The sequence below is a fragment of the Streptomyces sp. LUP30 genome (genome assembly GCF_001746365.1).
Classification (GTDB): Bacteria; Actinomycetota; Actinomycetes; order Streptomycetales; family Streptomycetaceae; genus Streptomyces.
Genome location: NZ_MJAJ01000028.1, coordinates 56737 through 104700, shown reverse-complemented (window position 1 = coordinate 104700; position 47964 = coordinate 56737). Strand labels below are relative to the sequence as shown.

Here is a 47964-nt window from a genome sequence, read left to right as displayed (position 1 = left end):
GGCCCGACGCTCGGGGTTAGTTGATGGCCAGCCTTCCCTCTTTGACTACACCCTGGCAAGGCAACCTTGAACACCCGTGAGCCGGGGCACCGCTATCTGACTCCGTGGGACGGCCAACAGGCGTGGTCAGTGGTGTACGGCTGCTCGGGGTGGAGCGTTCTTGGTCTGTCAGCGGTTCCTGGAACACCGGTGAGCCGAGGGCCCGCACGGGGGGTGCGGGCCGTGGCATGCTGCTCGTCACCGGGCACGGCAGCTGTCAACTTCCGTGCGCTCAACGGTTTTTGCGGCCAGTAGCACGTCACCGTGCGGGATGTCGGCGTCTTCACGGCCCGGCGGCCCGCACGTATGCCAGGGAGGTACTTCGTCATGTCCAGCATCCGTGAGGGCGCAGCGGCACCCGTCCCCTACCGCGCGCGCCCCGGCCGGGCGCCGGTCGGGGCCGCGCAAGCTTTCGGTGTCAGTGTCTTCCCGCTGCTCGGCGCGGGGCTCGCCCTCGCCGGTATGCCGGTGCGCGACGTGCTCGTCCTCCTCGCCGGGTGCGGGGCGATCGGTGCCGCCGTGTACGCAGTCGGAGGGGGTGGCCGCCGCCTGCTGGAGGCCTTCGCGGCCGCCGTGAACGCCGCCGCCCGCCGGTGACGGGGGTAGGTGAGATGCGTCCGGTGAAGACCGTGCCCGCCAGCCCGCACCACGCTGGGCTGGCGCAGTACCTCGAGGGGCTCCGGCAGCGGGCCGGGTTCACGTTCGCCGAACTCGCCGAGCGCACCGCGGTACTCGGCAATCCGGATTGGGCTGTCTCGGCCGCGACGCTCAAGCGCGCGGCCGGCTGCCGCTCCCTGCCGAAGCAGAACACCGTCGTGGCCTACGTACGCGGCTGCGGCGCCACGCCGCAGGAGGAGCGCAAGGCGCTGCTTCTGTGGGCGCGGGCCCGGGCCAAGGGCCGTGGCATCCTGCACCAGCTCCGGGCGCCCGCGGTGCACAACATCCGCACCCGTCGGGAGTTCACCGCCGCGCTCGCGGCCGTCTACGAGGCCATCGGGGCCCCGCCGCTGCGCACAGTCCAGCAGCGCGCCGGAACGGTCCCGCAGCCCGCGGGAACTGCCTGTGAGAGTCAGGTGTTCCTGCTTCCCCTCGGGACCCTCTGGGGCATCGCCAACCGGAAGATCAAACTGCCCGCCTGGAAGCACTGCGAAGCGTTCCTGCGGGGCTGTGGAGTCGCCGGCGAACGCACGCTGGGGCATTGGAAGCAGGCGTGGAAGCACGCCCGTACGGATCGGGCCGCGACTGCCGGGGAGAGTCTGCAGCCGCGTGACCCGGGACGGCGGGCGCGCGAGGCCGGCCGCGACACGAGGAAGTACGGCGATTTCGTCCGTGTCCTGCAGGCAGCCTCCGGCCCGCCCGACGCAGATGGCGTCTGGCCGACCTTGACGGTCAGATCTCTTAAGCCTGTCTCCCAGCGCACCGATGTCCTCGCTGACTTCCACAAGCAGTTGTTCGGCTCCGCGCGGCGCAACGGTCTCGTCCCCGACACCGAGATCGACGGGATCTTCATATCCGGTGACGGCTCTGTACAGCTCGTGCAGGCAAAGTTCCAGGCCGTACCGCCTTCTCGGTCCGAGGCCCGGAGGCTTCGGCGCCCCAAGCGACGCGGGCGCGGCTGAATACCGCCTGTCGCCTTGCGGACAACGGCTGGTGTCCCGACGCGGGCGGACCCCGGCCCCTCATGGAGGCGTGAACGGCTGCGCGAGCAGACCGCAGCCGTGGACGGACGGGCGGGTCTGCGGGGCCGGCACCGGGCCGCATAGAAGATCTTGGATTTTCCGGTACCCGTCGTGGGCCGCTCGTTCGATGAACACGGTGGAAGGTCACGGGAGTCGAGGAACGGGGCGGTGCAGAAGGTGCAGGAGATGCTGGTGCCCGAGGAGGTGATGAAACTCCTGGTCACGATGGTCGTCATCGGGGCGCGCGAGTGGAGGCGGGTGCAGCTGGCCCGCGAGAAGCGGCGCGAGCGCGAGCAGGAGCTGCTGGCCGAGATGGTGGCCGAGGTCGCCCAGGGCGAGCAAGGGGTCCAGGTGCACCGCGGCGGGGCGGGGGTGTGGTCGCTGACGGGCACCGGGTCCGCCGGTGCGCCGCGCCGGGAAGTGTCCGCCGGGCGCGGTGCGCGGGTGGGCGGGCGGCCGGTCGCGGCAAGGCGGCGCCGGTGACCGTGCAGGACCACTCAGGAGCGGGGCTCGGCCGGGAGGCGGCCGGGCCCTGCGGGGAGATCACCGGCATCCCGGAGATCGACGAGGCGGCGCTCGCCGCCTTCTACGAGGCGCACGTGGACAAAGTGCTGGGGTTCCTGGCCGGCAAGGCCGGCCGGGACGACGGCTTGGAGATCCTCGGCCAGGTCTTCGAGGAGTTCTTCGCCTGGTGGCCGCGGAACCCCGAGCATCCCAAGCCGGTGGCGACGCTGTATCAGATCGCTCGCTGCCGCCTGACCGATCATCTCCGCCGCAGCGGGCGGGTCCTGACCGTAGAGGCCAACGACCTCGCCGACCTCGCGGACGTCGTCCAGCACGTCGATCTCGGTACAGACGTCGCCCATCGCGTCGACCTCGGAGCGGCGCTGGCCAGGCTGGACGAGCGCGAGCAGCAGGCTCTGATGCTGCGGTACGGGGCCGATCTGCCGGTGAAGGAATGCGCCGAGGTCCTGGGGGTCGGCATCGACAACATGAAGAAGATCTTGAAGACGGCGTTGCGCAAGCTGCGGCAGTCGCTGCGGATGGACGGTTATGAGACCGCCGGGACGGCGAAGGAGGGGCACCGGTGAACTTCGGACAGGACCACGACGGTGAGCGGCACGAGCCACTCTCCCTGAGCCCGGCCGAGAAGGCGGACGGCTTCGCCGCCGTGATGCGGCGGCTGAAGGGCCGTACCGCGCACGAGCAGGACCGGCTGCGGGCGCAGGCGGATGCCGCGGTGCTGGGCCACGAGGCGTATGCGCTGGGCCACGACTACCGCAGGCGCGGCAACTACGTCGCCGCCAAGCGGTGGCTGCGCGTGGCCGCCGACCACAGCGTGCCCGGCGCCGAGGAGGCCCTCGAGGAGATCGACACGGTCACCCCGGCCGCCCCGACCACGTCCGCCGATCCGGCCGGCATCGTTCCCGGCGCGGCCATCCCGCCCCCCTCCCTGACCCACGAGGACTTCGGGATGTGGGCCACGGTCCTGGAATCCCTGGACGTGGCCGCTTGTGCCCGGGCGCAGGCGCGGCAGATCACCGAGCAGGCCCGGCGCACGGCCGAGGATCTGCTCGCCGAAGCACGGCGGACGATCCGACGTGAACGGGCGGACTCCGTGCAGGGCCTTGAGAAGATGCGCCGTACGGTCGCGAGGCTGCTCTGCCAGGCAGAGCAGCTACAACTCGATGCCCGGGAGATCCAGGAGGAGGCTCGTAGGCAAGCCGAGGCCCTCTTGGAGGAGGCACGCGGTCAGGCGCAGCAGATCGTCGACGAAGCTCGAGCCCAGGCCGTTCGGGCCAGGGCCGTGACGCGGCAGTACAACGCCGGCACACACAGCGAGGCGCTCGCCACGACGGCCCTCCGCCGGGATGCGGCACACACAGCGGACCGGCATCTGTACGCCAACTTGCAGGTGGCCTGCCGGGTTGCGGAGGTCTACTGCGAGGGCCCGCGCGAGAGCTGGGTGCCCCTTTGGCGGCGTCGGCCGCTTCCGCACGCCCAGACACATGACCTGCCTACGGAGGTGACGGACGGCGTTGTGCGGGCGATCTACGTCGGGGAGACCACAGAGGCGTGGTTCCAGGACGCCCTGCGTGCTCCCTCCAGCGGCAGTTCTGGTTCCCTCACGCCTCCAGTCATCGGGCATGGCCGGATGGTTCCGGCCCCGGATGAGGGCGCGCGGTGGGTGTCGTGGGTGTATGTCACGTCGCTCAATCGGTTCTGTGACGTTCAGCAGGTCACGGCAGCGGACGACCCTTCATCTGCTGCTGAGCTGGTGGAACGGGCATTGACGCTCCGTTGCATGCAGGCCTTCGACTGGGCCCGTAGGGAAAGCATTGCGCAGGACGCCCGGAAGGCGGAGGAGGCGGGTCATGCGGCAGGCCGCTGAGTCCTTACGTCCGCTGCCCGCCTGGCGGAACAGATCGTCCGGAGGAGCAGCGGAATCCTCGGCCGCAGGACGTGAAGCTGGAGGATACCGGTGTCGGCCGGCTCCTTTGGGACGCCTCCAGAGGCGGGCAGGAGGCGGGCTTCCTGCAGGCCGTCGCACCCCTGCTTGTAGGGTGACACTTCGACCGGGCCGGGCGCCCAGGCCCCGCCCCGGCACCGTGTATGGGTCTATGTCGTTGGCGCCGTCCGGCGGCGCTTGGCGCGCTCGACCTGGCGCAGCAGCAGGTCGGCGAACTGGATGATCTCTGCCGCCTCGATCGGGTCGTCGAAGTCGACGGTGCGGTGGCTGGCAGGGTTCTTGTAGGCGCCCATGGCGCCGGCGAACAGGTTGGCGGTGGCCGCCTGTTCGCCGCCCTCGGCTTCCGCGTCGGCGAGCGTGCCGCCGGTCTTGCCGTTCTCGTGGGGCCGGAACGCTTCGCGCATCAGCTTCACTCCGACCAGGGAGTTGTCGAGTCCGGAGGCGTCGCGGACGGCGACCTCGACCGCCTTCATCGCGGCGAAGGACGCCGTCTCGTAGTCACCCCGGTCGAAGTTGGTGCGCACCGTGCCTTCCAGGTCGCGGTGGAGCGGGCCGGAGAGCCGTTCGCGGGCCTCGAACCTCGTGATGCCCTGAGGGTCCTTCGCCAGGTCCACACCGTCGCAGGAGATCCGGCGGAACGCCTCGGACTGGCTGGGCTCGCGAGTCAGCAGCGCCTGCGCCTCCAGCCAGCACCAGGCATCGGACAGGCGGTTCACGAGCGCGTCCGTATCCGGCTCTGCCTGGAACGCCTGCCCAGCCGAGCTCATGGTGCCCACGTACTGCAGGTATCCGGTGCTGCCGGCGAGATGCCGCAGAAGCAGGAGGGCGACGTCCCGCGTGGGCAACTGACGGATCTGCTCTGCCGGAACTGGCGGTATGTACTGGAAGTTCATAGGTCGACGCTACGGCTCAGCACTGACATTTCGCGGCCTTACGGGCGAAGGTGGAGCGGGCGGTACGAAGTCGGCAGCAGGTCGTCGGATGGCAGGGAGCCGCACGGGTGGCAGGCTCGTCGCCCGTGCCGGGCCCCGGGGGTGGCCAGGCCAGGGAAGGAAGGCGGAAACCGAGGACGACCTCGGCGCTGCGCTGACCTCGACCGTACTGGATGCCGCGCAGTAGCTCCTCGAGGACGGCAGGCGCCTCGTCGACGGCCTGGACATCGACGCCCCCGCCGAGCCTGCCCGCATGCTGTCTAGGCCGTTCCTGGGCGTCACCCGGGAGTACCTCTACACCGAGGCCAACCGCCACCTTCCGGCTGCGACCGGCCGGACGCAGCCTCTTCGGTCGCCTCTCCACGAGGTGACGTGACGCGGCCAGAGCTACGGATTCGCGTCACGTCACCTCACGGCGCATCCTCCCCCGAACCTCGTCGTCGCGCCGTGATGTTCGCGGCGATGACGGTGCAACCGCCGGTGATGGCCGCCCCGATGATGGCGTATTTGTCTCCCCCTTGCTCAGTGGCACCGAGTTGCGCCGGGAGAGACCATCGCACCCCTCTGGCTGGCATACAAAGCGCGTCTACGCAGCTCAGAGGACTTTGGGGACAAGATTGTGTGCGGCGAGTGCCCGATAATCTGCGTAGGATTTCGCAGCGTTTCCGTACAGGAATCCGCGCCGAAAACGTGCAGCTCTAGCTCGCTGCGATACAACTCTCGGGGAAGGCGTACCCCCTATCACCGCACCGGCGCCCGCCCCTATGAGGTTTCCGCCCTGACTCCTGGCAGGTTCCGAGAGCTCTCTCCTGTCAGAAAGTGCAATAGACGGGGCCTGCCCCATGCCGTACGCGGGGTGCGCTCTGGGCGGTAGGCGCCGAGTAGCCCGCAACGCTAGCCCGGCCGTGCCTACGGTTCGCGCGCATGGTTCCGACAACCAGGGCGCCTGTGAGGCCGTCCAGGTGCTGAACGGCTGCAGCCGTATAGGCCGGGTGCGAGGGCCGGGTGACTCACCCGCGGGTGGCGGCATCAATGTCGCCTGCGTTGACCAGCGCCCTACTCAGCTTCTGTACCTCGGAGGGGCGCTCGTCCTGTGGGAGGGCCGTTGCGGCGTCCAGCAGGGCGCGGGCGTGACGTCGTACGGCTGCGTTCTGCCCGCTCCCGGCGGGATGGGTGACCAGGTGTGCGGTCAGGACGAGCGCGTCCGCGCTGTCCGGGTGGCGGGCGGCGCGTTCGGCGACGAGGTCGGCGTCCGTCAGGGTGGGGGTGTGCTCGGCGCTGGCCCGCATCAGGGACAGCCACAGGTCCTCATCGAGGCCGGCGTCCGCGAGGGCGCCCGCGCCGGCGAGGGCCCCGGGCGGCAGCCGGCCGCGAGCGCGGCGCGCCAGTGGTCGGCCGCTGCGGCGAGTCGGCCGGAGGCGTCGGGCGGGATGGGATCGTCGGTGCGCGGGGTGCGGGAGGCGATCGCGGCCAGCAGCAGAACGGTTGCTTCCACTCCCCCGGCGCCGGTGGCCAACTCGGCCCAGAAGGTGGCGAGATCGCCGAGGAGGGCCGGGGCTGCCAGGAGCGCGGCCGCCGTGTGGGAGGCGGCGCCGGGGCGGGCGTCGCGCAGCGCGGCAAGAAGCTCGGAGCGCTTCAGGGCGGCGAGGATCTCTCGGTCGGTCGCGCCCCAGCGCAGCCAGGAGGCGGCTGGCGAGTGCCTGCCGGGCGCGAGAGCGTACAGCGCGGTGCGGTGTGCGGCGGTGAAGGCGGGGGCGTACCGGTGCAGGGCGGGCAGGTGCACTCCGATTGCGGTGGCCACCGCGTCCTGGTCCCCGCACGCGGCGAGCGCGCCGGACACCGCCTGAAGGACGTCGGCGAGCATCTCTCCTTGCGTGCGGGCCTGGTGGACGGCGTACTCGAGCATGCTTCCCAGCGCCCGCACGGACGGGTCCGAGCCCAGCAGCGGCGCGTCCGCTCTTCTGTCGGCCGGGCCGGAGACGTCGCCGGGGGTGTCCGGGGCCTGGGCGGCGGCGGGGCGGGTCAGCGGAGCGGCCAGCACGTGCAGACGGGCCAAGATCGTCCTTTCCTGATCGCCGGGAAGGGCGGTGTCGGTGCGCCACACGGTGGTGATCAGGTCGAACAGTGCCTGGTCGGCGAAGGACCCTGCGGCGGACCGGTCCTCGGCGGCCGCAGCACTGCTGGCGGGGGCTGTCTCGTCGAGGCGGCGGCGCACGTCGAGAACCGCGGTGGCAGCGGCCGCAAGGGCGCCGTCGGAGAGAACGCCGGGCCGGTCGGCGAGGATGGCGGCCGCGGCAAGGTAGAACGCGCCGAGTTCCGGCAGCTGCAGGGCGGCCAAGACGGCAGGCACGTCGGCCGTCCAGGCGGCCGGGTCGGCGGCGACGAGGCGGTGAAGGACCACCGCGTAGCCGTCGGCGCCGACGTCCTTGGCGGCGGCCAGAGCGGTCGCTGCCGCCGCCGGTCCGCGGGCGGCTGCCACCTCGGCCAGGTCCTCGGCGTCCAGCACCGTGGTCGCCTTGACCGGTTCCCGTATGGGCACGGTGCGCGGGCCGGACGGGCCAGCGGGCTCCAGGCGGCGTACTGCGTCGAATACCGGCTCCCAGCCGGCCAGCAGTCGCGCGGGCAGAACGGGCGACCAGTCCCACACTCGCAACCACGAGGCGAGCGGCTCGGCCCTCCCGTCGGCCTGCTCGGCGTCGTCGGGCAGGACCTCGGCCACCAGGGCAGCCGGCGGCGGGGTGCCGAGCGCAGTGCGGACGTCCGCTTCCAGCTGCGCGGCGCGCTCGGGCGGGCAGGTGCCGAGCACGAGGTCGACGAGGCGGGCCGTCTCCGGCGCGGGCTCGTCGGCCACCAGGCGCGCGGCGAGCAACACGGCCTGCTCCCACCACTCCTGCCTGTCCAGCCCATCGGCGGGCACCGCGCAGTCGGCTGGCGGGCGGCCGGCCAGGTGCGTGGCGAGCAGCCGGTCGTGCAGCCGGCCGTCGACCGCGGCCACCCGGGTCAGCCGGCGGGTGCGCTCGGCCAGGTGTACGCCGGCGTCCGCATCCGCTGCGGCGAGGTCGCGTACGGTGCGCGCGAGCCGCGGCCCGCCGTACGCAGCCGAGTCCCGGGCGTTCACCTGGTCGAAGTCGGCGCCGTAGACAAGCGGGCGGGCGGCGGGCACCAGCTCGGTGTCCCGGGCGAGCAGGCTGGCCAGCGCGGCCCGGATCATGCGGATGTTCGGATGCGCGGCGGCGCCGCGGCCTGCCGGGTAGGCGGTGCAGGCGAGTTCGCGCAGCAGCACCGCGACCTCGTGACCAGGCAGCCGCGCGGACGCCTCCTCGGCGATCAGCTCCCGCATTTCCTCCTCATGCACCAGCGCAGCCGCGACCAGCGCTTCGGCTGCGGCGGCGTCCCCGCCGTCGGCCAGGGCGTCGGCGGCCTGGGCCTCGGCGGCGGCCATGCGCTCGGCGACCGCCCGCAGCGACTGGTGGCCGGCGTGCTCGTCCTCGACCGCGTCGGCCAGCAGTGCCTCGGCCACGAGAATCCACTCGCGTTTCCGCTCGGTGCGCGGGATGACGCGCACCCATCTCGCGGCCAGGCGCAGCGTCGTACCTACAGCCGCGCCGCCGCTGTCCCGTACGCCGGGGTCGGCGAGGACGGCGCGTATCTGGCTGGGGTCGACGACGTCCCGGTGGCGCATGGCCAGACCAAGCAGCGCATCCAGGGCCGGCCGTCCGGCTGCGGCGATCTGTTGCACGCGTGCGGCCGCGGGGTCATCGTCGGTCGGTGCGGCCAGCCACGCTCGGACGGTATTCGGGTCTTGCTGGGCGACGTGGTCGATGAACGGGGCGGCCGGCCACCGTCCGCCCACCGCTCCGTCCGGCATCAGCAGGTGCGGTGCGTGCGCCTGCAGAACCTCCAGCCAGGCCGTCGCCGGGCCGCGGCGGAAGAAGTAGTCGGTGGCGCGCGGATCCGCCCAGCGGGCGAGCTCGGCAGCCTCGGCGGCGCCCGGCTGCTGCAGGGCGGCGAATTCGAGGACGCGGGCCGCCCTATCCGCGAGCGGAACCAGCAACTCGCGCGCCGCGCCGAGGATTTCGGTGTACAGCTGGACCGCCTCGCCAGGACCGGCGGTGCCGCCGTGCAGGATGCCCGACGCCACTCCGTAGACGGCTCCCCACACGTCCAGGGCGGTCTCCTGCGCCGCGCCGAGCGTGGCACCGGTCAGCCGCTCAACGATGCCGCGGGCCCGCGCCCGGTGGAAGCCACCTGGGCGTTGCAGTTCGCTGCGTAGCACCTCGGTCGCCGTCGACACCCGCTCCCATCCGGCGCGCGCCGCAGTCGGCGGGCCCTGTGAGGCCCCGAGGTTGGCGTCGGGGGTGTCGGCCAAGGCGGCCGGCTTGCCGGGCGAGGAGTCCTCGGCGACGGCTGACGACGGGAAGGCGTCCACGGCGGCCAGCAGGCCCTGCGCTGCGGGCTTCAGGCCCGCCGTGGTCGGGGAGCCAGGCAGGCTCAGCAGCGCGTCCGCCGCAGAGCGCACACAAGCCGCGGCCACCTCCGCCGGCCGTACGAACCTCTCCCCGGCCAGCACCTGGTGCGCATCCCGCAGCAGCCCCAACGCCCGTACGCCCGCTTCGCCCTGTGCTTCAAGAGCGGCGGCCAGGGCATCGTCGACCTCCGGCAACCCGCTAGCGCCGACCGGCACCCCCACCCCGTCGCTCACCGCAGCACCGTAACCCTCCGGCCAGCACCGACGGACCGGGTATCGCCAATACGCGGTGGCCGCCTGTCCGACCTGTCGGTCCTCCCCGCGCGCTGGCCGCCAGCAGCGTCCCGCCAGCCGTGCAGCGGCGTGCGGAACAGCAGGACTGGGGCCGGCCTGCTCGGCGTCCGACGGGTGGACGGTCACTCGCCATGGTGGTCAGGGGCATCGAGGCCCGGGACGGGGGCCTGCCGTGTGGTCTGAGGGGCCGGGGGGCGGGTGCCGCGCCGCTGCTGATGGTTCCAGCGGGCACGCCACCAGGCCAGCCGGTGGGCGGATTCCTGGGGGAAGACCGACTGGATGGCGGTGACGAGCAGGGCGAGGGCGAAGCAGGTGAAGGCCAGGGCGGTCAGCCACCACGGAGCGCCGATCAGGGCCAGGACGATGCCGCTGATGCCGGTGGCAGCGGACGAGATCAGCGGTCGGTTCGGGTTGTGCATCGAAGGTTTCCCCCTCGGGCGGGCGTACGAGTGCGGTACGCGGGATGTCGGGAATCCGGGCGCTTTCTGCTCGGCCTGCATCCAGTTCTACGGCGGGGGCTCTTCGGTGTTGTATCGGTGGGTGTCACATACGGCGTCGGGCGCTGCGGGCTCGGGGGGCGTAGCGGTCGAAGGCGTAGGTCCATGCCTGTTGCATGGATTGCTGTGTGATCAGGGAGCTGCGTGCGTGGGCGACGGTGGCCAGCCACTGCACCAGGTCGGTGGAGGTTCCGGCGAGGAACTCGTCGGCCACCGACAGTCCGGGCCATCGCCAGGTCGCCTTGTGTACCCGGAACCGCGCCCCGATCGACGAGTCGAGGCGGGCGGCCGCGTGCGTGAACTGGCGGACGTTGCCACGCGCTTGTCGTAGGTACTGCAGATCCTCCTCGTCGCAATCGCCATCGGTGAGGAGGGCGATGACTTCGTCCATGCTGTCCAGGGTCGCCGTGCGTGCCTCGGCCATGGCGCGCCAGCGTTCCTCGTCGCTGATGAGGCCGAAGTCGTAGGCGGGGCCCACGGGGACGTCCAGGGCGAGGCGGAGGTCGGGGTCGTCTTCGGTGTCGAACTGGTGGTTCCAGTCGACGAGCAGGGCCTCGATGTAGCTCAGGAGCTGCTCGGGCTTCAGGCCGGTCGCGGGGGCGAGGAGTGCTTCCGCGCCAGGCACGGGTTCGAAGCCCGGCCCATTGGGCTGGTGCTGGAGTGGCCACACGGCCTGCTTGTTGCGGTAGGGGAAGGCCAGGGCGCGGCCCTCGTCCGTCCATGTCGCGTACGGCTGCGGCAGCCGGCCGGGGTGTGTGGGATCGGGGACGAGCGCGTGCCAGCCCGGCGGGCGGGCCAGCACCCAGCCGGGCGGACGGACCACGTACTGGTCCGCGTCCGTCTGGATGCGGGCGGTGAGCCAGTCCCCGAGTTTGTCCAGGCTGACCTGGCGCTCGGCCCGCCATACCGCTCCCCCGCCGCGCCCGCTCCAGTCGTAGCTCGTCGTTCCCTGCTGCAGGTGATCCTGACGGTCCTCGTCGGCGTAGAGGGTGTCCAGGTACAGATCGTCCCAGTCCTCGCCCTCCTCCTGCAGCAGCCGCTCGTTGGCCTCGGCCTGCGGACCAGTGAGCAGTTCGCGGGCGATATTGGCCGCGACCTGAAAGCGGGCCGGGGAGTGCCAGGCCACGTCCTTCTCGAGGGCGTTCACAACCGCCAGCAGGTGCCGCGTGTCTGGGTCCAGCGCGGTTTCGGGTGTCCCGGCTGTCGTTTCACGCACCGCAACAGCGGCCTCCAGCAGTGCGCGCTCCGGACCGGTACAGAGCCCGGCGGTCGCCAGCCTCCACAGGTTACGGGCAGCGCGGTGGTGCAGGAGGGGAAGCAGCCCATTCAGGAACTCGTCCGTGAACGGTTCGTCGACGCAGATGGCGGTCATCACGGCGTCGGTCAGTGCCCGGCTCTGGTAGTCACGGAAGGCGCGCTGGTACTGCCCTGGCAGTACCAGCGAGACCCCGCGGGCCCTCTCCAGCAGGTCGGGGCTGGCCCGCAGTCGTAGGGGCCGGTCCTGGCGGGGATCCTTTCGCCAGCGCGGCGGCGGCGGATAGCGCAGCACGGTGGAGACGTGGGTCAGCCTGTCGTCGGGGTTCGTCTGCTCCTGCCGCTCGACGTGCTCGGCCAGGAGCCGGCGCACGATCGCATCCCGCGAGGTGCCGTGTCTGGCCATGACCGCGGTCAGCGCATCAAAGGCGCACGACGGGAGCCGAACGTTGGTCTCCGTGGTCTTCGGATAGACAGCCACAGCGTGATTATCGGCCGGGAACGGCCCAGGGGAGACGCATCCGACCTGTTCATTCCTTTCTGCTGGCTCGAGTTGAGCGCAGGAGGAGCGGTCGGTGGCCGACTCCCTGCCGTGGCGCGTCCCCACACACGTAAGGCCCGCACTGAAAGCGCGGGCCTGACATGACGTGTGATCTGGGTCACACAGATCGGGTTCACGGCCCGACCCAAAGCCCTCCAAGCACCGGACGGCTCATGAACCCGAGGATGCGGCCTAGGCCATTCCGAAGTCAAAACTCTCGGACACTTTCGGACGGACAGTCGACATGAGCGAGCTGGAAGTCATAAGCCCTGGACAGGCCCGGACGGCCCTAGCTGAGCGTTCTCTCGAAAATCCTGCTCGAATGGCGGGGCGGAACCAAGCATTTCGCCAATTCGGGTGCGTCTGAGGGAATTTGGCCCGTCCGCCCCCAGCAGGCATGCTCGTTCTGCGCGCAAGCGCCGACGGGTTCACGGCCCCTCGTTGCTCCACCCGAACACCTCCAAGCACTCCAAGTACCGGCACCTAAGAAAATGGGGCTCAGATGTACATCCACTTCGAGCTGCGGTCTGGCCTGCGCTTCTGCGGGCCCGGCTGCGTCATCCTCCCCGGCGTCCCCCGCAGCTTCGGTCTCTCCGGCGACGGCGCCCGCGCCGACGGCCTCAGCTTCGTCCGCGGCATCGGCCTGTTCCGGGCGCTGCTAGCGCTGCTCGCGGCCCTCACCCTCGTGTGGGGGACTCTGCACGGCCACGCCATCGAAAGTATCGCCGCAGTGCTCGCGGCCGTGCTCGTCGATGCCATCGGCGGGTTCCTGCGCGGCTGCAAGGAGGTCCGACACCGTGGTCAAGCTTGACGCCAGGGACGTCGTGCGGCGGACCCTGATCAACGCTTATCGCAAATCCGGCTTCGGTAGGGCGGAGCTGGCCAAACAGCTGAACGTCACCCCCACGGTCCTGGGGAGCTACCTCACGGCGGAGGCGATTCCCGACCCGGCGACCTTCCTGGCGCTCCGGGCCCTGCTGGGGATCGCGCCTGATTCTCCGATCGACTTCTGGTACATCGTGCTCTTCACCGAGCAGGGGCCGCGGAGGCGGACGAGCGACATCAAGGCGAAGCACGTCATCGACGCCGCCCTGCCTGACCCGTTGACGGCGACGTCCGCTATGGACCTGCTACGGAAGCTGCGCGAGGTGCACAGCTGGGCCATGCGGCCGTCCTACCGGGAGTTGGAGGAGAAGACCGGAGGTGAGCTCAAGAAGTCCACGATCGGAGACATGCTCCGTCCCGACAGGGCGACGCTTCCTCGTTTCGATAGGTACGCGCACTTCCTGGAGGCGTGCGGGGTAAGGGACCTCACCTGCTGGATCGCCGCCTGGCGGAGGTTCGCCCCGCCGGCGCGGCTCCAGGTGCAGATGATCGAACAGGCCGCCTACGTGAAGTTGGCTGAGAAGCTGGCCCCTGGGGCGAGCGAGCCGTATCTCCGCGCTTCGTAGACGGTGTTCGGCGGGGCCCACGGTGAGGCCGTGGGCCCCGTCTGTCCACGGCGCACCTACGCCGATCGTGTGGATCGGGGGGTCAAGCCCCGCTTCCGACATGCCTCATCGCCTTCATGGTCCGCGAGCTGGCCTGCCGCGCGGGCCAGCAGCGGCATCCGCGCAGTCCAAACACCCAGTCCCACCCCGCATACGAGCCGGCGGGCGTCTACACCAGAACGGCTGGCACGGCGTCCTCGGCGGTCCAGTCCCCCTCGAACAGGGCGGCGACCAGGCGTACGTGACGGTCGGGGAGCTGACGGGCGCGGTGCTTGGTGCGGGCCTTGGCGAGCCAGGCGCCGAGCTTGACGGTGTCCCCGTCGACGCGAACCGTCTCACGGGCGGCAGGGATACGGCCCTCGCGGTGCAGGAAGAGCTCCAGCAGCTGGACGGTCTCCTCGAACGTTCGGCGGGTACGACGGGCGGGAGCCAGCGGGTTGGCCTCCGGGGTGAGGCCGAGCGCGGTCATCAGCTGCTGCTGGCCGTCGGCGAGCGCCGACCAGGTGGTGAGCTGGCGACCCAGCCAGGAGCCGATCTTCACGCCGGCGAGCTGGGTGTCGCGGGTGAGGGTGGCGGGGTCGGCGCCGGTGGCAAGGTGGGCGCGCAGGAGGTGGTATTTGCGGTGCCAGTCCGCTCCGTGCGGCAGGCGCCAGTCGGGGGCAAGGGCGGTGAGGGCGTCTGCGCGTGCCGTGGCCAGTTCGCTCTTGGCGGCGAGGTGGCGTTGGTCGGCGAGCCAGGCGCCGACGGGGGTGGTGGCGGGGGCGGCGAGGTGACCGTGGGCGCGGTGGTAGTCGGCGGCCGCGGCCAGGCGGGCGCGCCAGGCGGCGTCGTGCTTGTCCCAGATCATGCCGAGCGCGTCGAGCTCGGCGATCCAGTCAGCGTCGGCTTCGAGGCGGCCAGCTGTCCGGGCGTCGCGCATGGTGGTGATGAAGGTGCCGAGCCGGTAGCCGGTGGGGGCGGTGTAGGCGGGGGGAACGTCGAGGTGGCCGTACTCGTCGCGGTAGGAGCGGGCAGCGGCGAGGCCGAGGCGGCGGGAGCGGGAGACGGACGCCTCGCGCGGGTCGAAGGAGACCAGGTCCATCGCCTGGGCGATGCGTTCGGGGTGGACGGTGAAGTCGAAGTGCCAGCGGCGTTCGATGACGTCGCTGGTCTCGCGCGGGAGCCGGTTGGCCTTGTCGGGGAGGCGTTCGAGGATGCGGTGGTCGTGGCTGGCCAGCGCGCAGGCGATCGCCCAGACGGGTTCGTAGGCAGTGGCGAGGATGTTGTCAGCTTCGGCGCCGGGCGGGATGTAGACGGGGACGATCAGTGAGGCGGTCTTGCCGGACACGTCCAGGCGCAGGGCGCGGCCGAGGGCCTGGACGCAGCGGATGACGCTGCGGGTGGGGTCGGCGAAGACGATCGCGTCGACGCTGGGGATGTCGACGCCTTCGGAGATCAGGCGGGAGTTGGCGAGGATCGCGCAGTCGGCGGCGGCGAAGGCCGCGAAGGTGCTGGCGCGCTGGGCGGGGGTGTGCTCGCCGTGGGCGAAGAACAGCTTCGGGGTGATGTCGGGAACGAGGCCGGGGCTGGTTTTGGTCAGCAGGCGCAGGGTGTGCGGGAGTTCGCGGGCGAAGAGGCGGGCGTCGGAGACGAGGTTGAAGTAGACGAGGACTTTCTTCAGCCTGTGTTCGGTCATGGCGCGCAGGACGGCGAGGTGCAGGGCGGTGGTGCGCAGCGTGCCGTCCGCCTCCTCGCCGCTGTCGCCGCCGGAAGTGGTGCCGGAGGCGGGCAGGTTGAGGCGGTGGCGCAGGTCGGTGTCGGTGAGGGTGGGGACCACGATGCGGTAGTCCGCGGCCCGGCCGTCCTCGATGGCCTGGGCGAGGGGGTACTCGAAGACCTTCTTGCCGTAGACGGCTTCGTTGTCCATGGAGTTGGCGAGCGCCTCCGCGTCCGCGCCGGCCGGGGGACGGCGGCGCGGGCGGGTGGTGTCGGCGGACTCGGCCAGTTCCGGGGCGGCGAAGATGCGGGGGGTGGCGGTCATGTAGAGGCGGCGCTCGGCGCGGATGCGCTTGGCGTCGTTGACGGCGGCCCACTTCTTGTCGGTGCGGCCGGCGATCCGGTGTGCCTCGTCCATGACCGCGAGGTCGAACGGCGGCACCGCGTAGGCCGTGTTCTGCGTTTCCTCGATCTTGTTCAGGGAGTCGTAGGTGCAGATCACCGTCAGTGCCGGGATCTGGTCCTCGCCCTCCCCCACCACCGACATCAGCCCGCCCAGCGCGTGCGGGTCAGTGGTCGACATGACGCGGGCCGCGACCAGATCGTCGCGCCCCGCGGCATCGAGGGAGGAGACGATCACCATGTGCTCGCCGTGGCCGTCCCGGCGCCACGCCAGGGCCGTCTGGGCCGCCAGGTCAAGGGTGGGGACCACGAACAGCACCAGCCGCGCGCCGAGTTCGTCCGCTGTGCGGATCGACACCAGCGTCTTGCCGGTCCCCGTCGCCGACACGAACAGACCCCGCGTTCCCACGCGCCGCAGATGCCGTGCCAGCCCCTTGACCGCCTCCGCCTGGTCGGGAAAGAGCCGCGCGCGCTCGGGGCGGGCGGGCCTCGGCAGTTCCACCACAGTCATGACAGCTCTCCTCTGGGTCAGTGACTCCAGTAGTCGCGGCGGGGCAGTTCGACCCACACATCGGGCGGCCCGGTCACGGCGCGCCTGCCGGCCGGGCGCAGTCCTGTGAAGGCGCAGGCGTAGGCGACGGCGTTGTGCTGGTAGAGGTAGGAGGCCAGTACCTCCGCGGGGGTGTCGTTCTCGTCCGGTTCTCCGCCGGGGTGCAGGTCTGAGCCCTCGATCGTTCCATGACGTGCGATGCTGCCCTGGTTGCCGCTCTTGGGATTGGCGTAGAAGCCGTAGCAGAGGGTGCCGGCGGACAACCGGGCCAGGACGCCCGGCATCTGCGGTGCGTATCCCCAAGGCTGGGTGACCACGCAGCCGCCCGGCACGGACGTCACGCCGATGATCTGCAAGCTCTCGTCCATGTCGTACCCGTAGGGATCCTCCAGCAGCTCATCGATGAGTTCGTCGTCCACTGGCGTCGCCAGCAGACGGCGCACCGCCTCGGCCGCGTCGATGCCCGCCACGCAGGCCAGGCCCGTGCCGTCGTAGTCGAACTCGCCCAGTGCTGTGGTGAGCCGATGGGCCTCCTGCGCTGCCGCACGCTCGGTGTCGGTCAGGGTCGCCCCTTCCCGCACCGGGAACAGCTCGGGCGTCGGTCCGGCCAGGCTCAGCCGCCCCGGTGACCAGCCGCCGAGCGACAGCCGCCAGGGATCGGCCCCGGCAGCGGCGAGCGCTCGTGCGTTCTCCGGCCTCCGGGACATGACGGCTTCCCACAGGGCCGTCACCCCGTTCTCCAGCGCATCCACATCCGCAACCCGACGGGCCAGCTCCGCGACGGCCTCCGGAGAGCCGAACACCGCTGCCCGATGCAGGGGCCTACCCCCGCTCCACCTGTCCGGATCGGCTCCTGCGGCGAGGCGTCGACGGATGTCGTCGGCATCCGTCCAGTCCCAGCCCATACCGGCCCAGCCGTCACCCTCTGCCGCCACCGCTCCCCCTCTGCTTCGCGCGCTCGTCACCCGGGGATCGACGGCACGAGCGCACAACGCCCCCTCTCCGCTGACGCCCAGCCCAGATTCGGTAACCGGACTTTAGCACCCCGAACACCGTCCATACGCTGAAAGTACGCGATTCGTACGCCTTTAGTACGCGATAGGTTAGTTTCAGGGTAGGGTGAATGACGGAGGTGTCTCATGTCAGAGTTGTTCGACGCGGTTGACGCGCTGGTCGCGTCCCGGTCCCCACTGCCGCCGCCGGCGGAGCGCAGGCGGCTGCGCCAGGCTCACGCGCTCACCCTGGACGAGGTGGCGGCTGCCCTGGACGTGCGGCGGGCGACCGTCGGCGGCTGGGAGTCGGGCCGGACCGAGCCCCGGCCGCCGGAGCGGGAGGCGTACGCGCGCTTGCTGAAGCAGCTCGCCACGCTCTACCCCGCCCCCGAAAGCACCGGCGCCCCGCAGGAGGACACGGACACCATGGCGGCACAGGCCGTCACCCCCGCAGCACCCGCAGCACCCGCAGCACGGCCTCAGACCACGGCCGCGGCGCCGGACACTGCCGCCGCGCCTGGGACCGAGGGGCCCCCGGCCACGCCCCCGGCCACCGCCCCGGCGGCGGTCGGCGCACCGGCCGCCGTGTCGCTGCCGCGTGCCGAACGGGCCCCGGGCCCGCGGCGCCCCGCTGCGAAGAGGGCCGCCCCGGCGAACACCTCCGCGCCCGGCGGGGCGTACGCGCACGGTCCGCTGCTCGTCCTCGACGCCGATACGGAGCGGAATGTGACGGGCTACGGCGTCGGCGGTCTGATGGTGGATGTGCCCGCCAAGTCGTTGCCCGCGCTGGTGGAGTGGACGCTCACCGAGGCGCGGCTGGGGTCGGAGAGGCTGCACGGCTCGGGGAAGGACGGCGACCCGCTGCTGGTGCTCACCGAGGCGGCGTGCGAGCGCTACGGCCTGCCCGCCGTCCTGTCCGAGAGCGAGCGGCTTGCCGGGCGACTGGCGGAGGGACACAAGGTCATCAGGCAGCTGGAGCGCGCCGACTGGCAGCTGACCAAGCGGGGGCTGGGGCCGTGGGCGCGGATCTACCGCCCCGCCCAGGGCAGCCGCAGGCAGTGCGTGCAGCTGTGCATCCCCTCCTGGCGTGCCCTGGACGGCCGTGCCTGGGGCCATGCCGCGCAGCTTCAGCCCGCGGAGCTCGCCCGGGTGCTGGGCGTGTACGCGGCCCGGGTGATGACGCCGGTCGGCTCAACGGCCGTGACGGGGCTGCAGCTGATGACCGCGCTCAGCCCGCCGACCCGCGCGAGCGAGCCGGACGCCGACGGCCGGCGGCATCGCGAGCACCGGCCCGGGTCACTGGGCACGGAGCCGGTGGATCCGGCGCCGTGCGAGGCGACCGACGGGCACCCGGTCCTGGCCCATCTGCCCCGCTTCCACGTGCGCGGCCCCGGCGAGAGGCTGTTCGAGGAAGCCTACGACTGGGCGCGGGACCTGACGGACGCCGAGTGCATGCAGCGGTACCTGGTCGGCTTGGACGTGAACCTGGCCTTCGGTGCGGCCGCCAACGGCGCGGTCGTCGGTCTGGCGTCGCCGCCCGTGCATGTCACCCGCCCGGTCTTCGATGCGGCGGTGCCCGGTGCCTGGCTGGTTGACCTCTCCCACGTCGACCTGTCCCGGGTGAAGATCGGCAAGCAGTGGCGCGACCTCGACGCCGCGCTGCTGCCCAGCCCGTTCACGCCGACCGGCGAACGCCCCACCGGTCCGGCCTGGTACGCCACGCCGACGGTCGTGTATGCCGTCGAGCTCGGTTACGACGTCGCCCCGCTTGAGGCGTGGGTGCGCCGGGAGAGCGGCCGGTTCCTGGACGGCTGGTACAAGCGGCTGCGCGATGCCTACGTCGCCACCATGGCGGACCTCGGCGTCACGGAGAAGCTGTCCCCACACCAGTTCCTGGAGGCCATGGACGGCTACAAGAGCCGTGATCCGGAGCTGGGGATCGTGGTGGACGCCGTCAAGATGACCGTCAAGGGCGGCATCGGCAAGCTGCAGGAGAAGGCGCGCGGCGGCGGATGGAAGCCCGGGCAGGCCTGGCCCGCCCTCGCCCGGCCGACCTGGCGGCCGGACATCCGCGCGACCGTCATCTCCCGGGCCCGGGTCAACATGCACCGCAAGATGCTGAACCTGGCAGCGGCCACCGGCCGCTACCCGGTCGCGGTCCTCTCCGACTGCGCCGTGTACGCGGCCGACGGCCCCAGCCCGCTGGGCGTCCTGCCCTACGGCGCCGACGGCAAGACCGTGCCCGGCAGCTTCCGGCTGGGGGTCTCGCCCGGGATGGTCAAGCACGAGGGCACCCAGAGCGTGCTGTGGGGGGCGGACATCCTCGAACAGCTCGCCGCAGACGGCCATGTCGCCAACCTCGCCCGCTATATAAAGACCGGCGAGGTCACCGCCAAGGACACCGGAGAGTAGGAGCGTTACAGGCGATGGTCACGGTCGGGGAAGAACTCGACAAGGCGGTGCAGGGCGCGTTCACGCGTCCTGCACCCAAGTCCGCGGGGGCGCAGATGCGCTACCTGGTCAAGCAGCACCAGCGCAGCACCCGGCGCGTGGCCGAACTGCTCGGCATCAGTCAGCGCACCGTCGAGCGGTACGTGAAGAACCAGATCAAAAAGCCCCGGCCGGAACTCGCCGAGCGCCTCGAACGCGAAGTGCGCGTGCGTTGGCAGCCGCAGATCAAGGCCAAGGCGAAGCAGATTGCGGCCACGACCGGCGGCATCATGATCGATGTCCATGCCCGGTTCGGTTACACCGCGGCCCCCGGCAGCACCGACCAGGCCCGCGTGCGTCACCTCACCCTCGCCCTGCCGCCCCGCCACGCCGCCCGCCTCCTCCAAGCCCAAGAAGCCGGCGTGGACGAGGACGACCTCCGCCAGATCGCCGCCGAGGCATTGGGCGAGGTCTACTTCCGCGACAACGGCCGCCGCGCCCACGGCCTCGAAGTGAAGCTCACCGACGTCCTCGACCTCGAATTCGAGCTGTAGGCGGCCGAGGCGCTGGGCAAGAAAACGCGACGACCAGCCGGGCAGCGCGGGTCGGCATGGCCGATTGCCCGCGGCGCCCGGTCGGCTCCTTTCGGTGGCCGTACCGAGTCGACGCTGAGCGCCGCCCCAGTACGGCATGATCCGTTCAGCTGGCCCGGCGAGTTTGCTCGGCGCTGTCTGCCTCCTGTTCTTCCTCGGTTCGAACGTCGTGAGGCAGTTCTGCGGGCTCAAGGGTCATGGGTGCGTCCGCTGCTGTCTCTTCCTCGAGGTCGAGTGTGTTCAGCAGTTCGGCCAGCGCCTCTCCTTCGGCGGCCGTCAGTGGTTCCTTTCGTTTGTCGGGCGCTCCGCACGCGGGGCAATCTGGGTCGCGGCCCGGTATGGCCCACAGGCTCTGGGGGGCATGCTGGTGCGGTTGGGTGAGCTCGGGTACGAGGTCGGGGAAGAACCCCCAGCGTGGGCTGGTCGCGACAACGCCCAGTGTCCGGCGCTTCTCAATCAGCCGACGGAGGGGCTCTCCCGCGGGGGAGGATGGTCCTGCCAGTAGGCCGATCGCGGCGCTGGAAGCACAGCACGCGACCAGGTGGATCGCCGGCCCGAGGGCTGCTTCGCCTACGAGGCGTCCCTCCAAGCCATAGTCGTGCTCCGGGCGCAGGCTTGTGGAGGCCGTGGCAGTACCCACCGAGCAGTTCCAGCAGGGGGTGTCGGCCTCAGGCACGCTGATCACCACCTCACCCGCGGCTGCAGCACGGTACAGCGCGCAGGCCACCATGGGTATCCGGGCGGCATAGGCATGGTGTGACAGCAGTGCCTGCTCCTCCATGTCGTCTATGGCACCGACCACCAGATCGGCACCGGACAGCACGTCGGCCAGGTTGAGTGCGCCGAGGGCCTCCACGTGCTCGGTCACCTGTACCGCGGGGTCGATCGCGCGCAGACGGCGCGCGATCGCAGACGGCTTCGACAGGCCGAGGTCTGCTGCGGTGTAGACGGTGCGCGCGAGGTTGGGTGCCTCGACGTTCTCGGGGTCGATCACGGTCACGGTTCCGATCCCGCAGCGGACGAGATCCTCCGCAATGCGGCTGCCGACCGAGCCGAGGCCGGCGACGACGACGTGCCGGTCGGCCAGGTTGCCCACGAGCGGCCACACTCGGTCGGCGCTGCCGTCGACGTGGCGTCCTGCTGCGGTGCGCGCCAGGGCCGCGAGTTGGGAGACCGTCGGCGTTGTGGGGTCCCACGGCGAGGGAAGCGGTGTCAGTTGCCGTGCTGCACCGTCACCTGCTGACTCCCAGGCCACTGCCAGCGGGCCGACGTCCGGATAGTCGGCGTCGATCAGGAGCGCACCGGCCCGGTCGGAGGGGACGGGCACCACGAGTCGGGCCCGGTGGTTGACACGGAGTACTGAGGGGAGGGAGTCACCGGGCGGCGTGGGATCGTGTTTGCCTGCGACCCAGCGTCGCACCGCGGTGGCGGCGGGCAGTTCCACGCCCGCCGCCGCGAGGTCGGCGGTCAGCGGCACGGTTGTTCCCGGGACCCTTTCCAGTTCGTGGCCGGGGCCGTGCCGGCGCAGGACGTGCAACGACATCCGGAAGCCTGCGCCGAGATCAACATCCAGCGCGCGCGGTGAGCCGGAGGTGACCACCGCGATCAGCATCTGATCGAGATGCGGGTTGATCTCCAGCATCTTCTTGGTGCTGCGGATGTCGGTCGGGGACGGGTCGGGCACTCCTGCTGGGTGAGTGTGCACAGTCCCCGTCAGCCGACCGTGGCCAGCCCTTTCCAGGATCCCGACGGTCTGTGAAAGCTGGGCCGAGATGTCCCAGCTTGCCGCGCTGTAGCGGCCGTGAGTGTCCTCGACGAACAGGTGGATGAGCCGTCCGCAGACTAGGAGCGCTCCGCCTCGCTCCGGTCGGACACTGCACAGCCGCTCCCGGATCGCATCGGTCACGCCGTCGCTGAACGTTACGGGTGCCCTCGTGGCCGGGTGCCGGGCCTCACCACGGGCGCTCACTGGGAGAATCCCGGGGTCACGCCGGCCAGGCGAAACGATGTGTACGCCATCCACTTTGCGGCGTGCTTGCGTACCTGATCGAGGTTCTGTGCGGTGCGGCCACCGGGCCCGCAGAGCACGGAGAGCCGTTCGCCGCCGGCCGCTACCCGGACCTTGAACATGTGCTTCTCGTGGCTGACGATCCCGTCCAGGTTCGGGCGGATGGGGATGATGCGGAATCCGTTGCCCTCGCTGACATTGCGGAAGGCGAAGAAGACAAAGGGCGACTGGCCCGGGTAAGGAGGGGTCATCTGGAACCGCCACCCGCGCAGGAAGCTGGAGTCGACCGGCCGCCACCGCTCGGTGTTCGCCGGATCGAGCCGCTTGAGTTCCTCGAGGTCTGCCAAGGAGGGGCCCTGGTTCTCGGCCGCCATTTTCTCCTGCGGCAGCCGGGAGACGGGTTGGTCTCCTCCCTCGTTCCCACTGCGGACGAACCCGCCTCCGGGTATCAGCAAGACTTCGTCTCCGCCGCCCTCCATGTCCTCCATCATGCCGCGGACCTCCGCCCATCCCTGCGGCTCGGCAGCCATCCGCTCCTGCGGCAGCTTGGACACCTCTGTGTAGGAGGACCATCCACCGAAGCACGCCGGCGGGAGATCGGCGACTTCGGAGGCCAATCCGAACACGACCTCGCCACCGGGAAGGATGCTGACATCGCCGTCGTTCTCCGCATCCGCGATCGCGGCGATGGCCTCCGCCCATCCCTGCGGTTCGGCGGCCATCCGTTCCTGCGGCAGCTTGGACCTCGGGCTTGAGGTGATGCCGACGCGTATGAAGGAGCCGGCGATCAGCACGACATCACCGACGTCTTCGTACGGGTCCGGTACCCGCCCGGTCTCCGAGCGGCGGTCCCCGCCTGCGGGCCGGGCGTCAGCACCCTCGGCGGGTGGCTGCGCAGGCGGCGCCTGCTCGAGGTCCGTCGGCTCCAAGTGCAGGTGCCCTCCCGCTGCCGGGATGGAAGGGATTTCTTCGGCCCACTCATCGAGACAGTCGGGGCCTCCAGAAAGGAGACGATCCTGGGCCTGCATATTCTCATTGTTTCGCATTCAAGCTTTCCTTTTCTCTGCGTGATCAAGCGCTTCCACCGGTGCGAGAATTCTGAGGAGTCACCCTTTCTCGTCGCATTTGGGGTCGATAATCCGGCAGGCGGCTCATTCCGTCAAGAGTGTCACTGCCGCCCCAATTTACTTGCGCCATAAACCATCTCCGGAGATGCTCAGGCCCTCCCCGCCCCCTCCTCCCGTACCGGGCAGGAAGGTGACGGGCGCGCTCTCGGACTGGACATGGAATAGCGTCCTCTGGAGGGGCTTTGTCACCTCGCTCACCTGGCGCCAACAGGCCGTCAGGCAAGGGGTTTTGAGAGCCGATCACACAGCAGCGTGCAGCCGCTTCGAAATTTTGACACGTGAGGTGACCGCTGTTTTGCTAGAGAGTGGCGACAGATTGGTCACGAATTGACCCTGGAGTGACCATGAGTAGTACCCGCACGGCACCGAACGAAGTCGATCTCCTGGCTGAGGAGATCCGGTGGTTCGCGAAGCACGCAGACGCGACACGAGCGGATCAGGTTGCTGACACGCTGGCCCACGCCGCCGGCCTGCAATCGCTTCCCGGAGTACGGAAAATACCCGCCGGGGATCCGCGTGCCCGGATGAGGGCCATCCGCACCGCCCTCGACGAGGCCGCCCGCACTCTCCGCCCTGACGAAAGGCTGGCAGTTCGCAAGCTCCTGGGCCTGACTCCGGACGCCAGGGTCAAGACCTGGACCGACCGACTGAAGGAGGCCAGCGCATCATTCGGGCTGAGACCCAACTACTTCCGCAAAAAACCGACAGATGAATTGCTGCGGCATATAGCCAGAACACTCCTGGAGCCAGCAAATAAAAAGCAGTCCGGGAACAATAAGAGGGCCTCCAGCAACAGAAAGCGCCTTCCCCCCGCCCCCCGGATCACAGGAATCAAGGAAATAAAATCCCTTGAGAATCAAGACGCGATCAAGACCCGGCTAGAGCAATACATCCGGGAAGCGAGACCAGATTCCGCCGTCCTGCTGGAATACAGCTCCTACACAGTTCATTCGATCCTCAAAGAACTGCGCGACACGGACTGCGCTATCCGCCTCCTGCTCAGCCACCCCGATGAGGCCGTCACAGAAATGCAGCGGAAACGCGTTACCAGCTGCGTTCAAAATCTGCGGGACGTTGAATTCAACAGCCATCCCCGGCTGGAAGTGCGCTTCTACCACACCCCGCCAACGCTGCGCGGACGGAAGATAGGGGACTACGTGATCGTCGGCTGGTACACGTATCGAGACGACCACATCAAGGAACTCGACGACCCCGACCAGATCGCCGTCTGGGGACACGACAATCCCGTGGTCGCGGCAGATGCCCGGACAGAGCAGGGTCGCATGCTCGCCTCCTGGTTCGAGACGCAATTCGAACAGCTATGGAGTCATCGCCGGACCGAAGAGGATGAAGCACTGTACCCCAACAGGCGGTCCACGGGATGAATCAGATGCGGCCGGACGTCCGGCCGGAGACCGCTCGGCACAGCGGAGACTCGCCGGGTGCCGTGGAGCCGCCCGGCAGGCGTGGGAGTGGGGGCGCCCGGCGAGTGGGGCCTTGCGCGCCCGGTAAAGACACGCGGCGGTGGGCAAGGCCTCGCGCGCACCCCGGCCATGAGTGACCTGCGCTGCGTGTTCTGCGGAACTCCGGTACGCACGCCTCGGGAACACGTGCTGCCGTCCTGGTTCCTGAAGCGGTTCAAGGGGCAGGGGCCGTTCGCGAGGTCCGCGCACGCTGGCAGCCGCAGATCAGGGCAAGGCGAAGCAGGCCGCCGCCCTCCGCGAACGGCATCATGATCGATGTGCAGGCGAGGTTCGGCTACACCGCGCCGGCAACAGCACCGACCAGGCCCGTGTGCGTCACCTCACCCTCGCCCTGCACCCACGGCACGCCGCCTGCCTTTTTGAAGCCCGGGAGGCCGGCGCGGACGAAGACGACCTCCTCCAGGTCGCCCCCGAGGTTCTGGGCGAGGTCTACTTCCGCGACAACGGCCGCCGCGCCCACGGCCTCGAAGTCGAACTAAAAGATCTCGTCGACCTCGAGTTCGAGCTGTAGACCGGGGCGGCGCGAGCCTCCTTTAGGGAACCGATCCCGCGCTCGGTGTGAGCGGGCCCTCACCACCAGGCGGTTTGGGGTCTTTGGACTGAAGTGGCTACCGGGCCAGTGTCTGCAGTCCGCTGGCCAGATCGGACTGTGCCATGTCGTCACGATCGGCCGGTGTGAGCCAGTGAGTGGACGACCCGGCGGTAGTCCTCTCCACCCACAGCACGTCGTCGACGGCCTCGGCGACGGCGTGCAGGTGGCTGATCACCATCACCAGCCGGTCGCTGCCGGCTTGTGCACGCAGTACTTCCAGTGCCAGGTCCAAGGCGGCGGTGTCGAGGGCGGCGAAGCCCTCGTCGAGGAAGAGGGAGCCGAGGGCCGGCCCGCTGCGGGAGTGCAGTTCGGCAAGTGCCAGGGCAAGGGCGAGGGACGCCATGAACTTCTCCCCTCCCGACAGGCGGTTGGGGTGGTGGGCGACTCCGGAGCAGCGGCTGATGATGTCGAAGTCGTCTGCGAAGCCGAATCGACCGTCGGACATCTGCCCGAGCAGGTCGCTGGCGACACCGAGCAATGCGTGGGTTCGCAGCGTGGTGAGGTGGCCCAGGAACTTGGCGTCGACCAGTTCGCGGCGTAGTACCTCGAGGGCTTCGTAGCGGGCCTCGCCTGCGGTGATGGCGAAGTCCAGGTCTGCGGCCGGCTTGATCAGGTCCTGTGCTTCTTGCTGTTTGCCGCGCTGATTTTCGGCTTCCTTGGTTGCCTGCGCGGCTGCGGCGACTAGGGGGTGAAGTGACTGGGGTGCGGTCAGGTCGGCCGAGGCCTCGAAGCCATCAATGTCGGCGAGTGCGGCTGCATGCTTGCCGAGGCGGCTTTCCGCGGCGGCTGCACGTTCTGTCGCCGCGGCGGCTCGCTCGGTGAGCTTGTCGTCGAGTGCCGAGGTCGTAGTCGAGAGGGCAGCGACGTAGTGGCGGACCTCGGCGATCGCCGGCTGGGGAGAAGCTGCTGGCAGCGCTGGCCGGTCAGCCTCATCGAGATGTGTGCTGGCCTGGACGGCAGCCTGGGCCCACGCGTCCAGGTTGTCACGCAGTTTCTCCAGGGGACGTTCAAGGCGGGCTCGGGTGTCGTGGTCGAGGGTGCGCTGGTCGGCGAGTACCGCGTTCTTCTCCGCTCGGGTTGCTTCCCTCTGGTCGAGTAGTTCTTGAAGTTCGGTCTGTCGGGCGATGACGGCTGTGGTGGCGACGTCCGTCTGGGCGGTGGCGACGTCGATCGGGTCCTGCGGCAGCATCGCCCGGATGCGCACGGGAAGCATGCCGATGTCGGCGGCGGTCCTTGCCACGGCCCGGATGTGGCGCTCGTAAGCTGCGGATGCGTCTTTGGTATCTCGGCGGTGTGCTTTCGTGCGTTCTGCCAGTGTTCTGCGGTCTGCTTCGATCCCGGCTGTGCGGCGGTGCTCTTCTTCTTTCAGCTTTTCGGCGTGTGTGGTGGCCGTGTGTTCGCAGGCGGAGATGGCGTCGCTGATCGCCGCTGTGTCCTGCTCAGGATGGGCGGCGCCGGGGGTGGCCAGGGCCGTAGTGGCTGCGGTCAGCCTTGCTGAGGCTGATGTGTCGTCGAAGTCCGTGCCCGCTTCTGCGGCCTGGGCCGCAAGGCTTTGGAAGGCTCGTACCGCCTTCTCGGTGTTCTCCTGCGCCATCTGCTGTGCGCTTTGGTGCTCGTGGTCACGTTCGAGTAGTGCTTCGTCGGCGATGGCCACGGCGGCGCGGGCTGCGGCGCGCAGGTCGACGGCTATGTCGTGTGCGGTCTTCGCCTGCTCTCGTTGCTTGTTCGCCTCGGTCAGCTCATGTGCGTCAGCCTGCTCGGGGCGGAAGTCGGCCGGGAGCTGCCGGCGGCATACGAAACAGTCGTCGCCGGGGTGCAGTTCGGCGGCGATCGCGGCGGCCTTCTTCCGCAGCTGGAGTGCCTCCAAGTGCGTCTCGGCCGCAGTGAGGTCTTCGTAGGCCGCGGTTGCCTTGGCCTCCGCCGGGCCGAGGTGTTCGTGGGCGGATTTCTGCCGGCCCAATGCGGTGGTGTGGGCGCGCGCGGTGTCGGCGATGTGGCGGGCCGCCGAGAGGGCCGCGTCCCAGGCCGTGCGGGCTGCGATGGCGCACATGCGGGTCTGCTTGCTGTTCTCGGCGGCGGTGCGGGCTGCCTCCGCCGTCGTTTGGGTGTGTGCGGCGCGTTCGGCCAGTTTCGTTTCGGCCGTGGCGATGTCGTCGCGTTCGTCGTCCAGTTGTGTGGTGAGGGAGGCCAGCCGGTCGCGCTCGTCGCGGTGTTCCTCGGCGGTTTCCGCGAGGGTCTTCAGGAGCATCGCGGCCTGGGCGAGGGTGTCGCGGCCTTCTCCTTGGGTCTCTGTCGCGGTGATCGCTCTGGTCAGTTCCTCTTCCCTGGCCGCAGCCTGCTCGGCACGCCGGTTGAGGGTGTCGCGCCGTGCGGCGAGGTCGGTGGCCTCGGAGTCGAGCGTGTCGAGGACGGTGGCGGCGTCGGTCACCTGGCGTGTTGCCAGGGTCTGGGAGGCGCTGGTGGCAGCCGCCGCGGCGGCCCGGGCTTGCGAGGCTTCTTCCTGCAGTGCGGTGATGCGGATGACGGCGGTGTCCAGGCGTTCGGCCTGGGCTGTGGCCGCGTCGGCGGCCGCACCCGCTGCTGCGGCCGTCTCTTCGGGGTTGTCCGGCATGGGGGCTCGTTTGGCCCGCGCGTCGCCCAGCAGTTGCTGGAGTGTGCGGCCGTGGCGGGCCGCCAGGTTCCGGACTGTTTCCAGTGATTCGGCGCCGAACAGTTCTCGGAGCCGTTCGCTGCGTTCCTTGGGGACGGCGGTGAGGAGCTGATCGAACTTGCCCTGCGGGAGCAGCCCGACGCGCAGGAAGGTGTCGTAGCTCATCTGCAGCACCGTTTTGATGCGGTTGTCGACGTTGGTGGCGCCGTCGGTCTCTTCGCCGGTGTCCAGGTTTTTCAGGTGGTGCCGGCCCGCGTTCGGGTTGGTGGCGTGCATGGTGCGGTGGACACGCCAGTTCTGCCCGTCGTGCCCGAAGGTGAGTTCGACGCTCATGGCCTGTGCACCGTCGGCGATGAGCTGCCGGGGTTCCTTGGCGTCCCAGGAGCTTTTGCGGAACAGGGCGAAGGCGATGGCGTCGAGCAGGCTGCTCTTGCCGGCGCCTGTGTCGCCGAGGATGGCGACCAGGCTCTTACCGGTGAAGTCGACGGTTGCCTGGGCGGGGTAGCTGCGGAATCCGGTGAGGGTGAGTGTCATCGGTTTCATCGCGTGGTCTCCGCGTCGGTGGTGTCGATGCCGGTCAGCAGGATGGAGCGGTCAAGGGTGTCGAGGGGCTGGCCGGCGATGGCCGCGCTCAGCAGCGTCTCCTCGCAGCATGGTGCGGGGTCCTCGGGGTCGGGTTCGGCTCGCAGGTGGGCGAAGGCGGCCATGGCGCGGTCCAGGGCCGGGCCGCCTGTGCCGCGGTCGGCTAGGTAGTCGTGCAGCAGGTCGTCGATGTCGGGCAGTTCGGTGGCGGAGGTCTGCCGGTCGAGCACGCGGTGTGCTGTATCGGTGCGGCGCTGGTCGATGTCGACGAGCGTCGCCTGCGGCAGCATCTTGGCGAGGGTGTCCGGCAGGGACGGGTCGAAGGCGTCGACGTTCACCACCGCTTTCACCCAGGCGTCCCCCACGCGGGCGGCGCGGTGAGCGATCTGTTCCAGGGTTCCTTCGAGGCGGACCAGGCGGCGGCCTGCGGTCAGCGACTCGAGTTCGATGCGGGGGTTGGTGTCCGGGCCGATCTCGGCGAGTACGACGCTCTTGGTGTCGCCGGTCTCGCCGAAGTCCATCTGCAGCGGGCTGCCGGCGTAGTAGGCGGGGAATCCGGAACGGCCGACAGGCTGCGGTTTGTGGATGTGGCCCAGGGCGCCGTAGGCGACGTCGGGCAGGTCCGCGGCCGCGGCCGCGTACTCGGTACTCAGGGAGATCCGCCGCTCCGAGTAGGACGGGAGGGCCCCTTCGATGAACAGATGGGCGGCGTAGACGAGGACGTCCCGGGGGCCCCGGTCGGCAGTCAGGCGGCGGTAGACCTCGGCTTGGACGGTACGCATCCGTTCGGCGTAAGTCGCGGTGGTTAGGGCGGGGTCGGCGAAGTCGTAGGTGAAGCGGTTGGGGTGCAGGTAGGGCAGTGCGCCAATGCGTAGGGTGAGCTCCCCGTTCCTGGTCGGGTACTCGGCGAGTAGCAGTCTGTCGGGGTGGGCGTCGGTGGCGAAGCGGACCCGGGTCTGGTCTCCTTCGCGGGCGCCCATGTCGTTGAGGACGTACTCCAGGAACGTCAGGACGTGAGTGGTGTCGTGGTTGCCGGCGACGACGACCACGGGTGCGATCGTGCCGAGGCGGCGCAAGGCCTGGGCCGCACGGCGCATGTCGTCCAGGCTGGGGCGGGGGCCGTCGAAGAGGTCGCCGCTGTGCACGATCAGGTCGGGGGCGTAGTCCTTGGCGATGTCGATGATCTCGTCCAGGACGGCGTCGACCTCGCTGTCACGTCGATGGCGGCCGATCTGGCGGCCCAGGTGCCAGTCGGAGGTGTGAAATACGCGTCCCGTCACGGGTTCCTCCAGAGGAACGGCCTGCGGAGCGGCGCGGGTTGCGCCGCCGCGTTCGGCGGTTCGGTGACCCGACTGTACTCGAATCTCAGGAACAAGTCTGGAAAACTCTGGAACTCTGGTAGCGTCTGGTACATGAGTGATCCGCTGGACGCCCTGGAGAAGAGCATCGGCACCCTGCGTCGCGCGATCCGCGACGCTTCCGCCGCCGGTGACGCCGACCGGGCCGGCGAGCTGCGGATGCAGCTGCGCCGCGCCGAGCGGGCCTGGGACGCCCTCGTCGACGCCGGTGAACCGGCGGCTGCCCCGCCCCGCCCCGCACCGGAAGCTGCTCCGGCCGCCCGGGGATCGCAGCTCCCGGCTCGCGAACACGTACACCGTGCCCTGATGCTCCTCGGGGCCCCGGCAGCCCCCAAGTTGATCGTCGGCGTGCATGAGGCGTTCTTCCCGGGTGAGCTGTCTGCGTCCAAGCTCTCAAGCCTGCGCCGGGACGAGGAGCGCTCCTACCGCTCGAGTCCGGGTGCCCGGCCGTACTATCTGTGCCCGGCACTGGCGCACGACCTGCTGACACCGGTGCGGGCACTGATCACCATCAGCACCTGGACGCTGGAGCAGCGCGTCATCGGCCCGCTGTCACCGCGCGTGGACTTCCTCACCGGCGCGATCGGCATCGCCGAGGCGGTGCACACCGCGGCCGAGTCCACAGCGGACGGCCCCAGTCCGGAGGCCCTGCGGCTGCTGTGGCGCTTTGCCGTCAACATCCCCGACGCCATGCCGAGGAACGCCTCCGGTCACGAGGGGGCCCTGGACCCGCAGCAGGTGATCTGCGCCGCCCAAGCCGAGCTGGACGTACATACGGACACAGACCGCGCCACCCGCACGGCAGCCGCACGGCGGGCACGTAAGTCCCTCGGGGACGACGAGCAGTTGTTCGGCGCGCCCCTGCGGGGCGTCACGCATCTGCGGTCGGCCCGTGCCTGATTTTCGTCTTCCCGCAGTCCCTCCTCCCCCTCAAGGATCTACGAGACCGTGAAAGCATCAGTCGACGACCGCCTCGCTGCGCTTCGCGGATCCGCGAAGCGCCTGGACTACAACGCCCGGTCGCTGGCGGCCCTGGAGAACAATCCGCGCTGCACGCTGCGGGCCCTGCTGGACGCCTCCGGCTCCGACAAAGGCGCGATCGCCACGCACGTCGGCCATCCCCCGCTCTTCGGCCAGTCCTCCTTCGCCATTACCCGTGGCAACGTCTTTGAGGCGATGGTGAAGGACAACGGCTGCGCGGAGCTCCTGCGTGTCCTGCGCGAGACCCTGGAGCTGACGCTGCCGGAGGTGGGCTACGAGGACCTGAACGACGTCGGAGGCGACGGCCGTTCCAAGGAGCGCCACGAGCGCACCGAAGAGGTCCTGCTGCGGGCAGCCCGGGGTGAGGGTGACGGCACCTTGTTCGACCACCCGATGTTGCGCCTGCTGATCGGCGGGCACAAGGTGTACCTGGAGCCGGACCTGGTCGCCCTTCGCATCGACGGACGTTTCCACGTCGTGGAGATCAAGAGCTTCCCGATCATCGACGAGCAGGCAGACTCCGCACAGGTGCGGGCTGCGACCACGCAGGCGTGCGCGTACGTCATCGCGCTGCGCGACCTGCTCGGGCGGGCCGGTATCGGCGAGGAGGCCGTCTCTGACACGATCGTGCTGGTCGCGCCGAAGGACTTCACCAACCGGCCGACCGGAGCGTTCGTCGACGCCCGCAAGCAGGTGGCCGCTCTGACCCGTCAGCTGTCTCGCATCGAGCGCATCGGGGACCTGGTGGACCTGCTGCCTGAGGACCTCACCTTCGATCTCGACCTGGAGAAGAAGCGGCCCAGGCGCCCGGTCGAGGAGCTGACCGGGGCGCTGGATCAGGTCCTCGTGACGTACCGCCCGGACTGCCTGAGCCACTGCGAGATGGCGTTCTACTGCCGCAGCCGTGCCCGCGCGGAGGCCTCGCTGGATGTTCTTGGGCCGGTGGTGCGCGAGCAGTTCGGCGGCATTGACACCACGACCATGGTCATGGGACTGGCGCGCGGAGAACTGCAGCCGAGCGAGGATCAGGTGGAGATGGCCGCGGCCCTACGGCACGCCGCACGGCTGCGTGCAGAGCTGGAAGATCTCGGGGGTGCGGCATGAGCACGCTGTCGGCGCTGGCGCACGTGCAGGCGATGGAGTCGATGCAGGCGGTCCCGCTGACCGAGTTCCGGCACCGGCGCCTCTCGGGCCGGCCGCTGGTGATCATCCCGCTGGCCATGGCCGGAGAGGCCGGGGCTCCCCTGGCCGCGATGGTCGGCTCCGCCAGGAGAAGCGGGACTCTGCTGGTCGTGGCGCAGCCCCGTAACCGGGACCAGCGGTTCGCGTTCGCGGCCGACCTCGGCCGGATCGTGATGGATTACATCAATTCGTTCCGCCAGGACCGCCGCGGAGAAGGTGAGCGTTCCTGGTACACCGACGTGCCTCAGATCCTGGTGCCCAACCTCGGCGGCGTCAAAGCCCTGGCCGATCTGGGACGCATGTGCCGCTTCCGCGCGACGTCCGGTCCGTATGCGGTGCCGGACGTCGTACCGGAGTTCGGTATGTGGCTGACGTTCCTGGTTGACAGGGCCGAGGAGGCCGGCACCTCCATGCTGCTGCCCGTCACCGGCATGCTCGCCGAGCACTGGGCGACCGGCCAGAGCATGCTCGAGGACCAGAACCTCGCCTCCTTGATGGCCTGGATCGCTCCCCCGTCGGGCTTGAGCGTGGAGCAGGCCATGGCCGATGCGGAGAATCCGGACGTGTGCCCGCCGGCGGGCCCGTCGACCTCCCCCGAGTTCGACAACCGCGACCTGGCCCCGGCGATCAGAAAGTTCGACACGGCTCGCGCGCTCGACGATCCGCACGCACTGGCCGCCGCTGAGACCGATCTGCGGGAACTGGTCGCGGGACAGATCCAGCCCACCTGGCGCATGGTGTGGCAAGCCATATCACTGCTGCGCTCCGTGCCCGAGGCACCGCGGACCGTCAAGCGCTTCGAGGGCGACTGCAAGGCCTTCACGAAGTACTCCGACTACCGGGACTCTGACGGCTTTCCGCAGCGCAAACGGGACAACGCGATCGGTGCGGCCCGGCGGCTGGGCTGGCTGGAGCACGCGCTGGCCGAATTCGAGTCCGACATGGCGTTCGACGATCGGTTCGTGCTGGCCGATCGGCGCAGCGCCGGGGAGGCGTTCGCCGGGACGGTCGTGGAGGCCGACTCCGGCCGGGTGGTCACCACGGACAAGAACAGGCGGGTGCCGCGGCCGCGCGTCACCGTCCGCACCGAAGATCCCGTGCGGCTGGTCGCCGACACCAAGTTGATCAGCCCGTCCATGCCGGCTGGCCACAAAGCCATGATCGTCTCTGTCCTTGCCGACGGCGATGCCACATGTATCACGGTAGAGGTCAACGGTGGCATGGGACGCGGCCGCGTCCCGAAGCAGGGCACCGTCCCGGAGCTGGGACAACGCGTCGCCTACCTGCCCGACCCGGGGTGGCGCCCAGTACCGCAGTTCCCGGCCTCCGATGCCACCCCGTGGACACACAGTGCCGCCGACGAGAGCGGCATCGACTCCGCCGTACCAGAGGACGGCGCCGCAGAGGAGTGGGGCAATGAGGTCTGACACCAGCACGACGCCTGAACCGGCCACGCCCGACCCCGCGACGGCCGCCACCGCTGCCACCCGGGCGATCCTCACGGACATGGCCGACGGGCGTCACAGGGCCGTCGTCGTCGACTCCCCGCCGGGTGCCGGCAAGAGCACCCTGGTGGTCAGCGCCGCCCAGGAGCTCACCGACGGCGGTGAGCGCCCGATCATCGTCGCCCAGACCAACAATCAGGTCGACGACCTGGTTGTCCGTCTGGCCGGGGAGCATCCCGGCATCGCCGTCGGACGGCTGAGCGCCAGCGGATACAACCCGCCCCCAGCCGTGGGGGCTCTGACGAACACAACCGTCGGCCGCACTCTGGCCGACCTGGCCGGCTGCCTGATCATCGTTGCCACCGCCGCCAAGTGGGCCACCGTCCGCGACGCCACGTTCGGCTGGGCGATCCTGGACGAGGCCTACCAGATGCGTTCGGACATGCTGCTGCAGATCGTCGAACGCTTCGAGCGGGGCCTGTTCGTCGGCGACCCCGGCCAGTTGGATCCGTTCACGATCGTCGGCACCGAACGCTGGATCGGGCTGCCGCACGACCCCACGCAGAACGGTGTCAGCGTGATGCTGGCGCACAACCGGAACATCCCCGTACACCGGCTGCCGGTGTCCTGGCGTCTGCCGTCCTCGGCCACACCCACCATCGCCCAGGCGTTCTACCCGTTCACCCCCTTCACCGCCGGAACCGGTGAAGGCACGCGTGCCCTGGAGTTCCGCACCGCCGGACTCGCCCGCCCCGACCTGGACGAGACTCTCGCGCAGGCGTTCACCACCGGCTGGGCCCTGCATGAACTGCCCCGTCGCCATGTCCCGCGCACCGATACCCAGACCCTCCAGACCGCCGCCGATCTCGCCGGCCGGCTCCTGGGCCGTGGAGCGGTCGCCACCTGCGAGCGGCACCCGGGCGGCCGGCCCCTGGACGCCGGCGATATCGCCATCGGCGTCGCCCACCGCGACCAGGCCGACCTGGTCCGGGCCGCACTCGCCCAAACCGGCAGCCCCGGTGCGCGGGGCGTGGCGGTGGACACCGCGAACCGGCTGCAGGGCCGCGAGTTCGAAGTCGTCATCGTCGTGCACCCGTTGTCCGGCCGCCGGGACGCCACGGCCTTCCACCTCGAGGCCGGGCGGCTATGCGTGCTCGCCTCCCGCCATCGTCAGGCGTGCATCGTCGTCGCCCGAGAGGGCATTGCCGATCTCCTGGACAGCCACCCCTCGACCGACCCGGTGCATCTGTCCGTGCGCGCCAAGTTCCCCGACGGCTGGGAAGCCAACCAGATCATGCTGGACAAGCTCGCCCAGCACCGCGTCGCCGCATGACTCCTGCACAGGCAACCAGTCGGAAGTGGGCAATTGCGTGACCGCTGACAGACTCCGATCAGCGTCACCGAGTCCACCCGCACAACTTGGTCTCTTTACAATGGCGTGCTGTGTGACGGTGTGTTGTCGGCACCCCTGGCAGACCCCTGCGCCCAGGCCGGATGCCCCACTTCACACAGCGGCTCCTTCTCAGGACTGGTACAACCGCGTGGCTGCGGCTGGCAGCCTTATGCCCGGGGTGGGCAGGGTGTGCCAGCGGTGATGTCGGCGAGGAGCATGGGCAGGAGGTCCTCCTCGTAGACGGGCACGGAATGCTCCCGCATCGCGGACACCAGGCTCGCGTCCCAGGGGGCGTCCGATTCCTGCAGGTGCAGGGCTTCGGTGCCCTCGGGGGCGGCCGTGAGGTAGTCGGCTGCGCTCATCCGCCACGCGACCGCGGCCGGTGCGGCAGCGAGGAGAGCACGCATGTGCGCCAGCCCGGCCTGGTCGAAGTCAGCGCGGACAGCGATGCGCCAGCCAGCGTCCGACAGTGCGCCGACGGCTTCGCATTCCAGCTGTGAGGGCGTTCCGGCCGTACAGATCACCCGTGGTGTGATGGCTGTGTCCTGGGCCAGGGCGTGGGTGCTCGCCGCGGCGAGCACAGACGGGTTCTCCGTGACGAAGACCCACATGCCGGGGATCTCGGGACGTTCCCATGCGATCTTGGCGAGTTCTCTGGGCGGCAGAGTGAAGGTCGCGCCAGGCGGTATCCGCCATCCTCGCGGCGTGATTCCGGTGATGATGAGTCCGCCGAGCAGGTCGTCGCAGTCCACTCCGAGTCGGGCCCAGCTTGAGCGCACCGTGGTCGCGGAGGATCGGGTCAGGGCGAGGACAAGCGCGGGCAGAGCTCCGCTGTCCAGTGCGTGGGGGTTGCCTGGCACCAGTGTGCGGCGGTCGATGCGCTGGCCAGGTGGAGGCAGGCTAGCGGCCACCTGCAGCGCCTGGGCGAGTAGCGCAGCGGGATCCGGTGTATTGAGCAGACGGGTGATCCATCCGGCGCTGTGCAGTCGGCTGAAGACGGTGTCCGCTCCCACGCGTTCCCGCACATGGTGGGGCAGGCCGGTGACGGCGCTGTCGAGTTGTGCACGGAGCCGGTCGGATGCGGCCGTGTGCTTGGCTCGGCTGCGGGCTTTTGCTGCCAGGCGGCGGGTGGTGGCGTGGGCGGCGACGGCGCCGGGGGTGAGTGAGGGGCCGCGTGTGGCCAACGCCGCGGTCAGTGCCTCCAGGCGGACGCGGCGCCGCTGGCCGGGCTCCAGCGGGCGTCCGCCGATGAGGCCGGCTGCTGCGGCGCGCTCGGCTGGCGAGGCTGGCACCGTCACGGTGACCGTTGGGCCCGCGGTGAGGGTCTCGTCCCCGCGCCGGTCGGCTACCGCTGCCAGGGCCAGCCACAGCCAGGTGAGTTGGGGGATGAGCAGCGGAGCCAGATCGGCGTCCGCGCAGGCGTCGTCGCACAGCGGGCAGCTCATGCGGTCCCCCCGGTGTGCAGTGCGGGATCGGTGTCCTCCGGCAGGGCCTGGCCTGTCCGGATCAGCATGGGGAAGGCGACGACGGTGCCGTCGGCGCCAGCTTCGAGGTCATGGGCATCGATGCCGTCCCACGCACCGGGTGCGCCGTCCCACAGGTAGGAGGTGCACAGGACGTCCAGGTCGAGTTCGGCGAGGTAGCGGGCCAGTCCTTCGCGTCCGCGTTCGTCGACCTCGGCGGGGACTTCGTCGAGCGGGACCAGGCGTAGGCCGGTGCTGGGAAAGCGGTCGTAGCCGGCGGCGATGGCGGCGAGCATGGGGGCCAGGACGACCAGGCGACGTTCGCCGCCGGACAGGCCGGTGCGCGGGCCCCATTGGCCGGTGACGGGTGTGCCGTCGGGGCCGGGGCGTTCCACGAGGTAGTGGACGTCGACCCAGCTGCGGATGTCGACTGCCGCGGCAAGGCGCTCTGCCATGGTGGAGCCGTCGGCGGCGGCCAGCAGGGACTGCAGTGCTTGTCCGACCTGTTCTTTCTGCGCGTCGGTGCGCACGGCGTCGCCGACCGTGCAGGACAGCTTGTACACGGTGCGGGTGGCGGCGTCGAGGTCGGCGCGCAGGCCGATATGGACCTGGACGCCGACTCCGGAGGATGCCTGGGCTGCACGCATCTTGCGGTTGACCGTCTTCTTCCAGTCCGTCAGGGCCGTCCAGGCGGTTCCGATGGCGGCGGGCAGGCGACCGATGACGAAGTCGCGCAGCGCTGCAGCTTCCGCGGCGTCGAGGGCAGCTTTGGCCCGGTCGGCGAGGGTCTGCGCGCGGACGGCGGCGGAGAGGGGGTCGTAGCGCGTTTCGGCGTGGGTGAGGACGAAGGTGTCGAGTTCCCCGATGCTGGCGGGCGGGTCGTCGCGGGCGATGGTCCAGGTCTGGGCAAGTTCGGCGCGGACGGTGTCGTAGCGTTCGCCGAGAGTCTTCTTGGAGGCGGTGGGGCGGCGGCCGAGCAGACCTTCGACGGTGTCGAGGAGTTCGGAGCCGTCGGCCCCGTCCGTGGGGAGAGCCGGGTCGACGCCGAGGGCCTGGGCAAGCGGGGGCCAGGCGAGCAGCGCCGCCAGATGCGCCCGCGTGGCCGTCTGGCCGGGGAGTGCTTCGATCAGTCGCTGCCGGACCGAGACGAGGTTGCTCTCGCAGGTACTGAGCTGCTTCTCGGCGGTGACGGCGTGCTGTTGGGCGGAGGAGAGCTGCCTTTGGAGATCCTTGGCCCGGCCGGTGGCCTCTTCGAAGCGGCGTGCTGCGTCCTCGGCGTCGCCGTGGGACTGCGCCTCGGTGAGTTCGGCGCGGGTTTCGAGGACCGTGGTATGCGCGCTGCGGGCGTCGTGCTGAAGGTCGGCAAGGCGCTCGGCGAGGATGGCTTCGTCGGGCAGTATCTGCAGGACGCGCCCGAGCCTGGGCAGCAGCCGCGCGGACAGCGTGGTTGCGCAACCGTCGAGCGTGTCGGCGCGCGTTCGGCCGTCCTCGACCATGCCGGCCAGGGCGGCGGGGTCGGCGGGCATGCCCAGACTTCGGGCCCGGGCCGTCCAGTCGGTGCGCAGGCGGAGGTGCTCGGCCGCCATGTCGTCCGCGCACTGCCGCAGTTGCCGTGCGGTGCCCTGGCGCTCGTGTGCCGCCTTGGCGGTACGGGCGCGCTCGGCCTCGGTGTTGACCAGTTCGTCCCGCGGGGGGAATGTCTGGGCTTCGCTGCGGGCGGCATCACGTTGCCGGCGTCGCTCTCCGGCGGCGTGCCGCTCGGCCTCGGCGTCGGCTTCGAGTTCGTCGGCGGCCGCGTCCAGCTCGTCGGCTTTGGCGCGTGCCCTGGCCAGGCGGGTGCGGGCGCCGATGTGCGAGGCGGCAGGGATCGTGCTGCCTTCGGCGCGCAGCGCGGCGGCGGGATCACCTGTGAGGGGGCCGGCGGTGAAGGTGCCGTCGCGTCCGATGACGAGAACTGCCGGGTCGTGGTGGCCGGTGGCGCTGTCGGCCAGGGCGATGCGTGCCAGCACAGCCCGGGCGAGGGCAGCGTGCGGGTGGCCGGGCACAACGTCCAGGACGGTGGTCAGGTTCTGCTCGCAGACTGAGCCTGTGGGGCTGATGCGCCAGGCGTCAGTGGTGGCTCCGCCGACGTGCAGGTGGGCCCCGAGGATTCCGGAGCGGGCGAGTGCCAGTTCAAGGAGTGCCTTTTGTTCGTCTGCGGTCTGGGGAGCGGGCTGCCATTCGAGCAGTGCGCCGAGGGCGGTGTCATCCAGGCCCGCTCCGGCCCAGGACGGGCGGGGCAGTGGCAGCAGCTGTCCGGAGCGCAGGTGACGGGCCCCGCTGCGGTGCTGTGCGGCGGTGGTGTCGAGGCTGGCTGCGGTGGCGAGGTGGTGTTTGGCGGCGTTTTCGTGGACGGCTGCGAGGGATTCACCGGTGCGCCGTGCCTGGTCGGCCCATGCGCTGAGCTGGTCGCGGACTGCGGCGGGTTCGGCGGTGGTGAGGGCGTCGATGTCCTCGGTGTCCCATACCGGCTGCTCGTCCCAGGCAAGATCCGCCTCGTCGTGCAGGCCGCGCAGGTGAGGATGCGCCGGGGCCCATCGTGCGACGTCGGCGAGTACCTGGCGGGCAGCCGAGCGAGCTGCTGCGGTGGCCCGGTCGTGGGCCTGGCTGGCCTCGTCATAGGCGGCCTCGGCGGTGGCTGCTGCCTGGTCGGCGCTCTGGGCTGCCGTGTCGGCTGTGGCGACGGGGTCATGGTCGCGCAGGATGAGTGCGGCCCTGTCGGCTGTGGCCCGCTGTCCCTGGGCTGTGCTCGTCCAGGCGCGGGCGAGTTGGTCGAGACCGGTGCGGTCATGGGTGAGGGTCAGGCCGGGGCCCGGGTCGACGACGCGGTCGGCGACAGGTCGGGTGATCCGGGCGCGGGGATGGTGGGCGAGCAGGGTCTCCACCGCCACCGGGCGGGCGCCGGCGGCCTCCGCGTCGGCGGCAAGGCTGGCGAGGTCGCTGATGACGTCGTCGAGAGCTCCCTGGCCGGCCTTGGTCTGCGTGCGGGCCTGCTCGGCGGTGGAGTGGAGCCGGTCGTAGCTGCTGGCGGCCGCGCTCTGTTCGGCCTTGAGCCGCTTGTGCAGGTCCATGACGCGTCCGTGGGACCGGTAGGCGTCGCTGGTCTCGATGGCGCGCGCAGACGCCTCCGCCGCGCGGGTATCGTCACCGAGGCGCTGGGCGTCTGCTCCGGCCTTCTCGGCAGCGGCCTTCGCCGTCTCGAGCAGGCCGATGTGTTGCTGGACGTCGCGGCCTCGCTCGGCGGCGTCGTCGTGGGCCTTGCGTGCGGCCGTGTGGGCGGCGCGGGTGACGTCGATGACATGCCCGGTCCAGACGCGGGCGAACTCGTTCAGGAGTGTGGCGGCGTGCTCGTCTCGTTCGAACACCTCGCGGGTGGTGTCGGATTCGGCGAGGGCCTCGGCGGTCGCGGTGAGGACGTCACCGGACACGCCCGGCAGGGACTGACGCAGCGCGTCGGCGGCTGCGGCCGGGGAAACGTCGCCCAGCAGGGTTGGATTGCGCACCTCCCGCAGCCGTGAGGCGAGCAGACGCAGTTCGCCGGAGGTGGTGCTCCAGATGCGGTGGGCCAGGTCCTCGATGTAGTCCTCGGGCTCGGCGAAGACCTCTCCCCCCGCGGCCTCGACGCGTGCGGAGAACTCTTCATGTTCCAGTGCGCCGCCGTTGGGCCCGCGCAGGCCCAGCTCCTTCAGCGGCCGGCCGGGCACGGTGAACGGGATGACGCGCACGGCCGGGGTGGAGCTGGGTGAGTACTGCAGCCGGACCCCGAAACTGACGACCTGGCTGAGGGCTGCCGTTTCGTTTGGTGTGCTCTGTGCTGGTTCGCCGGACGGGGCGGCGAAGGTCAGCCACAGGTATCCGTAGCGGCGGCCCTTGGCGGGGGCTCCTTGGCTCATCAGGAGCTTCAGGGTGGTGGGGCGTGCTTTGCCGGCGGCGAGTTTGGCGGCGTTGAGGTCGAGCAGGTAGGGCCACAGGGCCTCCAGCGCGGTCGTCTTGCCGGTGCCGTTGGGCCCGCGCAGCAGCAGACGCCCCGATGCCGCGGGCAGATCCAGGTCGCCGTAGCGCCACACGTTCGACAGTCCGGCACCCACCAGGCGCCAGCGGCCGCCGAACCTGCGGGTGTTGCCGGACGGCGAGGGCGCCGGGGGCGCGGTGAAGTCCAGGTCGAAGATGTCACTCACGATGTGGGCTCCTCCATGTTGTCTTCGGCCTCGATGTCGCTGAACAGTCCCTGCTGGAGCGGGGTGTGCGGGCGCGGGTGTGCTGGGGTGGCGCGGGGTGAACGGGCGCGGGAGCGGCCGGTTTTGGGGGCCGCGGTGCCCTCTTCCGCCCAGCGGCCCGAGGTGGGGGCGAACCACCACATCGATGTGGTCTCCTCGCCTGCGGGCGGGCGGGCGGGGGTGAGACGGGCCAGGTTGGTGCCGGTCAGCAGGTCACCGACCTTGCCGGCCAGCAGAAGGGGGTCGTGGGCGTATTCAGTTCCCCAGCCGCCTTTGCCGGCGGCATTGTTGCCTGCGAATCCCGTCAGCGCCGCCACCACCTGTTCCTCGGTCATGCCGCGCCAGCCGGGCCCGGGACCGTTGCCGGCGGTGCCGTGCAGTGCGGCGTGGTCGAGCAGGAGCAGCGTGGCGTGTGCGACAGTGCCTGGTGCGGGGAACGGCATCGGGCCGAGCTCGTTCAAGTGCCGGTATGACTCGTCGGGTACGACGAACGCGGCGCCTTCCGCGCGGCGTTCCAGGACGAGTCCGAAGGCGTCGGCCAGGGGGCCGCCGTCGTCGCCGCGTACGCGCTGGCTCAGCCACTGTGCCTCGGCTTCGTCCAGCAGCGCGGTGTGTACGCAGGTGTCGTCCACGAGGGCGCGGCGCATCCGGCGGGCCGCGTCCGGTTCGCGCTGTGCCTGCTCAAGCCATGCGTGTGGGTCGGTGGCCGGATCGAGGGTGCCGGGGTTGGCGACGACGTAGGCCAGGCGGGTGTGGTGGACGGCGAGGAGGACCGGGGCCTGTTCGTCGTGCAGGTATCCCTCCAGGTCACCGTCGAGGCGTTCGACGACGCCGCGTTCATCGAGCATGCGCAGCGCGGCCAGGACGGCGCGGCGCTCTGCCATGTCGTGGTGGGTGGGCAGTCCGGCTTCTGCGGCAGCGGCGCGGGCTTGGGTGACCAGGTGTCCGATGGCGGTGCGCGGCGGCATCGACTCGGCGGCTGCCAGCAGAAGGAAGAACCAGGAGCAGGCAGCCGGCGTGGGGCCCTGGGGTGCCCAGGCTTGGGGGCGTGGCGGAGGGCTTTTCCGCAGCCGTACCAGGTCGCGTTCGACGACCAGTACCCATCCCAGCCGGGCCACGGCGGAGCGCAGCGCAGGTTCGTTGCGGCGGACGGCGGCGATGAGTTCGTCGTCGCGTCCGCCGACCAGCCAGGGGTGGGCTGCCAGGTGGCGCAGCAGGGCTGCTGTTTCCGCGTCGGCCTCGGGATGCCACGCGCGGCGCCGCCGCGGCGGCCTGGTCCTGTGCGTCTGGGCTTCGGTCTCCTCGCTCATGCTGCGCCTTCCTCCTGGGTGGCGGCACCGGTCTCGTCGGCTGGGTCGGAGACGGGATACGGGGCGATGCGCAGCATGGCGCGCTCCGAGACGTCGTCCTGTGTGGTGGCGTCCGCGAGGGCGGCGAGGACTGCGGCGGAGGGGCGGCGGCCGGGCTGGTGGAACACAGGGATGCGGCCGGGCAGGAGTACCTGCCAGGCGGGGGCGTTCAGGGTGCCGGTGCCGGTGCCGGTATGGACGAGGGTGCAGGCAAGTCCCCCGCTGGTGCCGGTGCGGCGCGGGCCCCGCGCAGTGGCCCGGGCGGCCGCCATGAGAGCGGCGAGCGCGACGCGTGCGACGGTCTCGTCCAGGTGCTGTCCGGGGATGGAGGCCAGGACCGCGGCAACAGCGTGCGTGTGCTCGGCCTGGCGACGTGCCCGGGCCTGGGCCACCTGTGCTTTGACGGCTGTGTCGTCGCGGGGTGCGGTGCCTCTGCCCCGGGGGCCGGAGCGGCCGGCGGTGCGCAGCAGTGTCGGCACCGGCACCTGCGGTCCGCCCCGCCAGGAGGGGTTGCGGCCGGCGTCGTCTTCGTCAGCTTGGCCGTAGAGCTTGCGCCAGGAGTGGTCGCCCACCGCAGCCTGGAAGATCTGCACGCCGATCTCCGGTGTCAGCACGGCCCGGGCGAGGGCCAAGGCTCGGGTGCGGGTGGAGGCGGTGCCCGAGGAGGAGTGCAGCCGGCGCAGGTTGGCATGCATGCCCGGCAGCGCCCGCACCAGGCGCAGCGAGAACCGGGCGGCGCGTCCGGTGCGGGCGTCGAACCAGGCGCACAGTCCCTCCCAGTCTTCCGTGCGGCCTCCTCGTGAGGCGCTGAGCGCACCGGCGGCGATGAGGTCCCGGGCCTGGGAGGCATTGACGGCCGCTTGCGCCAGGGGGGCGAACCACGGTCGCAGCACCGCCAGTGCCGCAGCCGCCCGTGCTGAACCGGAGTCGAGTTCGGCCGCCACGCGGGTGGCATAGTCGACGAGCAGTCCTTTGAGGTCGTTCGTGCGTTCCTCGTCCAGGTCGAATCGGTCGGCCAGCCCTATCAGCGCATCCTCGGCACCGACCAGGGCGGCGTCGAGATCATCGTGGCTGGTGAACACGATGCTCACTGCGTCCAGGGTTGCGGCGTCCAGGCGGCCGGCACCAGGCTCCACCGCGCCCAGCACCGTGGCGAGTTGGTCCAGGTGGGAGACGATGCGGCTCAGTGAGACGATCGGGATTTCCCGCACGGTCGCCGTCCCTGCCAGCACCTGGCGGTAGAAACGCTGGACGTGCCGGCCCGCGGGGCTTGCGGTGTAGCGCCAGTTCCGGGCAAGGATCTCGGCATACCGGCGTGCGTGGCTGACGTCCGACCGGACCGAAACCGCGCGCATGGCCTTCAGCTCGTCGAGGCGCTTCTCGACCACACCCGTTTCCATACGCAGTCCGGCTGCCGACAGCGCTGCGGCAACTTCAGCGACCGTCAGGTCGGTCACTGACCCCTCCAGCACATCCATGATCGCGATGTAGTCGCCGGACTCCCGCCGCACCAGGTACCCCACGACTTGCCGTGCATCGGACATACCGTCGTCTACGGCGGGCGTCATTTCTTCTGCTGTCACCACTCCCCCATCCGCGATGCCGAGGAGCCGCACGTCCCGGGCCTCGTTTTGGAAAGTAGACGCCACCACTGACAGTCCTCTCGGAAAAGAGTGAATTCGAGGCGCTTGCCCTACCGCACGTGACTCGAATACATCGCCTCCCCCTCAGACGGAGACGATCAAGGGCCGGTACCGGCCGGCATCCACCCCGCTCGCTACCACAGAAGAGCTTTGACCTGCATTGATGGCTTCCATGCCAGGCGGAGTGATCATGTTCGACATGACACACATGCAGGAGGCTTCACGACCTCGGGACTCCGAGTCACCGCACGGTATTCAGCCATATTGCCCGGAGAAGCAGCCAGCCCTAAAGATGAATGGCCGCGAGCAGTTTTCACGCCCGAAATTCGATTAAGCGTTCGATCAATCCGGGGTCCAGCTCTCTTTTCTCCTTGCCGGGCAGACTTCGGCGAAGTCCTCCAATGCCGTTTCGTGATCAGGTGAGGGCGGGGACTGCGGCGGACGGCGTTGGCTTGGGTGTTAGGGCGATGTCGGGCGGCGTGGTTGGTGACTTCGGTGTTGCGGATGGTCGCCGGTGGCTGGCTGGTCCTGGGCGAACGTCGCTAAACCACACCCCGCCAGGCGGCGAAGCCTACGTTCGTGCAGTACTTGTACCGGCCCGGCTGGGGCCCGGAGTCGACGATCTGCTCGATCCAGGCGTCGTCCATGGCTCTGTTGCCCCTGGCGGCCCATGCGTCGATGATGCGGTCCCAGTGCCGGATGTTGAGGGTGCGGAACTCCGGGACCCGCTGCAGGGGACACGGATTCCCGTGCCGCGTGCGAGGATCCACTGCAGGTCTCCCGAGTCCGGCCAGACCTGCCATGACCCCAGCAATCCTGTTCTCGCCAACTGGTCGAGTGGGCTGGCCAGTTCCACAGGCCGGGTACCGCAGGCGCGCGCCATCTGGTCCAGTTCGCCCAGGCCAGCGCCGGATTCCGGGCCAGTGTTCGCCGCGAGGTACACGCTCGCCAGCCGGGGCAGCGGCCCGATAGCTCGTACGGCAGAGGAGGAACTGGCGCGCAGCGCCCAGTCCGCGGCACGTCTTCGGTCGGGGCGGGCTGGAGATTGGCCGAGCAGCGTGAGATCAAGAAGTTCAGCGGCGATCTCGTTGGCTGCACCCCCGGGGGTCGTGCGCAGCCATCGCGCGTGCTCCAGCTCGCGCCACGGGCCATCGGCGGTGTCGAGGCGGAGGCTGCGCATCACGCCCTTGGACAGCTGGACTCGCATGTGGGTGTTCATCCGCAGTGCGCACTGCAGTGCCAGCAGGCGTGCGGCAGCCGAGGTGTTCTCTGGGAGTGCAGCAGCGAGGTAGCTGAGCATTTCGCGGACCCGGATCCGCTCCCCCGGCCCTTTGGGATGTCTGCGCTGCCGAGCGGTCGCCGGTGGCTGCGGCGCACGGGCGAGGAGCGTGTCCGGTACGACGGCGGCCCGTGCTGTCACAGCGGCGCAGGCACTGCAGGCGTCGGTGAGCCGCCACAGCCGTCCGCCGCGTTCGCAAGCGAGGAGGAGGCGGATGGGGCCGTCGCAGCCGCGGCGGCGGGGGTGCCAGCGGCAGCCGTGTTCGTGGCACTGGCAGATCGGCAGGTGCGGGGGACGTAGGTCTCCGCGTACGTGCCGTGCGAGGTGGGCCAGGGCAGTCGAACGAGCAGAGACCGCAGCGATCGGTGTGGTGCCGTGCGGGCAGTGTCGGCAGATGAGAACGAGCCCGCCGGCGTGCGAGCGCAGTTCCACGGTCCAGGCGCGTGGCGTGACTGGACATGCTGTGCGCAGCCTCATGGGCGCGTGTTCCTCCGGTTGCTTCCGCCCTGTTCCCGCGCTTGGGGTGCGGGTGCGGCCGCCACCGTAGTGCAGACCTCTGCCCTCTCGCGGTTGCCGTCACCTGGGAAAATAGGGCAGAGGTCTGCACTGACAGGGCAGGGGTCTGCACCGTCGGATGGACGGATGACGATCTTGCCGCCCGATCCGGACCTCGACGCGCTGCGGTTGGAGCTCGCGCGTCTGCGAGCCGCGCGCGGGTGGAGCTACGACGAGCTCGCCGCCCGCAGCGGCCTGGCCAGACGCACCGTCATCGAGATCGAGCAGGGCCGCACCGTCGGCACACTGAAGACTTGGCACGCCCTTGCCCACACCCTGGGCACCCCGTTCGACGAGCTCTTCGCGACGCTGTGCCGCGGGCGCGACCTGCCGGGGCCGAGCGGGGACTGACAGCGCGCCCGGGCGGCTGCCGCAGATCACCCAAACCGGCGAGCCCCTCCCGAACACGCGGTCGACTACTCGCACTTCCGTTTCACTGGGTGAGGCCGAGTGGGCGATCCGGCGGCAGCGCTGCCACGGGTTCGGCGTGTCGGCTGGCAGGTTCACGCGCATGCACTGCCCCTCTCCCACACCCCGTCATCGGGACACCAGCCCGGTCCCCGCTCCGCGCATGCGCCGCTCCTTGCAGATCACTCCCGGCAGCGCCACCCGGTTGCTGCGCTGCCGCCAAAGCGGCTGGTGCCGCGACTGCGGCAACCCGATCGTGGTACCGCCGCAGCGATCAGGACCCGGTCCGTCTGCACCCGCACGAACTGCCCGCCGCCCAGGTGCCCGAAGCCTGCCGCTGGCACGTCAGCTCCGGCGTCGCGCACCCGGCCGGGGACGGCAGCCGCTGGTGCCGTCTGCCGCACTCCGTCCTCTACCCCGCCCGCGACACGCCCCCGCCTCCCCCCGAGCTGGCGGGGCTGCGCCGGGCGCTGGCCGTGCGCTCCCGCCGCCTGATCGACGCCGGCATCTTCACCTCTCCCCCGGCCTCAGCGCCCGGCCAGACGCCTGAAGCGGTGCTCTGCCGCCCGGCCCGGCCCCTCGTGCAGTTGCTGTACGTCCGCTACCTCGCGTCCCGGCCGGTGGACGGGATCCAGTGCGTCGCTCAGACCCGGCACCGCCACCGCTGCACCAGTCCCGTACTCACCCCCGGCACGCCGGGCGGCGTCTGGACGCTCATGCCAGCCACCGCCCAAAGCGGTCAACTGGCTCTGCCCGCTGATGCCATGGCCGTCTACGACCTCGGTCCCCTCCCCTATGCCGAGCAGCTGCGTTGGCGCGCCCAGCGCTGTGCGCAGCACGCCACTTCGTCCACGGCCGCCGACCTGGCGGTGGCCGAGTGGGAGCCCTTCGACCCGCTGCGCCACCACGAACACATCCACAGCCGTCTGCCTGCCGCTGCCCGCCGCCGTCCCGGGCCTGCCACACGGCACGGGGTGCGGCCGTGATGGCGCACCATGCCGTCGAGATCCTTCTGACCAGGCCCGCCACCCCCGGCGAGCTCCGGCAAGCGTGCTGCAGTGTGCCGGTGGCCGCGAACGCGGACCGCACCCGGCTGATGGCGGTCCACGGCGCACGCAGCCCTGGCGGCGCCCTGCATGCGCTGCGGCGCCGACTGGGCACGCGGTTGCCGATCGACGTCCTGACCACGCACTACCCGGACCAGCACGGTCAGGTGCTGCTCAACGTCGCACTCCCCCACACCGCCGACCAGGCCCTGCGCCAGGCCGCGGCCGCCACTGGGCAGCGGCCCCAGGACGTTCTGCGCCGCCGCGTGAGCGAGGCTCTTGCCCGGGACGAACACGACCGCGCCCAACTCCTGACGGCCCGGCTCGAGGGTCTGCTCGCGCACCACACGCCCGAAGAAGTCCTGACCAGCGTGGCCAGCCTCCTGCACAGCCGTCCGTACCGCCACACACCGGCGCCGTAACATCCGCGCCCTTGCAGCACACCGGCGCAGGCCGCTGCAGCCGCCCCTGCCCTTTCGGTCTCTCTTCTCTATCGCGGAGCTCCTGTTGCACACGCCCACCGACGAACAGGTCCACGCCGTGGACGCCTTCCGGGCCGGTCACCATCTCGTCCTGCAGGCCGGCGCCGGGACCGGCAAGACCAACACCCTCGGCCTGCTCGCGGCCGACACGCGCCGCCGCGGCCGCTACCTCGCCTTCAACAAGGCCATCGCACAAGATGCCGCCACCCGCTTCCCCCGCACCGTGGCGTGCAAGACCGCCCACGCCACGGCCTACGCCGCCATCGGCCATCGCTACACCAGCCGCCTCAACAGCCCCCGCCAGCCAGCCTGGAAGACCGGCCAGGCCCTCGGCATCACCCGGCCGCTGCGCATC

35 protein-coding genes (1 of these 35 only partly in view) are annotated in these 47964 nt (G+C 70.4%); 19 read left to right on the top strand and 16 right to left on the bottom strand.

The genetic code is table 11. The features are described 5' to 3' along the window. The first annotated feature begins 366 nt into the window (after nucleotides 1-366). From BG482_RS44090 to BG482_RS23110, 5 genes are all read left to right on the top strand, one after another. The gene (locus BG482_RS44090; protein WP_069771008.1) at nucleotides 367-636 is read left to right on the top strand and encodes a hypothetical protein; all 270 of its coding nucleotides are present in this window, start codon (nucleotides 367-369) and stop codon (nucleotides 634-636) included. 23 nt (nucleotides 637-659) lie between these two features. Further along, on the top strand, nucleotides 660-1658 hold the full coding sequence (locus tag BG482_RS23125; RefSeq protein ID WP_176741444.1) for a helix-turn-helix transcriptional regulator: 999 nt from the start codon (nucleotides 660-662) through the stop codon (nucleotides 1656-1658). Between the two features lie 228 nt (nucleotides 1659-1886). Next, nucleotides 1887-2201 carry a hypothetical protein gene (locus BG482_RS44085; RefSeq protein WP_069771006.1) on the top strand — a complete coding sequence of 105 codons (315 nt, stop codon included), beginning with the start codon at nucleotides 1887-1889 and terminating at the stop codon, nucleotides 2199-2201. Continuing rightward, nucleotides 2198-2809 carry an RNA polymerase sigma factor gene (locus tag BG482_RS23115; RefSeq protein WP_069771005.1) on the top strand — a complete coding sequence of 204 codons (612 nt, stop codon included), beginning with the start codon at nucleotides 2198-2200 and terminating at the stop codon, nucleotides 2807-2809. The genes BG482_RS44085 and BG482_RS23115 overlap by 4 nt, the downstream gene beginning before the upstream one ends. Next, nucleotides 2806-4110 carry a hypothetical protein gene (locus BG482_RS23110; protein ID WP_069771004.1) on the top strand — a complete coding sequence of 435 codons (1305 nt, stop codon included), beginning with the start codon at nucleotides 2806-2808 and terminating at the stop codon, nucleotides 4108-4110. Before BG482_RS23115 ends, BG482_RS23110 begins: the two co-directional genes overlap by 4 nt. 227 nt (nucleotides 4111-4337) lie before the next feature. Here BG482_RS23110 and BG482_RS23105 read toward each other — a convergent pair whose 3' ends face one another. From BG482_RS23105 to BG482_RS23085, 5 genes are all read right to left on the bottom strand, one after another. Further along, nucleotides 4338-5081: a TIGR02391 family protein gene (locus BG482_RS23105; protein ID WP_069771003.1), complete on the bottom strand. Its 744-nt coding sequence runs from the start codon at nucleotides 5079-5081 to the stop codon at nucleotides 4338-4340. Between the two features lie 1049 nt (nucleotides 5082-6130). After that, nucleotides 6131-6409 carry a hypothetical protein gene (locus tag BG482_RS45370; RefSeq protein WP_069771002.1) on the bottom strand — a complete coding sequence of 93 codons (279 nt, stop codon included), beginning with the start codon at nucleotides 6407-6409 and terminating at the stop codon, nucleotides 6131-6133. After that, nucleotides 6409-9822, bottom strand: coding sequence for a hypothetical protein (locus tag BG482_RS44080; protein ID WP_256096457.1), 3414 nt, complete (start codon nucleotides 9820-9822; stop codon nucleotides 6409-6411). Before BG482_RS44080 ends, BG482_RS45370 begins: the two co-directional genes overlap by 1 nt. A 182-nt stretch (nucleotides 9823-10004) precedes the next feature. After that, entirely contained in the window at nucleotides 10005-10301 is a 297-nt protein-coding gene (locus tag BG482_RS23090; protein WP_069771000.1) for a hypothetical protein, read from the bottom strand. Between the two features lie 124 nt (nucleotides 10302-10425). Next, the gene (locus tag BG482_RS23085; RefSeq protein ID WP_141746656.1) at nucleotides 10426-12114 is read right to left on the bottom strand and encodes a hypothetical protein; all 1689 of its coding nucleotides are present in this window, start codon (nucleotides 12112-12114) and stop codon (nucleotides 10426-10428) included. Nucleotides 12115-12676: 562 nt separating this feature from the next. Between BG482_RS23085 and BG482_RS23080 the strand changes: the two genes are divergently transcribed. Together BG482_RS23080 and BG482_RS23075 are read left to right on the top strand one after the other, a co-directional pair. Then, a complete protein-coding gene (locus BG482_RS23080; protein ID WP_069770998.1) occupies nucleotides 12677-12985 on the top strand; it encodes a hypothetical protein in 309 nt (102 codons plus the stop codon). Then, nucleotides 12972-13625: a hypothetical protein gene (locus BG482_RS23075; protein ID WP_069770997.1), complete on the top strand. Its 654-nt coding sequence runs from the start codon at nucleotides 12972-12974 to the stop codon at nucleotides 13623-13625. The genes BG482_RS23080 and BG482_RS23075 overlap by 14 nt, the downstream gene beginning before the upstream one ends. Before the next feature lie 208 nt (nucleotides 13626-13833). On the opposite strand, the gene BG482_RS23070 is transcribed toward BG482_RS23075, so the two are convergent. Continuing rightward, on the bottom strand, nucleotides 13834-16272 hold the full coding sequence (locus BG482_RS23070; protein WP_069770996.1) for a DEAD/DEAH box helicase: 2439 nt from the start codon (nucleotides 16270-16272) through the stop codon (nucleotides 13834-13836). Between the two features lie 17 nt (nucleotides 16273-16289). After that, complete coding sequence (locus BG482_RS23065) at nucleotides 16290-17246, bottom strand: ankyrin repeat domain-containing protein (RefSeq protein ID WP_069770995.1); 957 nt, start codon at nucleotides 17244-17246, stop codon at nucleotides 16290-16292. 204 nt (nucleotides 17247-17450) lie between these two features. Between BG482_RS23065 and BG482_RS23060 the strand changes: the two genes are divergently transcribed. After that, on the top strand, nucleotides 17451-19715 hold the full coding sequence (locus BG482_RS23060; RefSeq protein WP_069770994.1) for a helix-turn-helix transcriptional regulator: 2265 nt from the start codon (nucleotides 17451-17453) through the stop codon (nucleotides 19713-19715). 14 nt (nucleotides 19716-19729) lie between these two features. Further along, on the top strand, nucleotides 19730-20287 hold the full coding sequence (locus BG482_RS23055; RefSeq protein ID WP_069770993.1) for a helix-turn-helix transcriptional regulator: 558 nt from the start codon (nucleotides 19730-19732) through the stop codon (nucleotides 20285-20287). Nucleotides 20288-20432: 145 nt separating this feature from the next. Here the strand turns inward: BG482_RS23055 and BG482_RS43500 are convergent, their stop codons facing one another. Beyond that, entirely contained in the window at nucleotides 20433-22232 is a 1800-nt protein-coding gene (locus BG482_RS43500) for a ThiF family adenylyltransferase (protein WP_176741443.1), read from the bottom strand. Nucleotides 22233-22291: 59 nt separating this feature from the next. After that, nucleotides 22292-23380: a hypothetical protein gene (locus tag BG482_RS44075; RefSeq protein WP_176741442.1), complete on the bottom strand. Its 1089-nt coding sequence runs from the start codon at nucleotides 23378-23380 to the stop codon at nucleotides 22292-22294. A 425-nt stretch (nucleotides 23381-23805) separates the two neighbouring features. Between BG482_RS44075 and BG482_RS43495 the strand changes: the two genes are divergently transcribed. Further along, a complete protein-coding gene (locus BG482_RS43495; protein ID WP_141746654.1) occupies nucleotides 23806-24846 on the top strand; it encodes a hypothetical protein in 1041 nt (346 codons plus the stop codon). A gap of 409 nt (nucleotides 24847-25255) precedes the next feature. Next, nucleotides 25256-25456 (top strand): hypothetical protein, encoded by a 201-nt coding sequence (locus BG482_RS45365; protein WP_256096456.1) that lies wholly within the window; start codon nucleotides 25256-25258, stop codon nucleotides 25454-25456. A gap of 97 nt (nucleotides 25457-25553) precedes the next feature. Here BG482_RS45365 and BG482_RS23030 read toward each other — a convergent pair whose 3' ends face one another. Beyond that, the gene (locus BG482_RS23030; protein ID WP_256096455.1) at nucleotides 25554-28721 is read right to left on the bottom strand and encodes an AAA family ATPase; all 3168 of its coding nucleotides are present in this window, start codon (nucleotides 28719-28721) and stop codon (nucleotides 25554-25556) included. 5 nt (nucleotides 28722-28726) lie between these two features. Continuing rightward, nucleotides 28727-30049, bottom strand: coding sequence for an exonuclease SbcCD subunit D (locus BG482_RS23025; RefSeq protein ID WP_069770988.1), 1323 nt, complete (start codon nucleotides 30047-30049; stop codon nucleotides 28727-28729). Nucleotides 30050-30181: 132 nt separating this feature from the next. Here BG482_RS23025 and BG482_RS23020 point away from each other — a divergent pair, with 132 nt between their 5' ends. From BG482_RS23020 to BG482_RS23005, 4 genes are read left to right on the top strand one after another with little or no spacing between them, the layout of a single operon-like run. After that, nucleotides 30182-31027: a hypothetical protein gene (locus BG482_RS23020; protein ID WP_069770987.1), complete on the top strand. Its 846-nt coding sequence runs from the start codon at nucleotides 30182-30184 to the stop codon at nucleotides 31025-31027. 48 nt (nucleotides 31028-31075) lie between these two features. Continuing rightward, nucleotides 31076-32212: a hypothetical protein gene (locus tag BG482_RS23015; protein WP_069770986.1), complete on the top strand. Its 1137-nt coding sequence runs from the start codon at nucleotides 31076-31078 to the stop codon at nucleotides 32210-32212. After that, on the top strand, nucleotides 32209-33717 hold the full coding sequence (locus tag BG482_RS23010; RefSeq protein ID WP_069770985.1) for a hypothetical protein: 1509 nt from the start codon (nucleotides 32209-32211) through the stop codon (nucleotides 33715-33717). Before BG482_RS23015 ends, BG482_RS23010 begins: the two co-directional genes overlap by 4 nt. Then, complete coding sequence (locus BG482_RS23005) at nucleotides 33707-35068, top strand: AAA domain-containing protein (RefSeq protein ID WP_069770984.1); 1362 nt, start codon at nucleotides 33707-33709, stop codon at nucleotides 35066-35068. The genes BG482_RS23010 and BG482_RS23005 overlap by 11 nt, the downstream gene beginning before the upstream one ends. Before the next feature lie 227 nt (nucleotides 35069-35295). Here the strand turns inward: BG482_RS23005 and BG482_RS23000 are convergent, their stop codons facing one another. The 5 genes from BG482_RS23000 to BG482_RS44070 form a co-directional block, all read right to left on the bottom strand. After that, nucleotides 35296-36573, bottom strand: coding sequence for a DUF2399 domain-containing protein (locus tag BG482_RS23000; protein ID WP_069770983.1), 1278 nt, complete (start codon nucleotides 36571-36573; stop codon nucleotides 35296-35298). Then, nucleotides 36570-40808 carry an SbcC/MukB-like Walker B domain-containing protein gene (locus tag BG482_RS22995; RefSeq protein ID WP_069770982.1) on the bottom strand — a complete coding sequence of 1413 codons (4239 nt, stop codon included), beginning with the start codon at nucleotides 40806-40808 and terminating at the stop codon, nucleotides 36570-36572. The genes BG482_RS23000 and BG482_RS22995 overlap by 4 nt, the downstream gene beginning before the upstream one ends. Next, nucleotides 40805-42157, bottom strand: a complete 1353-nt coding sequence (locus BG482_RS22990; protein ID WP_256096454.1) for a DUF2398 family protein — start codon at nucleotides 42155-42157, stop codon at nucleotides 40805-40807. Before BG482_RS22990 ends, BG482_RS22995 begins: the two co-directional genes overlap by 4 nt. Further along, nucleotides 42154-43740 carry a DUF2397 family protein gene (locus tag BG482_RS22985; protein ID WP_069770981.1) on the bottom strand — a complete coding sequence of 529 codons (1587 nt, stop codon included), beginning with the start codon at nucleotides 43738-43740 and terminating at the stop codon, nucleotides 42154-42156. Before BG482_RS22985 ends, BG482_RS22990 begins: the two co-directional genes overlap by 4 nt. A 641-nt stretch (nucleotides 43741-44381) precedes the next feature. Next, nucleotides 44382-44609 (bottom strand): hypothetical protein, encoded by a 228-nt coding sequence (locus BG482_RS44070; protein ID WP_069770980.1) that lies wholly within the window; start codon nucleotides 44607-44609, stop codon nucleotides 44382-44384. Nucleotides 44610-45760: 1151 nt separating this feature from the next. Here BG482_RS44070 and BG482_RS22975 point away from each other — a divergent pair. The 4 genes from BG482_RS22975 to BG482_RS22960 all read left to right on the top strand — a co-directional run. Beyond that, the gene (locus BG482_RS22975; protein ID WP_069770979.1) at nucleotides 45761-46024 is read left to right on the top strand and encodes a helix-turn-helix transcriptional regulator; all 264 of its coding nucleotides are present in this window, start codon (nucleotides 45761-45763) and stop codon (nucleotides 46022-46024) included. Next, nucleotides 45985-47067, top strand: a complete 1083-nt coding sequence (locus tag BG482_RS22970) for a DUF6083 domain-containing protein (RefSeq protein ID WP_370745857.1) — start codon at nucleotides 45985-45987, stop codon at nucleotides 47065-47067. Before BG482_RS22975 ends, BG482_RS22970 begins: the two co-directional genes overlap by 40 nt. Continuing rightward, nucleotides 47067-47549 carry a hypothetical protein gene (locus tag BG482_RS22965; protein ID WP_069770978.1) on the top strand — a complete coding sequence of 161 codons (483 nt, stop codon included), beginning with the start codon at nucleotides 47067-47069 and terminating at the stop codon, nucleotides 47547-47549. The genes BG482_RS22970 and BG482_RS22965 overlap by 1 nt, the downstream gene beginning before the upstream one ends. Nucleotides 47550-47634: 85 nt before the next feature. After that, nucleotides 47635-47964 carry the 5' end (the start) of a UvrD-helicase domain-containing protein gene (locus tag BG482_RS22960; protein WP_069770977.1) on the top strand. The gene runs 1059 nt beyond the window's last position, so 330 of the gene's 1389 nt are visible here — the first part of the coding sequence; its start codon is at nucleotides 47635-47637; its stop codon lies beyond the right edge, outside the window.

Coding starts and splice junctions, on each gene's coding strand:
- BG482_RS23000 (WP_069770983.1), bottom strand. CDS start 36,573: ATGAGCTGCCCGCTGTGCGACGACGCCTGCGCGGACGCCGATCTGGCT.
- BG482_RS23020 (WP_069770987.1), top strand. CDS start 30,182: ATGAGTGATCCGCTGGACGCCCTGGAGAAGAGCATCGGCACCCTGCGT.
- BG482_RS22990 (WP_256096454.1), bottom strand. CDS start 42,157: ATGAGCGAGGAGACCGAAGCCCAGACGCACAGGACCAGGCCGCCGCGG.
- BG482_RS23030 (WP_256096455.1), bottom strand. CDS start 28,721: ATGACACTCACCCTCACCGGATTCCGCAGCTACCCCGCCCAGGCAACC.
- BG482_RS22985 (WP_069770981.1), bottom strand. CDS start 43,740: ATGTCCGATGCACGGCAAGTCGTGGGGTACCTGGTGCGGCGGGAGTCC.
- BG482_RS44090 (WP_069771008.1), top strand. CDS start 367: ATGTCCAGCATCCGTGAGGGCGCAGCGGCACCCGTCCCCTACCGCGCG.
- BG482_RS23005 (WP_069770984.1), top strand. CDS start 33,707: ATGAGGTCTGACACCAGCACGACGCCTGAACCGGCCACGCCCGACCCC.
- BG482_RS22975 (WP_069770979.1), top strand. CDS start 45,761: ATGACGATCTTGCCGCCCGATCCGGACCTCGACGCGCTGCGGTTGGAG.
- BG482_RS23010 (WP_069770985.1), top strand. CDS start 32,209: ATGAGCACGCTGTCGGCGCTGGCGCACGTGCAGGCGATGGAGTCGATG.
- BG482_RS23090 (WP_069771000.1), bottom strand. CDS start 10,301: ATGCACAACCCGAACCGACCGCTGATCTCGTCCGCTGCCACCGGCATC.
- BG482_RS22965 (WP_069770978.1), top strand. CDS start 47,067: ATGGCGCACCATGCCGTCGAGATCCTTCTGACCAGGCCCGCCACCCCC.
- BG482_RS43495 (WP_141746654.1), top strand. CDS start 23,806: ATGAGTAGTACCCGCACGGCACCGAACGAAGTCGATCTCCTGGCTGAG.
- BG482_RS23070 (WP_069770996.1), bottom strand. CDS start 16,272: ATGACTGTGGTGGAACTGCCGAGGCCCGCCCGCCCCGAGCGCGCGCGG.
- BG482_RS44075 (WP_176741442.1), bottom strand. CDS start 23,380: ATGCGAAACAATGAGAATATGCAGGCCCAGGATCGTCTCCTTTCTGGA.
- BG482_RS23080 (WP_069770998.1), top strand. CDS start 12,677: ATGTACATCCACTTCGAGCTGCGGTCTGGCCTGCGCTTCTGCGGGCCC.
- BG482_RS23060 (WP_069770994.1), top strand. CDS start 17,451: ATGTCAGAGTTGTTCGACGCGGTTGACGCGCTGGTCGCGTCCCGGTCC.
- BG482_RS23055 (WP_069770993.1), top strand. CDS start 19,730: ATGGTCACGGTCGGGGAAGAACTCGACAAGGCGGTGCAGGGCGCGTTC.
- BG482_RS23105 (WP_069771003.1), bottom strand. CDS start 5,081: ATGAACTTCCAGTACATACCGCCAGTTCCGGCAGAGCAGATCCGTCAG.
- BG482_RS45370 (WP_069771002.1), bottom strand. CDS start 6,409: ATGCGGGCCAGCGCCGAGCACACCCCCACCCTGACGGACGCCGACCTC.